At 48.6% G+C, this 57,671-nt stretch carries 49 protein-coding genes and 1 tRNA gene (1 of these 50 running past the window's edge); 17 read left to right on the plus strand and 33 right to left on the minus strand.

Annotated features, from left to right (window positions below; translation table 11 throughout):
- Nucleotides 1-126: 126 nt before the first annotated feature.
- The 3 genes from D1831_RS14345 to D1831_RS02280 form a co-directional block, all read right to left on the minus strand.
- The gene (locus D1831_RS14345; RefSeq protein WP_158610632.1) at nucleotides 127-276 is read right to left on the minus strand and encodes a hypothetical protein; all 150 of its coding nucleotides are present in this window, start codon (nucleotides 274-276) and stop codon (nucleotides 127-129) included.
- A gap of 865 nt (nucleotides 277-1,141) precedes the next feature.
- Entirely contained in the window at nucleotides 1,142-2,134 is a 993-nt protein-coding gene (locus tag D1831_RS02275) for a D-2-hydroxyacid dehydrogenase (protein WP_125071260.1), read from the minus strand.
- Nucleotides 2,135-2,136: 2 nt separating this feature from the next.
- Nucleotides 2,137-3,330: an aminotransferase class I/II-fold pyridoxal phosphate-dependent enzyme gene (locus D1831_RS02280; RefSeq protein ID WP_125071262.1), complete on the minus strand. Its 1,194-nt coding sequence runs from the start codon at nucleotides 3,328-3,330 to the stop codon at nucleotides 2,137-2,139.
- A 45-nt stretch (nucleotides 3,331-3,375) separates the two neighbouring features.
- Between D1831_RS02280 and D1831_RS14350 the strand changes: the two genes are divergently transcribed.
- Nucleotides 3,376-3,588 carry a hypothetical protein gene (locus tag D1831_RS14350; RefSeq protein WP_125071264.1) on the plus strand — a complete coding sequence of 71 codons (213 nt, stop codon included), beginning with the start codon at nucleotides 3,376-3,378 and terminating at the stop codon, nucleotides 3,586-3,588.
- Nucleotides 3,589-3,731: 143 nt separating this feature from the next.
- A complete protein-coding gene (locus D1831_RS02290) occupies nucleotides 3,732-4,361 on the plus strand; it encodes an HAD family hydrolase (RefSeq protein WP_125071266.1) in 630 nt (209 codons plus the stop codon).
- Between the two features lie 1,037 nt (nucleotides 4,362-5,398).
- Here D1831_RS02290 and D1831_RS02295 read toward each other — a convergent pair.
- The 6 genes from D1831_RS02295 to D1831_RS02320 form a co-directional block, all read right to left on the minus strand.
- Nucleotides 5,399-6,217, minus strand: coding sequence for a DUF6681 family protein (locus tag D1831_RS02295; protein WP_125071268.1), 819 nt, complete (start codon nucleotides 6,215-6,217; stop codon nucleotides 5,399-5,401).
- Between the two features lie 3 nt (nucleotides 6,218-6,220).
- The gene (locus D1831_RS02300) at nucleotides 6,221-6,718 is read right to left on the minus strand and encodes a hypothetical protein (RefSeq protein ID WP_125071270.1); all 498 of its coding nucleotides are present in this window, start codon (nucleotides 6,716-6,718) and stop codon (nucleotides 6,221-6,223) included.
- Nucleotides 6,719-6,928: 210 nt separating this feature from the next.
- Entirely contained in the window at nucleotides 6,929-7,714 is a 786-nt protein-coding gene (locus D1831_RS02305; RefSeq protein ID WP_125071272.1) for a MurR/RpiR family transcriptional regulator, read from the minus strand.
- Nucleotides 7,715-8,255: 541 nt separating this feature from the next.
- Nucleotides 8,256-9,542, minus strand: a complete 1,287-nt coding sequence (locus D1831_RS02310; RefSeq protein WP_125071274.1) for a PTS sugar transporter subunit IIC — start codon at nucleotides 9,540-9,542, stop codon at nucleotides 8,256-8,258.
- Between the two features lie 334 nt (nucleotides 9,543-9,876).
- Nucleotides 9,877-10,332 (minus strand): Fur family transcriptional regulator, encoded by a 456-nt coding sequence (locus D1831_RS02315; RefSeq protein WP_125071276.1) that lies wholly within the window; start codon nucleotides 10,330-10,332, stop codon nucleotides 9,877-9,879.
- Nucleotides 10,333-10,422: 90 nt separating this feature from the next.
- Nucleotides 10,423-11,001 (minus strand): guanylate kinase, encoded by a 579-nt coding sequence (locus D1831_RS02320; protein WP_125071278.1) that lies wholly within the window; start codon nucleotides 10,999-11,001, stop codon nucleotides 10,423-10,425.
- A gap of 155 nt (nucleotides 11,002-11,156) precedes the next feature.
- On the opposite strand from D1831_RS02320, the gene D1831_RS02325 reads away from it, so the two are divergent.
- On the plus strand, nucleotides 11,157-11,306 hold the full coding sequence (locus D1831_RS02325; RefSeq protein WP_125071280.1) for a hypothetical protein: 150 nt from the start codon (nucleotides 11,157-11,159) through the stop codon (nucleotides 11,304-11,306).
- 100 nt (nucleotides 11,307-11,406) lie between these two features.
- On the opposite strand, the gene D1831_RS02330 is transcribed toward D1831_RS02325, so the two are convergent.
- Together D1831_RS02330 and D1831_RS02335 are read right to left on the minus strand one after the other, a co-directional pair.
- A complete protein-coding gene (locus D1831_RS02330; protein ID WP_125071282.1) occupies nucleotides 11,407-11,826 on the minus strand; it encodes a bis(5'-nucleosyl)-tetraphosphatase in 420 nt (139 codons plus the stop codon).
- Nucleotides 11,827-11,878: 52 nt separating this feature from the next.
- Nucleotides 11,879-12,697, minus strand: a complete 819-nt coding sequence (locus D1831_RS02335) for a PfkB family carbohydrate kinase (protein ID WP_125071284.1) — start codon at nucleotides 12,695-12,697, stop codon at nucleotides 11,879-11,881.
- Nucleotides 12,698-12,966: 269 nt separating this feature from the next.
- Here D1831_RS02335 and D1831_RS02340 point away from each other — a divergent pair, with 269 nt between their 5' ends.
- Together D1831_RS02340 and D1831_RS02345 are read left to right on the plus strand one after the other, a co-directional pair.
- On the plus strand, nucleotides 12,967-14,367 hold the full coding sequence (locus D1831_RS02340; protein WP_125071286.1) for an amino acid permease: 1,401 nt from the start codon (nucleotides 12,967-12,969) through the stop codon (nucleotides 14,365-14,367).
- Between the two features lie 215 nt (nucleotides 14,368-14,582).
- Entirely contained in the window at nucleotides 14,583-14,885 is a 303-nt protein-coding gene (locus D1831_RS02345) for a transposase (RefSeq protein ID WP_125071288.1), read from the plus strand.
- A 96-nt stretch (nucleotides 14,886-14,981) separates the two neighbouring features.
- On the opposite strand, the gene D1831_RS02350 is transcribed toward D1831_RS02345, so the two are convergent.
- A complete protein-coding gene (locus D1831_RS02350) occupies nucleotides 14,982-15,383 on the minus strand; it encodes an OsmC family protein (protein ID WP_125071290.1) in 402 nt (133 codons plus the stop codon).
- A gap of 141 nt (nucleotides 15,384-15,524) precedes the next feature.
- Here D1831_RS02350 and D1831_RS02355 point away from each other — a divergent pair, with 141 nt between their 5' ends.
- Nucleotides 15,525-17,966: a Xaa-Pro dipeptidyl-peptidase gene (locus D1831_RS02355; RefSeq protein ID WP_125071292.1), complete on the plus strand. Its 2,442-nt coding sequence runs from the start codon at nucleotides 15,525-15,527 to the stop codon at nucleotides 17,964-17,966.
- Between the two features lie 47 nt (nucleotides 17,967-18,013).
- Here the strand turns inward: D1831_RS02355 and D1831_RS02360 are convergent, their stop codons facing one another.
- Together D1831_RS02360 and D1831_RS02365 are read right to left on the minus strand one after the other, a co-directional pair.
- The gene (locus D1831_RS02360) at nucleotides 18,014-19,993 is read right to left on the minus strand and encodes an acyltransferase family protein (RefSeq protein WP_125071294.1); all 1,980 of its coding nucleotides are present in this window, start codon (nucleotides 19,991-19,993) and stop codon (nucleotides 18,014-18,016) included.
- A gap of 333 nt (nucleotides 19,994-20,326) precedes the next feature.
- Nucleotides 20,327-21,316, minus strand: coding sequence for a biotin--[acetyl-CoA-carboxylase] ligase (locus D1831_RS02365; RefSeq protein WP_125071295.1), 990 nt, complete (start codon nucleotides 21,314-21,316; stop codon nucleotides 20,327-20,329).
- Between the two features lie 368 nt (nucleotides 21,317-21,684).
- Here D1831_RS02365 and D1831_RS02370 point away from each other — a divergent pair, with 368 nt between their 5' ends.
- The gene (locus tag D1831_RS02370) at nucleotides 21,685-22,590 is read left to right on the plus strand and encodes a proline-specific peptidase family protein (protein WP_125071297.1); all 906 of its coding nucleotides are present in this window, start codon (nucleotides 21,685-21,687) and stop codon (nucleotides 22,588-22,590) included.
- A 122-nt stretch (nucleotides 22,591-22,712) separates the two neighbouring features.
- Here the strand turns inward: D1831_RS02370 and D1831_RS02375 are convergent, their stop codons facing one another.
- Both D1831_RS02375 and D1831_RS02380 read right to left on the minus strand, forming a co-directional pair.
- Entirely contained in the window at nucleotides 22,713-24,473 is a 1,761-nt protein-coding gene (locus D1831_RS02375) for a thiamine pyrophosphate-dependent enzyme (RefSeq protein WP_125071299.1), read from the minus strand.
- An 864-nt stretch (nucleotides 24,474-25,337) separates the two neighbouring features.
- Nucleotides 25,338-26,645: an NCS2 family permease gene (locus D1831_RS02380; protein WP_125071301.1), complete on the minus strand. Its 1,308-nt coding sequence runs from the start codon at nucleotides 26,643-26,645 to the stop codon at nucleotides 25,338-25,340.
- Between the two features lie 228 nt (nucleotides 26,646-26,873).
- Here D1831_RS02380 and D1831_RS02385 point away from each other — a divergent pair, with 228 nt between their 5' ends.
- Nucleotides 26,874-27,035: a hypothetical protein gene (locus tag D1831_RS02385; RefSeq protein WP_125071303.1), complete on the plus strand. Its 162-nt coding sequence runs from the start codon at nucleotides 26,874-26,876 to the stop codon at nucleotides 27,033-27,035.
- A gap of 28 nt (nucleotides 27,036-27,063) precedes the next feature.
- On the opposite strand, the gene D1831_RS02390 is transcribed toward D1831_RS02385, so the two are convergent.
- Nucleotides 27,064-27,543 carry a MarR family winged helix-turn-helix transcriptional regulator gene (locus tag D1831_RS02390; protein WP_125071305.1) on the minus strand — a complete coding sequence of 160 codons (480 nt, stop codon included), beginning with the start codon at nucleotides 27,541-27,543 and terminating at the stop codon, nucleotides 27,064-27,066.
- 179 nt (nucleotides 27,544-27,722) lie between these two features.
- On the opposite strand from D1831_RS02390, the gene D1831_RS02395 reads away from it, so the two are divergent.
- The 4 genes from D1831_RS02395 to ppx all read left to right on the plus strand — a co-directional run bounded on the left by D1831_RS02395 (nucleotide 27,723) and on the right by ppx (nucleotide 33,379).
- Nucleotides 27,723-28,532: a LicD family protein gene (locus D1831_RS02395; RefSeq protein WP_125071307.1), complete on the plus strand. Its 810-nt coding sequence runs from the start codon at nucleotides 27,723-27,725 to the stop codon at nucleotides 28,530-28,532.
- Between the two features lie 204 nt (nucleotides 28,533-28,736).
- Entirely contained in the window at nucleotides 28,737-30,266 is a 1,530-nt protein-coding gene (locus D1831_RS02400; RefSeq protein WP_125071309.1) for a Ppx/GppA phosphatase family protein, read from the plus strand.
- A gap of 1 nt (nucleotide 30,267) precedes the next feature.
- Nucleotides 30,268-32,424, plus strand: coding sequence for an RNA degradosome polyphosphate kinase (locus tag D1831_RS02405; RefSeq protein ID WP_125071311.1), 2,157 nt, complete (start codon nucleotides 30,268-30,270; stop codon nucleotides 32,422-32,424).
- Nucleotide 32,425: 1 nt separating this feature from the next.
- Nucleotides 32,426-33,379 (plus strand): exopolyphosphatase, encoded by a 954-nt coding sequence (ppx, locus tag D1831_RS02410; RefSeq protein ID WP_125071312.1) that lies wholly within the window; start codon nucleotides 32,426-32,428, stop codon nucleotides 33,377-33,379.
- Between the two features lie 172 nt (nucleotides 33,380-33,551).
- On the opposite strand, the gene D1831_RS02415 is transcribed toward ppx, so the two are convergent.
- From D1831_RS02415 to D1831_RS02430, 4 genes are all read right to left on the minus strand, one after another.
- The gene (locus D1831_RS02415; RefSeq protein ID WP_125071314.1) at nucleotides 33,552-33,761 is read right to left on the minus strand and encodes a hypothetical protein; all 210 of its coding nucleotides are present in this window, start codon (nucleotides 33,759-33,761) and stop codon (nucleotides 33,552-33,554) included.
- A 430-nt stretch (nucleotides 33,762-34,191) separates the two neighbouring features.
- The gene (locus D1831_RS02420) at nucleotides 34,192-34,614 is read right to left on the minus strand and encodes a Spx/MgsR family RNA polymerase-binding regulatory protein (protein WP_024626317.1); all 423 of its coding nucleotides are present in this window, start codon (nucleotides 34,612-34,614) and stop codon (nucleotides 34,192-34,194) included.
- Between the two features lie 240 nt (nucleotides 34,615-34,854).
- A tRNA-Asn gene (locus tag D1831_RS02425) sits at nucleotides 34,855-34,926 on the minus strand.
- A gap of 98 nt (nucleotides 34,927-35,024) precedes the next feature.
- Nucleotides 35,025-35,810 (minus strand): hypothetical protein, encoded by a 786-nt coding sequence (locus D1831_RS02430; protein WP_125071316.1) that lies wholly within the window; start codon nucleotides 35,808-35,810, stop codon nucleotides 35,025-35,027.
- Between the two features lie 318 nt (nucleotides 35,811-36,128).
- On the opposite strand from D1831_RS02430, the gene glpK reads away from it, so the two are divergent.
- On the plus strand, nucleotides 36,129-37,640 hold the full coding sequence (gene glpK, locus D1831_RS02435; protein ID WP_125071318.1) for a glycerol kinase GlpK: 1,512 nt from the start codon (nucleotides 36,129-36,131) through the stop codon (nucleotides 37,638-37,640).
- Nucleotides 37,641-37,907: 267 nt separating this feature from the next.
- On the opposite strand, the gene D1831_RS02440 is transcribed toward glpK, so the two are convergent.
- The 6 genes from D1831_RS02440 to tagD (D1831_RS02465) form a co-directional block, all read right to left on the minus strand.
- Complete coding sequence (locus D1831_RS02440) at nucleotides 37,908-38,660, minus strand: nitroreductase family protein (RefSeq protein ID WP_125071320.1); 753 nt, start codon at nucleotides 38,658-38,660, stop codon at nucleotides 37,908-37,910.
- Nucleotides 38,641-39,084 carry a hypothetical protein gene (locus D1831_RS02445; RefSeq protein WP_125071322.1) on the minus strand — a complete coding sequence of 148 codons (444 nt, stop codon included), beginning with the start codon at nucleotides 39,082-39,084 and terminating at the stop codon, nucleotides 38,641-38,643. The genes D1831_RS02440 and D1831_RS02445 overlap by 20 nt, the downstream gene beginning before the upstream one ends.
- 87 nt (nucleotides 39,085-39,171) lie before the next feature.
- Nucleotides 39,172-39,480, minus strand: a complete 309-nt coding sequence (locus D1831_RS02450) for a hypothetical protein (RefSeq protein WP_125071324.1) — start codon at nucleotides 39,478-39,480, stop codon at nucleotides 39,172-39,174.
- An 846-nt stretch (nucleotides 39,481-40,326) separates the two neighbouring features.
- Entirely contained in the window at nucleotides 40,327-42,351 is a 2,025-nt protein-coding gene (locus D1831_RS02455) for a CDP-glycerol glycerophosphotransferase family protein (protein ID WP_125071326.1), read from the minus strand.
- 15 nt (nucleotides 42,352-42,366) lie between these two features.
- On the minus strand, nucleotides 42,367-43,227 hold the full coding sequence (locus D1831_RS02460; RefSeq protein ID WP_125071328.1) for a hypothetical protein: 861 nt from the start codon (nucleotides 43,225-43,227) through the stop codon (nucleotides 42,367-42,369).
- A 139-nt stretch (nucleotides 43,228-43,366) separates the two neighbouring features.
- Nucleotides 43,367-43,768, minus strand: a complete 402-nt coding sequence (gene tagD / locus D1831_RS02465) for a glycerol-3-phosphate cytidylyltransferase (RefSeq protein WP_125071330.1) — start codon at nucleotides 43,766-43,768, stop codon at nucleotides 43,367-43,369.
- Between the two features lie 289 nt (nucleotides 43,769-44,057).
- Here tagD (D1831_RS02465) and tagD (D1831_RS02470) point away from each other — a divergent pair, with 289 nt between their 5' ends.
- On the plus strand, nucleotides 44,058-44,462 hold the full coding sequence (tagD, locus tag D1831_RS02470) for a glycerol-3-phosphate cytidylyltransferase (protein ID WP_125071332.1): 405 nt from the start codon (nucleotides 44,058-44,060) through the stop codon (nucleotides 44,460-44,462).
- 23 nt (nucleotides 44,463-44,485) lie between these two features.
- Complete coding sequence (locus D1831_RS02475; protein ID WP_125071334.1) at nucleotides 44,486-45,682, plus strand: CDP-glycerol glycerophosphotransferase family protein; 1,197 nt, start codon at nucleotides 44,486-44,488, stop codon at nucleotides 45,680-45,682.
- Between the two features lie 179 nt (nucleotides 45,683-45,861).
- Here the strand turns inward: D1831_RS02475 and D1831_RS02480 are convergent, their stop codons facing one another.
- The gene (locus D1831_RS02480) at nucleotides 45,862-46,947 is read right to left on the minus strand and encodes an ABC transporter ATP-binding protein (RefSeq protein ID WP_125071336.1); all 1,086 of its coding nucleotides are present in this window, start codon (nucleotides 46,945-46,947) and stop codon (nucleotides 45,862-45,864) included.
- Nucleotides 46,948-47,217: 270 nt separating this feature from the next.
- On the opposite strand from D1831_RS02480, the gene D1831_RS02485 reads away from it, so the two are divergent.
- Nucleotides 47,218-48,237: an aldose epimerase family protein gene (locus D1831_RS02485; RefSeq protein WP_125071338.1), complete on the plus strand. Its 1,020-nt coding sequence runs from the start codon at nucleotides 47,218-47,220 to the stop codon at nucleotides 48,235-48,237.
- 78 nt (nucleotides 48,238-48,315) lie between these two features.
- Here the strand turns inward: D1831_RS02485 and D1831_RS02490 are convergent, their stop codons facing one another.
- The gene (locus D1831_RS02490) at nucleotides 48,316-51,114 is read right to left on the minus strand and encodes a YhgE/Pip domain-containing protein (protein WP_125071340.1); all 2,799 of its coding nucleotides are present in this window, start codon (nucleotides 51,112-51,114) and stop codon (nucleotides 48,316-48,318) included.
- 173 nt (nucleotides 51,115-51,287) lie between these two features.
- Here D1831_RS02490 and D1831_RS02495 point away from each other — a divergent pair, with 173 nt between their 5' ends.
- Complete coding sequence (locus D1831_RS02495) at nucleotides 51,288-51,872, plus strand: TetR/AcrR family transcriptional regulator (protein ID WP_125071342.1); 585 nt, start codon at nucleotides 51,288-51,290, stop codon at nucleotides 51,870-51,872.
- 63 nt (nucleotides 51,873-51,935) lie between these two features.
- On the opposite strand, the gene D1831_RS02500 is transcribed toward D1831_RS02495, so the two are convergent.
- The 4 genes from D1831_RS02500 to D1831_RS02515 form a co-directional block, all read right to left on the minus strand.
- Nucleotides 51,936-52,748, minus strand: coding sequence for a Cof-type HAD-IIB family hydrolase (locus tag D1831_RS02500; RefSeq protein ID WP_125071344.1), 813 nt, complete (start codon nucleotides 52,746-52,748; stop codon nucleotides 51,936-51,938).
- 153 nt (nucleotides 52,749-52,901) lie between these two features.
- The gene (gene glmS / locus D1831_RS02505) at nucleotides 52,902-54,719 is read right to left on the minus strand and encodes a glutamine--fructose-6-phosphate transaminase (isomerizing) (protein WP_125071346.1); all 1,818 of its coding nucleotides are present in this window, start codon (nucleotides 54,717-54,719) and stop codon (nucleotides 52,902-52,904) included.
- A 654-nt stretch (nucleotides 54,720-55,373) separates the two neighbouring features.
- Nucleotides 55,374-56,729 (minus strand): phosphoglucosamine mutase, encoded by a 1,356-nt coding sequence (gene glmM / locus D1831_RS02510; RefSeq protein WP_125071348.1) that lies wholly within the window; start codon nucleotides 56,727-56,729, stop codon nucleotides 55,374-55,376.
- 26 nt (nucleotides 56,730-56,755) lie between these two features.
- Nucleotides 56,756-57,671 carry the 3' portion of a CdaR family protein gene (locus tag D1831_RS02515; RefSeq protein WP_125071350.1) on the minus strand. It continues 62 nt past the right edge of the window, so 916 of the gene's 978 nt are visible here — the last part of the coding sequence; its start codon lies beyond the right edge, outside the window — the gene reads right to left on this strand; the stop codon is at nucleotides 56,756-56,758.

Here is a 57,671-nt window from a genome sequence, read left to right on the forward strand (position 1 = left end):
TTATTCGGATTTAACAGCCCAAAAAGCAGGCTAGATTTTTTTACAAATCTAGCCTGCTTAATAAAAAAATGTTTTACTGATTATTATTAATGATTATAACCAGTTCTAACCCCAACGCTAATCAAACTAATTTTTCTTCGACTTTTCATGGATAATAATCGCCACGTAACCGCAAAACGTTAACACTAACACACCCCACAACGCGTACGCGGTAAAATCGACCATCCTCGGTCGTGCAAACCACGCCACAACTAACCCCATCTTGATTGGCAACATGTTAACCCCTACTTTCCTGATGTAATGGCACCAGTCTACCCGTTTCGTGCCACCGTCAAAAGCGGTGTTTATTTAGAAAATTATGAAAGATTCTCATTAAGGGGCATCACTCGGAAGCAGCGACCACCCCATAAAGTTCAAAGCTTGCACTACCTTGTATTACGCAACTTTTACCTAAACTAATTACCCTAGTTTGTTTCAAACTCAGCTTATCGATTCCAAGTTAGTTCGCACTTTCCAGCCCCCCGGTCGGCGTGGACTGGGTCCTGAACTTTGGGCACAAGCTTGAGCCCAAAGTTCAGGTCTCAACCATTGGCCTTTTACTAGGCCGGGAAAAGACCCCGACCAAGTGAAATTTCACCGCTGGGACCATCCACGCGCTCCCTCCAAGCTTCAATTAGTCGTTGGCGAGCCGTAGCCACTAATTTGCTTAGTCTTGATAGCACGTTGTTTAAAATATAGAAATTTCAAAGTGGCTATAACGTTGCATAAAAATAGCCAGTAAATTGGAAAAGGTAACTCCCAATTTACTGGCTATGATAACTAAACAATCCCTCAAATTATTCGAGTTAGAACACCCAGCCTAACCCACTAAACTGCACGTTCAATTTAAATAACGTTAGACCATTTAAGGGTCCGGAGCAGTTTTGGTATATCGCTGTGAGATTGTTGTTGGTCGCGGTCATTTCGCGATTGACAACCAGGCCAGCTTTTGAGATGATTCCGGGTTTGGAATTAGCTCAAAAGTGGGTCCACAGCTATCTATGCCAAGGTGCTGCGCCGGGCGCCGGGTCCTAACGCTACAACACGGATCAATATCTAAATAACTGTTTAGATTAAAAACGATAATCCGCCGATTTGCTTATTAGAAAGCGTGGTCGGTTGATTTGCCGTTTAAAATGGCAAGCACGTCGTCAAGACTAATATCAACCATGTTCTTGACCGCTAAGTTGGTGTAAAAACCCACGTGGGGCGTGATGATAACGTTAGGCATCTGCATTAGTTGGGCAACGTTGGTGTCTTGTAGCACTTCACCCTGGTGATTCTGGTTAAACAACGCCGCTTCACCTTCGACCGTATCAAGGGCGGCTCCGGCAATTTCACCAGCCTTTAAGGCGGCAACCAGGTCATCCGTCACGATAACGGGGCCCCGTGAGGCGTTGATGATGAACGCGTCGTTTTTCATGATTTTGAACGCGGCAGCGTCAATTAAGGATTTCGAAGTTTCGTTAAGGTCAACGTGTAAATCAACCACGTCGGCCCGTTTTAAAAGCTCTTCCTTGGTATCAACGTAAGTCAAAACGTCTTCTAATTCGGGATGACGGACCACGTCGTAGGCGATCACTTTAGCCCCTAAGCCGTGGAACAAGCGGGCCGCCGTACCACCAATCCGACCGGCACCAATGATTCCGACCGTTAGGGAACGAATTTCACGGGCTTGCAATCCCGCCCACTGGAAGTTTTGCTGGCCCACCCGGCTGTCAAAGAGTTCCAGGTTGCGAATCAACCGCATCGTTTGTGCGACCGACATTTCGGCAACCGAGTTGGGTGAGTAAGCTGGTACGTTGGTCACCGTTAAGCCGGCCTTCTTGGCAGCCGGAATATCAATGGTATCGACCCCGGCCGTCCGACTGGTTAACTGTTTGATTCCCATGTCCGCTAGTTTTTGGTAAACACTGGGATCGTCACCAATGGCACTCCGTTGTTGAATGACAACCCCGTCGTAACCCTTGACTAAATCCGCTGTCTCGGGGTGAAATTCTAAATCGTTGGTATCGACCTGTACGTTATTTTTCTGGGCCCATTCCTTAATGGCCGCCTCTTCATCGTCACGAACACTGTACATTAAAATTTTCATTTTTACTTTGCCTCCGCTGCTTTTTGTTCCACGTATTTACTAATGCGTTCAACCGCCGTCTTTAAATTATCCATTGAAGCGGCGTAACTAATCCGAACGTAACCTTCACCACCGGGGCCAAACGAACTCCCCGGAATTAAAGCGACCCGCGCTTCGTGGGCTAATTCCCGGCAAAAGGCCATGCTGTCCTGGGGTAAGCCCGCGGGAATTTTACTGAACAGGTAAAAGGCCCCTTCCGGCTTGGCCGATTTGAACCCAATTTTATTTAGCGCTTCGTACAAGTAGTCACGCCGTTGCTGGTACTCCCGCTTCATGTCCTGACCATCATCCATGCCGTTGCTCAACGCTTCGGCAGCCGCGGCCTGCGCGTTAGTGGTCGTTGAGGTGACCGTAAACTGGTGAATCTTTCCTAATTGCGCCGTTACGGCCTTAGGTGCGCACATGATCCCGATTCTCCAGCCAGTCATGGCGTGAGACTTCGACACCCCGTTAAGTAAAATGGTTTGTTCCGGTAAGTATTTGGCAATCGAAACGTGGGCTTCGCCGTAAGTTAACTCGCTGTAAATCTCATCGGATAAAACGAAAATCGGTTTGTCGGCTAAGACCGCGGCTAAAGCTTTCAAATCGTCCTTGCGGTAAGTTACCCCGGTTGGGTTGGACGGGAAGTTTAGGACGACCGCCTTAGTTTTCGGGTGGGCCGCCAAGGTTTCCTTTAACATTTCCGGTGATAAGACAAAGCCGTTCTTAGACGTGTCCATAAAGACCGGCGTCGCGCCGTTTAACTTGGCAATCGCAATGTACAGTGGAAAGATGGGGGTTGGGATCAAGACTTCGTCACCGGGGTTCAAAATTGAACTCAAAGCGGTGTAAATCCCCCCGGTCGCACCGGCGGTAATGATCACTTCACTCGCCGGATCGTAGTGGACATCGTACTTCTTTGCCAAGAAGTTGGCCGCCGCCGTCCGTAACGCCATTGTCCCGTTTGACGGAGCGTAGTGACTTTCATTATTTTCGATACTTTGAATGGCGGCCTGCTTAACGTGTTCCGGCGTATTGAAATCCGGTTCACCAAGTGTTAAGCGCACGATTCCGGGAATGTTGGCAATTTCCGCGTTAAAAGCTAAAATATCGGACGGTTGGATCGCGGCAATCTCGTGATTCATATTTTGAACTAAAGTTTCTGGACTAATTGACATGTGGGTTCCTCCCAAATTTGATTAGTTGGTGCGAGCGTCACGTGGGTGGGGGCAAAAAAAGACGCACCCCTTGAAAATTCAAAGGGTGCGTCACTAAAAAACACTTTAATTAGCCACCCTTGGAATTTTCAAACATCCATGGGCGCCGTTCAATCACAAAAAGCTTTTGGCAACCGCATCGATGCAAACATCGAGTCCGTGTTTGCACCTGATACAGCCGGCACAAACACTAGCGAAAATACCAAAAGTAAAAGCTAGTTGAAGTTTTTATGTGATTTAACGGTAATGACATATCATTAGCTCCTCATCAATTGTTAATCTAACTATAACGATTCAAAGAATCACTGTCAAGGTCCAATTTGATATACTAGAGACAAACGACTTAGAAGGGATGATGCATTTTGACTTACCAAGCACTAATGTTTGATATTGACGGCACCTTGACCAACAGTCAGCCAGCGTACACACTCGTGATGCGCCAAGTTTTACAAGAATATGGTATCGGTTTCACCGCCGCTCAGGCCCAGAAAACTTTTCCGATGGCCGCGGAACAGGCCATGGCCGAACTCGGCATTCCCGCCGACCAGTTCGACCACTTTCAGGCCCGTTACGAAGCCGTTATGGCCGACCACTATGGCGACATTCAACTTTACCCGGGAATCGAAACGTTGTTTGCTAACTTGCCCCAAGAACTTAAACTAGGCATCGTTACCTCCCAACGACGTAACGAAATGGAAACTGGCATGCAGCCCCACGCGACCGTCATGTCCAAATTAGCCGTTGCCATCAGTGCGGATGACACGCCCAAACGCAAACCGGACCCGCTACCGCTACTGACCGCCCTGAAACGGGTCAACGTCGCTCCCGACAAAGCCCTCTTCATTGGTGACTCCCTCAGTGACGAACAAACCGCGGCGGCCGCGGGCGTTGACTTTGGCCTTGCCGTTTGGGGCATGGATCCTAACGCGGCTCACCAACGCGTGGCCCACCGACTCAACCACCCGGACGACGTCTTACAACTACTCAAATAATTAACTGCCCGGTGTTGCTGACCATTTTACGGTCAGCAACACCGTTTTTTGGTTCCAGCTCTTTTACCAATCAAAATCTTAATTACTTTATTCAATTGCTTGTTTTACAATTCCAAACTAGTGCACACTATTAAATCCGCTATCAGGAACAATTGAGTTAGTTAACACACACTTCAGAAAATTTAAAAGGATTCGAAACCTTCGCTACCTAATTCCATTACCCGGCACCTGCTAACTCAGTTGACCTAGCTTGTTTCAAATTCCGCCTATCAATTCCAAGTTAGTTCGCACTTTCCAGCCCTCCGGTCGGCGTGGACAGGCCCGGAACGCGGTGGGCACAAGCCTGAGCCCATAACCCAGGTCTCAACCATTGGCCTTTCACTAGGCCGGGAAAATACCCCGACTAAGTGAAATTTCACCGCTGGGGCCATCCACGCTCTCCCTCCAGGCTTCAACTAGTCGTTGGCGGGCCGTAACTACTAATTTATTTAACCTCAATAGCACGTTGCTTGGAATACTTGGTTTTAAATGCCAACCGGATTAGGTTTCGCTCACTAACAATAAATTATCTTTAATCTATTACGCCTAAAACTTTAAAAATTTTCATAGCGTTGCGTAAAAATCGTCAGTAAGTTGAGAATTTCTTTCTCAACTTACTGACGATTTTTAATCCAGTGAAACTAAATTCTAGTTATCTTAGAAATAACAGGTAATTCCCAAAGTTATTCCAATTAGAATATTAATCCTAACCGACTCAACTACTTGTCCAATCTAAATAATGAGATTCCATCTAGGCGCCCGGTGAAGTTTTGGCATATAGCTGTGAGATTGTTGTTGGTCGCGGTCTTTTTGCGATTAACAACAAGGCCAGCTTTTGAGATGATTCCGGGCTTTGGAATTAGCTCAAAAGTGGGCCCACAGCTAGTCATACCAAGGTACTTCGCAGGGGGCCGGAGCCTAACGACAGCCACCGTGGGTCACTACTCAAATAATTGTTCAAATCAAAAAAGAGCCGTAAAAACGACTCTTTGATAAAACTATTCAGCGCGATCTTCGTAAGCAACCTGGGCGGTGACTTGGTAGTCCCCCGCCTGTTCGATGGTCGAAGTGCGGCCCGCAATTTTTTCCATCCCACCGGTGATAACCGTGGAAGCTAGGTATAACTTGTAATCTTCGTGAGCGTCGTGGACGTCGGTTAACCCCACTTTTTTAATGTGACCAACGGGACGTTGATCCATTTGGTTGATACCGGCGTAGATGACGAGCCGGTGGTTTTCAAGTTTCAATTGTGAAAACGGAATTTGAATGCCTTGGCCAATCGCGTAGACCGGTTCACCGGTCGCTTTAGCTTGGCGCATAATGGCACCGTCGCTTAGGCCACCGTAATCCAAACGAACGATGTTAGCCGCTTGGAGTTGGTCAACAATTTGGTGAACGTTATCCTGCTCCGCGCGCGACGTTTTAACGGTGGCGGGTAACAATTCCTGACCATCGAAAATACCGTTAGCTGGAATGTACGGTTGTTGTTGATTCCGGTGAGCACCCTTTTCGGCTTCGAGGGCTTCCTTAGGCTTGCCACCCAATAACTTTTCAATTTTCGGAGATAAGTCGTACTTGGCCGTTTTGTTGGTAAAGTAGTAAATAAAGTTCAACGTGATGAAGTAAATCAAGGCTAAGAAAACTAGCAGGTATAAAATTCCCCGCAACCACGCTCCGTTTTGAATTAAGCGAATCGCGACGTAACCTAAATAAAGGTTACCAGCAATCCCAATTCCAATGTAGATCTGGTTTTTGATCTTGACGTTCACGTTAACGTAACCGAGTGCGTGGTTGATCATATCTAAAATACTAAACATTCACTATTCGCCCCCGTCACTAGAAGCCGTATCGTCCGCGGATTCCGTCGTCGTTGCGGCACTAGACTGTGTCGTGCTGGATGACGCTGCCGATGAAGAGTCGTCGTCATCGTCCGTTGAACTAGCCGCCGAACTGCTGTGCGTGGTAGAACTACTGCTGGTTTTAGTCGCACTGGAACTAGCTGCCGAACTGCTGCTTTCATCGGTCGTTGAACTGCTATCCGTGCTTTGATCATCGCTGCTAGAAATTGAGCTCTGATCATCACTTGATGAATCGCTGCTCGATTTATCCGACGCTTTTTTATCACTGGAGCTATTATCTTCAGGTTTGTTTTTATCACTGCTACTTGATGACGATGTGACAACTCGACTAGTACTGCTAGCCGCCGCACCGTTCACCGTGTGGGTCGTTTTATTGACCACCACGTTCGTGGCACCAAGTGCTAACACGATCGATACAATTGCAAATGGTGAAATAAAGGGTGGTGTTCGATATGCCATCAGTGTCATTCCTTTCTCGTCATGCCGTTTGTTATCTCAAATAATAATTAAACCATGGACTGACTAAGAATGCATTAATTCTGCCACAAATTAATAAACTCTTTATGATGGCTAAAAACAATTCACCAATCAGCCCTAAAATAATCAAAAAGAAGTGTGGCACCACCCACCCGCTTGGATCGGTAGTGCCACTTTCCATCAACCACCATGTTAGCGCATGTTCTCCTGCGTATCAATATTCGGGTCCGTCACGTGTAACAGGGACGAAACCCGCCGAATCAATTTTTCAATCAAAAACAGGGCCGGGGTCTGAGTCGTAACGTTAGCTCCAGCAACGTTTTGGACCGTTGCAAAGTAGGTCAGGGTCAGTTGCGCCATTTTGGCAACCGTTGAATTAACGTTATTGGTGATCGCAATTACCGGAATATCGTGCTTCATAAATTCCGCCATGTACTGGATCACTAACCGGTTTTCTCCCGATACCGAACAAACGACTAAACACATTTCCTTAGCTACGGCCGAATTCAAATTAACGACGGGACTATTTAGCGGATCGTTAATTGCTAACGACATGTTAACGAGCCCCGAATAGGTCAGGGCCCCAAACTCCGCCAAGATACGGGACGTCCCGCACCCGAACCAGAGCACCTGTTTGCGGTTAAATAAGAGTTCGGCGGCCTGGTCGATTTGTTGCTGGCTGCTAGCCGCGTCCGTTTCCATAATGGACCGCACGATTTCCCCACTGTCTAAATCGGTTGGGTAAGCGTGCCGAGCCGCCTGGTTATCGAGGTAGAGTCGGAGTCTGGTCTTGAATTCCGACCATCCCGAACAGTCAAACTTTTGGCAAAAGCGCTGAATGCTGGCCGTACTACAATAGGTAGTTGCGGCCAAATCCCGGATGCGCATGTAGATGACCGTATTCATATTTTGAACGATGGCCCGGTAGATAATCATATCCGTTTCGGTCAAGTCCGGTGTGTGGTCCAAAAATAACATTGTCGTCCCCTCCTAACAATGGTGAGCCGTAATACCCGTTACGTCTATTTTAGCCGTTCACGTACCGGTGCCGCAAGCTTTAAATGGAACCGTTTACTAGTCCAGTCACGAATCAAGCGTGTTCACAATTAAGCGTGTCCTTAGTCCACCATTCAACGACTCACTAAAAATCAGCGCACCAGCGTCCAAGACGTTCGGCAAAGTTTGACCGTTACGCGGTGAAACAGTCGCAGCTAGGTTTAGCACCGTCCTGTTAACGTCAGTCCAATTCAAATGATCCGCTTAGTTTCGCGGATTATTCCGAACCAGGTCACTTTCATCCACGTTTTTGTAAGCGCTACCACAATTTACCTAATTGATAACAATAGTTGTCACAATTACGTCAATATGAAACAAATATCTTTTATGATACAACGCGTAACAATCAGCCCGCTCACCCCACCGTTATTAAGCAAGGTGGGGCCCAAAAAACAAAAAGCATAAATGACTCGGCTGAGTCATTTATGCCCTTGGCTTTCGGTATTAACGTTTTAAAACGTGCTTACGCAGTTGCTTCTTTAGCAGCCTGTTTCTTGTCGCGCCGCGTTTCCATCGCGGTACTCATGTAAACGAACGGTGCGTAAATCACGGCGGAAACGACGATGTTGATGGCGGCAATCACGCCCCCCTGCCAACTAGCGGTCGCAATTACGGCCCCAATAATTGGCGGTGTGACCCAAGGCGGCATGTTGGAGCACGCCGGCATGAAACCGGACACCGTTGCGAAGTACGCGATGCTGACACTGATCATCGGTGCCAGGATGTACGGTACGAACAGAATTGGGTTCAACACGATCGGCAACCCGAACGCGAGGGGTTCGTTAATGTTAAAGATCCCCGGTGCAGCGGCAAGCGAAGCAACTGACATGTACGGTTTGTTGCGGCGACCAATGATAAAGATCGCAATGATCAACCCAATGGTAACCCCGGTCCCACCAAGGTTAACGAACGAATCCATAAACGGTTTGTTAACCACGTACGGAATTGGTTTGCCCGCTTTTAAGGCGGCCGCGTTAGCCTGGATAGCCGGTGCGTTAATGGTCTGCATAAACGGTTCGATCATGTTGGCACCGTGGAGTCCGAAGAACCATAGGAACGGCGTAATAAAGGCAATCAGTAATGCGGTTGGGTAAGTGTTGGCCATCCCCATGAATGGTTGTTGAACAGCCTTGTAGAAGGCGGTCACCACGTTTTCAATGTGCATTGCGTTAAGTAACATTGTCACAAAGCCGAAAATTGTAATCGTAAAAATAGCTGGTAATAATGCGGCAAATGAACGCGCAACGGCTGGTGGCACCCCGTCCGGCATTTTGATCTCGAACTTATCAACGTTGGATAACCGCCGGAAGATTTCGGCTGAGAGCAACCCAACAATCAGGGCAACGAATAGCCCGGCTGAGTCCATCCCCTGCGCACCCCCGACAACGAAGAAGCTCCCTAAGGAAATAATCCCGGCCGAAATACCGTCTACGTGGTAAGAAGTTGCCAGGTTGTAAGCAACTAAGAACGCGATAAACAGGGATAAAACAGCGAACGTCCCGTTCCAGATGTTACCGCCAAGCAACGTCCAGACGTAGGACCCGCCGATTTTTTCGCTAAAGACCCCGTTCATGAAGTCTTGGAAGCCAGGTATCGGCAGATTATTGATCAATACGGCAAAGGCACCCAGAATCATTAGCGGCATGGTGTACGCAAAGGCGTCCCGCACGGCAACTAAATGACGCTGGTTACCAATCTTACTTGCGACTGGTAAGAAATACTTTTCCATAAAAGCAATAAAGTGTTTCATTTTTTCGAACCTCCTTTTCTTATATCTCGCTTGCACATTATTTATACCATGATAGCGGTTTCATTCTCAACGATACTTGTGACACTTTCCCGTATCAGTCTAGTAAAACCCGGATAAAATCAAAAAGAACTATCCAATTACGGTTAATTACCGTCATTAACCCGAACTAATTTGAAAAAAATGTTTAAAATAATAGATAAATACTGTTTTGTAGGTACTTCTTAGTATCTCCACTGACCAGACCATTTAGCCAAACAAAAACGGCCCCCGTGCACGCGCTGCACAGCGGTCGTTTGACGTTAGGATGCCGTTTTAAATCCTTCTATATTAATTGTTATTTGCTGAGTGACTTGGACGCTCCCAGCTTGGCCGTACAGTCGGCACACAACCCGTAAAACTCGATCCGGTGACCAGTGATCGTACAGCCCGGTAACTGGGCCTCAAACGCGTCTAACGGACACGCATCCAACTCCTGCACCTTGCCACAGTTGGAACAAATAAAGTGGTGGTGGTGCTGGTGTTTGAAATCGCACTGGTACTTGACCAGCGTTTGATTGGCCTGCGCTTTTAATTCTAATAGCCCCAGCGTCTCAAATTCCTTAACGTTACGGTAGATCGTGTTATGGCTCATTCCCGGAAACAGGGTCCGCATATGCTCGTCAACTTCAGAAATCGCAACGTAGTGGTCTTTATAAGTCACTAAATAATCAATCAGTGCTTGCCGCTGTTTGGTGATCTTCAGCTGATTACGGCGTAGGATCCCGACGGCCTGTTCAATTGTTGTGTCCATGCGGCGCAACACCTCCCGTTAGCCGGTTAACTTACCAGCTAAATCATAATCATTACTATTTAGTTTAGCATAGCAACCGCGGAAAAGAAATTAATTTGCCGGCCCGTTCACCGACTGGTACTGCTTAATTAGGGCGTCCAGCTTTTGACGGGTGACTTGCCAATCATCGTTCACTAACGGCGTGGCGTGCCCGACTAAACCGGCGGGTAACTCCTGATCACGCTGGTACTCCTGACTTGCGACCCGTTTTTTGATTCGGGCCGGGTGGTCGCCGCGCTTCGTTAACCGTTCGACTAAGGCCCCTTGATTCGGAACTTCTAAGTAAACGACTACGGCTTGTTCCCCGAGCTCGCGGGCGTAAGTAATTGCCCCGGCCGTGTCTAAAACGATACTGATCAACGGGGATTTTTCCCACGCCGCCGCCAAGCCTTCCCGTGAAGAGCCGTACTGGTTACCACTGTACGTCACGTGTTCTAGGTAGTGCTTAGTTGCAAAGCTGGCCGGGGTCTCAAAGTAGTAATCCTGGCCGTCGACCTCCCCATCGCGCGGGGCGCGGGTCGTGTGCGTGATGACTTGTGGAATTTGGTAGTGGTCCTTTAAATAGTGGCTGACCGTAGTCTTACCGCTCCCCGTGGGACCAGTAATTACAAAAACACGTTTGGTCGTCATTGGTTAATTAATCTCCTTATAAATACGTTAAGTGTAAAGCTTTTCATTTGCGTTAAACCGGGAATGCTAGTATGATATAAAAATTGTAAGGTTCACAGATGATGAAAGCATCTCGTAGCACAACCCAACAATTTTCATGAAGGGAGTTTTGTCAAATGAAATTTCAAACAACGAACAGCTGGTTCAGCATTGTGTTAGATACACAACGCCAATTATTTGTTGCAACTGACAAACTTCATCCAGAATTGTCCGCTGAAGGCGTAACAATCGAAGATGCAGTTGCAAACTTAAAAACTCAAGCTTAATGTTAATCACAACTTTAAAATTATTTTTTAAAAGTTTAGTTTAAAAATTACTGGTCACCGCTTATGCGACGGTACCAGTAATTTTTTTTGCTTTTTTCGGTTAATGCGCTTTGGACTCGATGTAATCGTTGGCCTGATCCAACATTTTTTTCAGATTATCGTAGGTCAACCGTTTGCGGGCGGTCGCGTAATCAAACCAGCCAATCGCACTGATTTCTTCCTTTTGACGGGTCACTACCACGCCGGTTGGAACTTTGCTGACGAATAACGTCACCTGCTTTAAATTTCCGTTGGGTAAGTCGTATTCGGTGTACGCCTTAAAATTGGTATCCAGCTGCACGTCCAGCTGAGTCTCTTCGCGAATCTCGCGTTTAGCCGTCTCCGCCAAGGTTTCCGTTCCTTCCAAGTGGCCCTTAGGGAAGCCCCAAAAATCACTGGTGGCACTTTGTAATAATAAATAAGCGGGGTGACCGTCTTTTTGCTGGTAAACCACGGCCCCACTAGCTACTTCTGTACTCATGAAAGGTTCCTCCTAGGTTTTTAACTACCGTTTAGTATAACATTTTTCAACCTTAATTTAAGGAGAGAATCGCCCGCAACATCCGTCCTAAGGCCACTCCCTGTCGCGGATCGGTTCGGCGCTGATCCAGCGTTTCACCGACCGCCACGTTCAACCACTGGTTAGCGAGCTCCAGACTGCGGGTCAGCGAGAATCCCCGCCCCATTAACCCGGCGATGGCGGCGGCGAGGGTGTCCCCCGTCCCGTTATAGTGCCCTGGCAGGCGGGGCTGCCCTACAAACTGAACGTCGCCAAACTCGTCTAGCCAGGCGCAGCCAATGTGATCGTCACGCTCCACGTCGGTAATCACGGCGTGGGCCCCCGGCTTTAATAACGCCTGTAACGCGCTTAGCGTTGGCTTTAAATCCGGGTGGCGCTGGTACGGCAAGTCGGTCAATAAGCTGGCTTCGGTCACGTTGGGTAAAATGACGTCTGCCGTTTTAATGAGTTCACGCATCGCGCCCACGTAAGCCAAATCAAAACCACTGTATAATTTCCCCAAATCCCCCAAGACCGGGTCGACGACGAGTAGCGCCAACCGTTGCTCTTCCAAATAATCCTTTAATAATCGGCACAGTGCCACCGACCCCACGTAACCGATCAGGGCCGAATCAAAGTGCAGCTGAGCGTCCATCCAATGTTTAAACACGGCGGGTAACCAATCCGATAAGTCAACGACTGCTGGCCGGCCGTAACCACTCGTATGGGTGGACAGTAGGCTGGTTGGTAAGGCCGCGACGTCGTACTGCATGGCGGTTAAGACGGGTAACGCGGCGCTCAGGGAGATCCCCCCGACCGCGGATAAGTCCTCCGCCACTAAAATTGCTGACAAAACGATTCCTCCCTTACAAGTGCTTACTAAAACTAAGAATATGTATGTTAAACCATTTTAGCTATCATTCTAGCAGAATCCCTTGAAACTGTAACCTGCTGGCAATTAATTGTTTTAAAAAACTGGCGGTTAAAAAGGTCGAGTTCTTAACAATTAAAAGCCAATTCTAATTGACTTTTAATAATTGTTCAAGGTATCATATTAGCATAGTAAATTGTCAATTGTTGACAAAGCACTGTTAATAATAACCAAAAAAGGTGGTTCATTCTATGGGGATTCGTCAGCGCATCTTCCAAAAGGAAAACTTGGAGCGCTATTTACAAAAAGATAGTCAATTTGAACGAACCCTAAGCGCGGTCGACCTGATTGCACTCGGGATTGGCGCCGTTATCGGGACCGGGATCTTTATTCTCCCCGGCACGGTCGCCGCAACGAAGGCCGGTCCGGGGATCATCCTCTCCTTCGTAATTGCCGCCATCGTCTGTGCGGTCGCCGCGATGTGTTACGCCGAATTTGCTTCGGTCTTGCCGGTTGCTGGTTCCGCGTACTCGTATGGTAACATCGTTTACGGTGAAATGGTTGGTTGGATCATTGGTTGGGCGCTCGTTTTGGAATACGTCCTGGCCGTGGCCGCGGTGGCGGTCGGTTGGGCCGCCTACTTTAATTCGTTCATCGCCGGCTTCGGACTGAAGCTTCCCAAGGCCATTACCGGCTCGTTTGACCCGGCCCACGGAACCTACGTGAACCTGGTCGCCATTTTAATTGTTTGTTTAATTGCTTGGATCATTGACGAAGGGCTGAAAACTTCGGTCCGTTTAAATAACATCATCGTCGCCGTCAAATTAGCCATTATTGTCATCTTTTTACTGGTCGGTGCCTTCTACGTCAAGCCGAGTAACTGGAGCCCGTTCGCGCCGTTCGGGGTCAGCGGGATCTTCAAGGGGGCCGCGGTCGTGTTCTTCGCCTACCTCGGCTTTGACGCCGTCTCGTCGTCGGCCGCCGAAGTTAAGAACGCCAAACGCAACATGCCGATTGGGATCATTGGGACCCTCGTCATCTGTACCATTTTCTACATTTTAGTCTCAGTCGTCTTGACCGGGATGGTTTCTTATAAATTGTTGAACGTGGATGACGCGGTCACCTTCGCCCTTCAACTCGTTCACCAAAACTTCGTTGCCGGAATCGTGTCCCTCGGCGCCCTCGCCGGGATGTTTACCATGATGGTTACCACGATCTACAGTAGCTCCCGCCTCCTTTACTCGATTGGACGGGACGGTCTGTTACCAAGCTTTTTAGGCCAAATCAACAAACACCACGCCCCCAAACACGCCATGATTACCGTGACAATTGTGATTTCAATTCTCGGTGGTCTGGTTCCGTTGGGGCAGCTGACCAACTTAGTTAACATCGGGACCTTAATTGCCTTTACCTTCGTTTCGTTTGGGATCGTGCTCTTACGCCGGAACCCCAAGCTCAACCAGATCAAGGGCTTCCGGGTACCTTTTTATCCCGTTTTACCGGTTGTTTCCGGCCTGCTGTGCCTCTTTATGATGACCCAGTTATCCATGGAAACCTGGTTGGCCTCGTTAGTTTGGTTCGTTCTCGGCCTAATCATCTACTTCAGCTACGGCGTCCATCACAGCAAGATGAATCAGGATATCACCAAATAGTGCGGTTTATTAATTGCATTTCGACCGCCTTGGTTCTAAGCTAAACTTGTCGCGGTGGGCGGTATTCACCCGCCGCGGGCCATACTAATACAATCAACGCACCGTCCGGTTGCTCATTACGAGTGACCGGGCGTTTTTGATTACCGCCACAAGCGATGACAGCGGTTCCACTTTAGGGTATGATTAGGGCAAATAACTAAAGGAGCGTGATTTAGATGCTGACCCCCAAAATGATTCACGACGATATCAGTACGCACCACGAACAATTTTTAACCATTTTAGAAAGGAACCCGTGGTTGATTCCGACGCTAACGACCCTCCACGTTATTCCGGTCGCCATCGCGGTCCACGGTTTATGCAAAAACCGGGCCCTGAGTAAACAGCTCAAGATCGAACGTGAAAAAACTAAACAATTAGCGCTGCAACAAGTGGATAAAGTCGCCACCGTTGCTGAAAAGCACCAGTGTCACTTACCCTTACCGGCAAAGTTAAAGGCCCATTTACATCCCAACGATTAAGTCTTGCATTAACAATCAAAACAAAATAAAACAAGTTCAGCGTTGCGCACCCACCGTCCGAAGCGCTGAACTTATTTTTTTACGCTATTCAGCTAGTTACAGGTGAATTTTAACGTTGACTGACGCTCCCAGTAACTTTGCGACCGGACAGCGTTGTTCCGCCAGGGCTAACCAGGCACTCGCCGTGGACTGATCCGCTTCGGGAATGGTCACCTGCGCGTCCAAAAAGAACTGGTAGCCAAACCGGTCGCGGGACATTTGGACGGTCGTCACGACCGTACTTTGGTGGGGCTGGTCATGCTCCCGTTCAATCGCTTCGAGCGTTGCGTTTAAACAGGTACTCAAAGCCAAACCTAAAAGCTGTTCCGGATTAGTCCCCGCCGCCGAACTTAACGGACTGGAGACGGCCACGCTCAAACCGTCGGGAACGTACGCCCGGCCCCGTAATCCATCCGCATTGATTGCCTTAGTCGTGTATAAAACTGGAAATTTTGCCATCCGATTTACCCCCAACGTTAAGTTAATTATCTTTAGTTATCAAAGTAGCACAAACTTCACCAACTGTCCGCTAGAAACATTGGCAGACTTGTAAATAGCGGTATAATGTTAGGTAAATTAAACTTTTAGAGGACGTTTGCCATGATAAATAATCAATTTGCGATCGTACCGACCGATTCGGAAGCGGCTATCGCAGAACTCACTAAGATTCACTTCATTACACCAAAAATGGAGGCACTGACGACGGTTCCCGCCGTTTACCGGGCCTTACTTGAAAAGAGCTTTCCAGAAGTTAAAACGGCCAGTGGTTTAAAACATAAGTTTGCGAACTTAATGGCGACCAGCCAGCACGATTTAAACGAGTGGCTAACTAACGCCACCGTTGTTAACAACCAGGTCTTTTATAACGTGGGACTACAATTACTCGGCTTCCTACCCGGCCAGGACTTTGACTTAGCCGACCCGCTGCTCGCGATGCGCGACATCCACCTGCCGATGGTTGGTGATAGCGCCTTTGACCGCGAGGCACTCTACTACGCGTGGTACTTACTACTTAACACCCGCGGTAATAACGGCCAAACGTTAATTGAAGCCCTGACCGCCCGCGGCTTTTTCGTACCGTTCTACCAACTGCCCAACGCCCAAAAACCGCTGTTTTTTAACGGTAAAGCCCAAGCGGTGTTCAATACGAACGATTTGATTCGCGACGTGGTGTACGTGGAAGCCCCGCTGGACACTGACCATAACGGCCAGCGCGACCTGTTGAAGCTCGAAATTTTGCGCCCCGCCGAAACCGCCACCGGGCTCAAAGTACCGGTTCTGTACACCGCTAGCCCGTACAATCAGGGGATTAACGATCACGCCGGCGACGCCCAAATGCACAACGTTGACGTCCCGTTAACCGCCAAGGAACCGGATCATAACACTTACGCCGACGTGGCCTACCACCCCCAACCGGCTGACCTGCCCGCGGCTCGGCCAGTCAAAGAAGTTAGCGCCGATGCCGAAGAAACCTTTGGCCGCGAAAAGTCTTACACCTTAAACGACTATTTCTTAGCCCGCGGGTTTGCCGTGGTTTACGCGGCTGGAATCGGTTCCGTCGACTCCGACGGGTTGGCGCCCACCGGCGACGTTGATGAGACAACGGCCACGGTCGCCATTATCGAGTGGCTGACCGGTAAACGCAACGCCTTTACCAACCGGGATGGCGACGTGGCCATCAAGGCTTGGTGGACTAACGGCGCGGTCGCCATGACCGGGCGCTCATACTTAGGGACCCTCGCCACCGCGGCCGCTACGACCGGAGTCGCCGGCTTAAAGACCATTATTTCCGAAGCCGCCATTTCAAGCTGGTACGACTACTACCGGGATAACGGCCTCGTCGTTGCACCGGACACTTTCCAGGGCGAAGACACCGACGTATTAGCGGCCGAAGTCTTTTCACGCAGTCTCAAAGCCGGCGACGCCCACCGCATCCAGGCCCGCTTTGACGAAAAGCTGGCCGAGCTGACTAAGGACCAGGACCGGACTACCGGGAGTTACAACCAATTCTGGGACGAACGGAACTACCTTAAAAACGTTGACAAGATCAAAGCCGACATCGTGATGGTCCACGGACTAAACGACTGGAACGTCAAACCGCGCAACGTGGCCAACCTGTGGGATAAATTGCAGGACGTACCGGTCACTAAAAAGCTGATCCTGCACCAGGGACAACACATTTACATCAATAACTTGCAGTCCCTCGACTTTACCGACATGATGAACCTCTGGCTCAGTCACGAGCTTTACGACTTGGATAACCACGCCGACGCCCTGCTACCGAACGTCTTAGTTCAGGACAACACCGCCGCCGAAACGTGGCACGGTTATGATAATTGGTGGCAAGACACTGACCAGTCCCTCGACTTTAAGGTTCAATACAAGGAACTGGTTCCTGCCGACCACCAAGTTGACCAGCGGGCGGCCCACTTTACCGATAAGTTGCCGGATAAGCTGTTCGAGCACTACAAACAGGACTTGAATGCCTGGCAGACCGACTTGTTGAGCGAATCCAAGACCAACCCGTTATACGACCACCGCTTACTCTTTAAGTCGTGGCAAGCGCCTAGCGACCAATTACTAGTTGGCCGGCCGCACGTCCAGGGTTCGGTCGCCGTTAACAAGGACTTTGGAATGTTAAGCTTCATGCTGATCGACTTCGGCCAAGCTAAACGCCTGACCGTCAGTCCCCAAATGATCGCGGCTAAGGCCCTCGACCTTGGTTTCCACTGGCGCGAAGACGACTTAAAGGACTTCAAGCTAGCCCCAGCAACACCGTTTAAGATGATCACGAAGGGCCACTTGAACTTACAAAACCGCCACCACCCGTGGCACGCAGAAGCCATCCAACCAAACGAGTTCTACAACTTTGAACTGGACCTGCAGCCCATTTTCCACCACCTCTTAAAAGGGCACCAAGTTGGACTGGTCATCTACGCGACCGACATGAAGATGACCGTCCGGGGAAATCAGGACTTGCAGTACTCGTTGAACCTTAACGACATTCAACTGCACGTACCAGTTAAACCCATCAATAACTAAAATTGACCAACAAAAAATGGTTGAGGAAAACTTCCTCAACCATTTTTTTAATTATTAACTTTAGCGATCTGCTTAGCAATTAAACTAGTCAGGTGCCGGTTTCCAGTGGGGTTCGGGTGCACGTTATCCGCCGCAAACCAACTGGATTGGTTCAACGACGCCTTGTGCCAGTCGACCACGTGAACGTTACTGTGCTTGGCCGCCGTCTTTTTGATCTGGGCGTTGACCTGGTTTTGCCAGCTTTGAGTTGGCACGTGGGCCGTGACCCAGAAAATCTGATGGTCCTTGCCAATCAAACTAACCAGTTGTTCCGCCTGCGCATTCGTAAACGCGCCGTTCGTCCCGATGTTCAACAAGACGTTGTGGGCTAACTGTCCCTGTTGCTTCAACGAGCTAATGATTCCGGGGACGTCGGACACTTGTCGACCAACTTTTCCTTGGACAACGGTTCCCGGAATAACTTGTTGTAAGTCGGACGAAACGTCCAGCAACACGGAATCGCCAACCGCCGTTAAACTGGTCGTTCCCATCGCTAACACGACTTGGGGCTTTAAGTTGTAGTCCTTAACGACCTGTTTTTGCTTGGGTGACAACTTCGCCATGGCCGCCTTAGTCTTCAACTGCTCAGTCTTGACCTTTTCCGAAGCCGCGCTGGCCTTAGCAGCGGCCTTTTGACGTTTCAGGGCCGCCGCGTTCTTCTTGCTGGCGTTCTTCGAATTTTTATCAATGGTCTTTTGTAAATCGGTCTTCTGCGTTGCCGCGGCCTTGCTAGGCTGTTGAACAAACCCGACCGCCGTGATGACAAACAAGATAACCGTTAAACCGGTAATCGTCCCGGTCACCCGGTTAAACTTCGGCTGCCGCATAAATTCCCGTAAATCGACCAATAACCGACTGTAGTCGTAGTGGCGCATTGGGTTTTCGATGAACCGGTAACTTAACTCGGTAACTAGTAAGATCAGCGCAACTTCGATAAAACTGTTAATTAACGGGTGGTCCCCGATGTTTTGAACCTTCGTTTCGTAAAAGATCATGACGGGGAACTGGTACAAGTAGATCCCGTAACTTCGCTGACCAATGTACGTAAACACGGGATTCGTCAACAAGCGGTTCATGTTACTTCCCGGGTGCGCAACGGTCGCCACGAGAACGGCCGACAAGATCGTAAAGAGCAACATGCCGCCCCGGTACGTAAAGTCCGCGGTCCCGGCCATCTGAAAGAACATCCAGATGAGTGCAATCAGTGAAGCGCCGCCTAAAACGTCCAGTGTGATTCGATTACTACCGGCGATGTCCGGCGATAATTCGCGTGACGGCCAGATGAAAGCCAATCCAGAACCAATCAGGATGGCAAACATCCGGGTATCGGTCCCGTAATAAACCCGGTTAGTGTTGGCCGGATCGTACAATAACGCCATGGCTAACGCGGAAATCCCGGCCATGATCATCATGAACCAAAAAATTCGTGAACGTTTTTTAAAAACAATCATCAACAACCCAATAATTAGTGGCCAGAACAAGTAGTACTGTGCCTCAATCGACAGTGACCACAGGTGGGTAAAGGGGGATTCCCCGTTAAACCGGTCAAAATAACTTTGCCCGTGACCAATTTCAAACCAATTATAAACGTACAGTAGGTTGGTCACCACGGTCGCCCGAATGTTCGTTAGTAACGTCCGTTGAAATAGCGTGATGTACGCCGTCGTTGCTAGCAGCATTGTGACCAGTGCTGGGTAAAGCCGCCGCATTCGGTGTCCCAAAAATCGCCAAATACGCACGTGACCATACGTTAACCAGTCTTGTAATAAAATATCCGTAATTAAATATCCAGAAACCACGAAGAAGATTGGTACCCCTAAGTAGCCTCCTTGCAACGACGCCGGCATTAAGTGATAGATGATGACACCGAGGACCGCCAACGTCCGAATGCCATCAAAGCCGGTAATGTAACGGCGGGGACGCATCCGGTGCCGATTCATCCTCGTCATCGTCCGGCTCATGTTAACTCTCCGCAAATTTTCACTCATTTTATAATTACCCCTTGAATTGTTTCTTTTGTATCTACCAAACCCGCTAGTATCCCAATACTTCTACTATAGTCTGTAAACGACCGTATTGACCAGCATAATTAAAACTTCTTTAATTATTTTTATTAACCGCTTTATTTATTAGGCTATTTAAGTATCTACCTAACGAGACATTGTCGGGGCGCTACGTAGCGCCCACTAAAATCTCCCGTTTTTCAGTACAAACCGGTAAACGATTGAACCAGTTGGTGTTCACTTTAAATTCAAGGGTTAGTTGCCTCAATTTACAAGCCCCACGGTACTAAATCACCTAGTCATTAAACCTTTAACTCGTTAGCCATGGTATTGGCCGGTCAATAAATTGACCTTCGTGATCTCACCACTGCTAAATTCTTGGACCCGGCCATCCGTTAGTTGTACGACCAGCGCGCCCGTTTGAGCAATGTCTAACACGACCCCGTCGTAGGTCCGCGCCCCGCTCTTCAAGGATACCCGCTGATTAATGACCATTGATAATTGCCGGTAAAGGGGCATAAAATCCCCACTCCGATAACTCGGATAACGCTCAAAAAAGGTCCGCAATAATTGCCGGATGACCTGATTACGGGTCACCTTCGTTGGATGAGCCAACACGGCACCGGCTTTCGACTGAAGCGGTGACGGAAAGGCCGCGGTGGTCAGGTTGATCCCAATCCCGACGACCACCGTTGAAATTTGCCCCGTTTCCAAGTTTGTGATGCCTTCCGACATAATACCCACCACTTTATGGTGGTTCACTAAGACGTCGTTGACCCACTTTAGTTCTACGGGTACATCGAATAATTGCCGGAGCGTTTGAGCAACAACCACCGCGGTACTGGTCGTTAACAACCCCGCATCCAACGGCTGGTCAGTGGTGACCGGTAGTCCGATGCTTAAATAGATTCCCGTTTCTCCGGGTGAATAAAACGTTCGTCCCGAGCGTCCGTACCCCGCCGTTTGGGAGTCCGCCACCACGACGACCGGTTCCGTTAACGGGGTCCGCGTCGCCATTCGCTTTAAATAAGCGTTGGTAGAGTCAACGGACGGGAGCACGATTAGCTGCACGGCTGGCGTGATATCCAGCCCATTTTGAATGCCAGCGACGCTGAGTTGATTGTTCTCCACGTAGCGGTAACCGCGTCCGTGGCGACTTTCAATCGAGTACCCCGCCGTTTGTAGCCCCTGGACCATTTTCCAAATCGCCGTGCGACTAATATTGAGTTCGTCAGCCAACCGGTCCCCGGAACAGTATTCCGGAGCGTTAGCCATTAATAACCGTAGCACTTCGGTCTGGTTAGCCATGCAAATCTCACCTTTTCCTCATTAGTTAACCCATTATTTCATATTGGTTAACTAACCGCAATTGAATAGAAAAAATGTAATATTACAATTTACTGCGGGTGTCAGTTTAGTCATTTTTCCAGAAATGAAAGCGTTTGTCAAGCCACAATTAAACGGTGGGCAGTGCCCTACCCCGTTCGTTTAATCGCTCTAACGCTTGAATGAGCTAATTGGTCTGGTTTGTGTCCCGTCTTAAAATCAATTCGTTAATACCTTGAATCCTAGTTATCTATTATCCCGCAGATTTAGCCGTGATGCTAGGGGCTTTGACCGTTGCGCGCTAACAGTGGTAAGATAATGGTTAAAATCTTTAGAAATAAGGTGATCATTTGAAACAGGGAACGACGATCATCACGCTGGATAACGGCTACCATTTATGGACCAATACCCAGGGTGAAGGTGACATCCAATTGCTTTGCTTACACGGTGGTCCCGGTGGTAATCACGAGTACTGGGAAAACTTTGGTGCCGAATTAGCCGACCTCGGCGTTCAGGTATCCATGTATGATCAATTAGGATCGTGGTATTCCGACCAACCCGACTATTCTGATCCCGAAATTGCTAAAAAGTACTTGACCTACGACTACTTCCTCGATGAAGTTGAAGAAGTTCGTCAAAAGTTAGGCCTCGACAATTTCTACTTGATCGGTCAGTCATGGGGCGGTGCTTTGACCATGATGTACGCCTTAAAGTACGGTCAACACCTCAAGGGTGCCATCATTTCCAGCATGGTTGACAATATTGACGAATACGTGACCCACGTCAACAAGGTTCGTGAAGACGCCCTGCCCGCCGACGCCGTTGCTTACATGAAGCAAAAGGAAGCGGAAGGCAACTGGGACGACCCGCAGTACCAGAAGTACGTTGACGTCTTAAACGCCGGCTACGTGGATCGTAAACAACCAACGGCGATCCGTCACCTCATTGATACGACCGCTAAGCCCGTTTACAACGCCTTTCAAGGTGATAACGAATTCGTGATCACCGGTAAATTGAAAGACTGGGACGTACGTGACCAGATCCACAACATCAAAGTGCCCACGTTATTGACCTTTGGTGAGCACGAAACGATGCCGCTGGACTCCGCTCGGCGGATGGCCCGCGACATTCCTAATTCCCGCTTAGTGACCACGCCAAACGGTGGCCACCACCACATGATTGACAACGCACCGGTTTACTTCGACCACCTGAAACAATTCATCAAGGACGTCGAAGACGGGAGCTTTAACAAATAACCAATCACAATACAAACGGTGTTTTCTTCGGAAAGCACCGTTTTTTGGTACAAAAAATGGCCACCAACGCGCCTTGGTTCGTCGGTGACCGTTTTGTTTAAATTTTACTTGTTTCCATATAATTAAAGGTTATCGCCGGTCGCCCGTAAAAGTTCACCCAGGGACGGCTGCTGTTGAACGTCAATGTGGTTGGCCTGCGCGTACTCGTCAACCGTTACTTGCCCGTATAACTGTGGATCAAGCGGCATGAAGGCCGTCCCAATCGGATCGTCCTGCTTAATAACGGCGTTTACGACGATCGGCCGTTTATTTCCACCGGCCTGTAATTGTTTGATCTGGTCAAACACGTCTTCCACGTCCTGATTGTTCTTGACGGTAAACCCAATACCACCTAACCCTTCGGCAACTTTAGCCCAGTCAGCATCGGTCAAATCAACCCCGTAGAGGTGCTGCTTGGTATCAACCTGTTCACGGTAAATGAACCCGAATCGCCGGTTGCTAAAGACCACGTTGATCACGGGTAACTCGTAGCGCGCTTCCGTAATGAGGTCCGGCGCAACCATCGCAAAGCCCCCGTCACCCGAAAACGACCAGGCCTGCGCGTCGGGAACACTCAACGCCCCTGCTAAACCGGCTGGCAAGCCAAAACCCATCGTGGCAAACAAACCCGACAGTGCAAACTTTTGTTGGCGATCCATTGGTAACCCCCGCACGGCCCATTCCGAAACGTTCCCGGTATCGACCCCGTAAGTATCCTTCGGACCAACCATGCTGGCGACCTTGGCCATAACGGCTTCGGGCGCCAACCCGTCACCATCGTCTTCGGCCCGGGTCTTTAACCAGGCATCCCAGTTCTGCTTGTTTGTCCGGTTAGCCTTAAGCCAGGCGGTTTCCGGCAAACTTTCACCGGTCGCAACCATGTCCGTTAAGTACGACTTAGCGTCACTAATAACGGCGTAGTCGATTGGAACCATCTTACCAATATCGTACGGGCGATCATTGACCTGCACAATTTTAACGTTTTTCGGCCAAAAACCGGCAAACGGAAATTCGGAACCTAAAAAGAAAATCAAGTCTGCGTGTTGTAGGGCTTCAAACCCCGACTTGGTTCCTAACCGACCGAACGTCCCAATGGCGTTAGGATGGTTGGTTGGCATGACACCGGTCGCGGGTACGGTGTTCATGACCGGCACGTTGAAAGTTTCACTGAACTTAACTAGTTCGTCCCGGGCACCCAGTAATCCCCGCCCCGCGTATACTAACGGGTGTTTCGCTGCTTTGAGCAACTTCAAGGTTGCGGTAATGGCTTGCGGATCAATCGTTTGCTTAAAAGTATTCGCAACGGTGTTCGGTGTTTTGACCGGTTCGTAATCAATTTCTTTAGCGGATAAATCTTCCGGAATAATAACAACGGCCGGCCCCTTCTTTTCATACGCCTCACGAATCGCCTGATTAACCACGTATGGTAACTGTTCCGCGGTTGTCGCGGTACGGTTATACACCGCCACGTCGGCAAACATCGGCGTTTCGTCCATTTCTTGAAAATAGTTCGTATTCATGGTTGGCTGGGGAACCTGACCAACTAACGCCAGAACCGGCACGTGATCCATCTTGGCATCGTACAGACCGTTGAACAAGTGGGTCGCGCCGGGACCGGCCGAACCAAATGAGACCCCGATCGTGCCATTGAACTTCGCGTCGGCCGCCGCGGCTAACGCGCCGACTTCTTCGTGACGAACCTGAATATATTTCATCCGGTCCTTTTCCAGGTACAGTCCTTCCACGGTATGGTTGATCGACCCACCCGGAATGCCGTAGAGGTGGTCAACACCCCACGCTTCCAACACCTTTACCAGCGCTTGTCCTGCTATCATCTTCGTCATATCACTCGCGTCCTTCCGTTACCAGGTAGTTGATTAGCTATCCGAATTAATTTAACAAGGGCATTATAAACCGCTTTCAAGAGTAAACTCAAGCAATAAGACTTACTTTTTGTAAGTGGATTTTGAAATTACTTATGATGACCATTTGTAGGTATCGGATTGCGCAGATGGTCTTTAAGCTAGTGTGAGTACCCGCCTTCCGCTCGGCGCTGACTGAGCTGGAGCGTGGTGGGCACGAGTTGAAGCCCGCGCCGGTCTCCAACCTCGGCCTTTGACATAACGGTCGAAAAAACCGACCGTAAGTCAAATTTCACCACTGAGCCCATCAGCGCGGTCGCTCCCGGCTTAAACTGGTCGTTGGCGCCACGACGGATAAAACATTTTGAGATTTAATAACTGGTCATTTCAAGCTTTAAGTACTAACCGGTAGCAAAGATTCAACTGAGTCACAGCCTTTCAATAAAGTCTTTTACGTTCATCATAATTACTACTCGCCCTACATTATAGGCAAACGGACCAATACATAATCAAAGGGTATTAATCTGTCATTCAGTTTAAAATAAGTCTTTTTCTTATTAAGGTAATAACCTTGATGTTAGCCTTAGCGTGTTATCCACCCGGAAGGCGGCGTAATATCGATCGTTAAGCGACCAATAACGTCATCCCATAATAAAAAATGACAGAGTGTGCCAAAAGTCGGTTAGCGGGTGAGCATTAACGGCGTATGTCAAATAATCCTGGGCTTGGATTGTTTGACATACGTGGTTAAGCGGAGCCCGCTGACTTTTGAAACCCGTTTCGACAATAATTGTTCGGGGATAAAAGAGAGGCTGTGACTTTTGTCACAGCCTCTCTTTTATGGCTTTAAACGTTTAATATCCAGAGATAAATAATAAAGATGAAGAAGAGCACGTACATTAACGGGTGGACTTCTTTAGCGTGCTTAGTGGCAACCATGGTGATGACGTAGGTGATGAAACCTAACGCGATCCCGTCGGAGATACTGTAAGTCAACGGCATTCCAATAACGGTCAGGAAGGCGGGCACGGCAATTTCAAAGCGTTCCCAGTTAATTTGTTTCAAGGATTCGGCCATTAAGACCCCGACAATAATTAGTGCCGGTGCGGTCACTTGGCTAGTAACCACGTTTAACAGTGGTGAGAAGAATAACCCGAAGAGGAACAGAATCCCGGTAACCACGGCACTCATCCCGGAACGACCACCAACGGCGATCCCAGCGGACGATTCAACGTAGGCGGAAGTTGGCGACGTCCCTAAAACGGAACCAACTAACATGGAAGTTGAATCAGCCATCAGGGCTTTCCCAACCCGAGGCATCTTGTTATTTTTCATAAAACCGGCTTGTTCGGCCAAACCCACTAAGGTACCGGCCGTATCAAAGAACGTCACCAGTAAGAAAGTCAAAACAACGATGATCAGTTGTAACGAATTAATGTCCCCAATGTGACCTAGCGCGACCCCAAAGGTTGGCTTGAGTGATGGCGCAGCAGAAACAATGGTTGACGGCATTTTAATGAGCCCAGTAACTAACCCAAGAATGGACGTTAAGACCATCCCGATAAAGATCCCACCCGGAACCTTCCGACTCATTAAGATCAACGTGACGATCAAACCGAAAATGGTTAACCAAGTCGTCCCCACGGTTAAGGAACCTAACCCAACTACCGTAGACTTGTTGGCAACGATCAGGCCCCCACCGTGTAGCCCGATAAAGGCAATGAAGAACCCGATCCCGGCGGAAATTGCTAACTTCATATCCCGGGGGATGGCGTCAATGATCATTTCCCGTAACTTAAAGATGGTGATCAACATAAAGATGACGGCGGCAACGAACACGCCGGCTAAAGCGGTCTGCCACTTAACGCCCATCCCAATAACGACGGAATAAGTAAAGAAGGCGTTGACCCCTAACCCGGGTGCAATGGCAATTGGATACTTCGCTAACAGACCCATTAATAAACAACCCAACGCGGACGCTAACGCGGTGGCGGTGAAAACCGCCCCCTTATCCATTCCGGAAGCCCCTAAGACGCTGGGGTTAACGAACAGGATGTAAGCCATGGAAACGAAAGTCGTTAGTCCTGCCAACATTTCCGTTCGCATGGACGTTTTCAATTCTGAGAAATTAAAATATGCCGCTATTTTATTCATGATTCCCTCCAAATATTAAAAATAATAGAAATAGCACAATTGTAAACGTTCGTGTTTTCGTTCCTTATCACAAAATTAATCCTAACATTGTTCTTAGTTAAAAGCAATATCCGAACACTAAATAATTTACCAGAACTTTTTTTCAATTTTTAAATCAAAAGGCGCTGCGTTAAAATGGAATTGTTATAAGGAGTGTTTTATAAAAATCGTTTGGGGAGTGTGATTGATTTGGCTAATTCCAAGGTTAGTGCCATCTTTTTTCTAATCTTATACGCCGTCTTACTCTACTTCGTTTTTACCATGAATAACATGATAGCGATGTACATTATGGCCATCGGCATGTTTTTAGAAGCCTGCGAAGGCGTATATTGCAACTTCTTTAAACACTAAAAAAATCCGGGAATATTCCCGGATTTTTTTAGTGCGCAACTGGCCGTGGGTGGTCTTGACCTTGCCCAAGCTGCGTCACCTGTTCGCAAAAGCCCGCCATCATCTGTAAAACCTGTTCAATTTGGTCGGCCCCTAGTTGGTGGACCCACGTATCAAAGTGTTTGCTGATCGCCTGGTTGACTAAAACCTCAACTTGCTGACCACGTTCGGTCAGGTGCAAGTATAACCGGCGCCGATCTTGTGGATCCGGCACCTGGAAAACGTAGTGCTGTGTTAATAACGCTTTGACCTGGCGCGAAATGGCACTACGCGTCACCTGCCGTTGCACGGCGATATCGTTTAACGTCACCTGATCAGTGGTTGCGATCCGCCGCATGATCAAAAATTGTTCAAATGAAAGTTTATTTTGACTTAACGGCCAGGCGACCAAGTCCATCATGGTCTTAGTAGTATCCTGATACGCGTCAAAATACTTATTTAAAAGTTGCCCTAATTCAATATTTTTCATGATTATTACCGTCACCCCATTGACTTTGAATTAAATATAACACGCCTTTAACTAATTTACAGTGATTGACCCGGCATTGACCGCTTTTTACGCACGTAAGGCATCCTGCCTAACATTTTACGGGACTAAAGGAGTATGATAATAGGTAGTGAAACGCTTACGAGAAGGAGATGATCCAGATGGCCCTCACACCCTTGCACCGGGTCGAATTACGCCTGATGCAAACCGTTATTCAGATTTGTGACGCCGAAAACATCGACTACTTTTTAATTGGTGGCTCGTTACTGGGAGCCGTCCGTCATCAGGGTTTCATCCCCTGGGACGACGACATCGACATCGGTATGCGCCGCAGCGAATACCAACGGTTTATCGCGGTCGCAAACCAGCACCTTGATCCGGACCAATTTTTCTTACAAACCGGTGCCAGTGATCCCGACTACGCACTGAGCTATATGAAACTGCTGGACGTCAATACGTACATTGAAGAAAAAAACAACGTTAACAACGCCTTCAAGGGTGTCTTTGTTGATATTTTTCCGTTTGATAAGATTCCGGACGACGAGGCCCTCCGGCGGTCGCAAATGATGCACTTCCGCCTTGAAGACGCCGCCATCCTACTTAAACTCAACTACAACTTCGTTAAAACCCCGTTGCGGAACCGTCTAACCAAGCACACTCCCCAACAGTTGGCCGAAGTGAACGGACATAAGCAGGACCGGGAAGGCTACATGCGCCTCTACGAACAATCCGATTCACGCACCTATAAAAACTTAGCCTCGCAGTATGACTACGACAAGGAGATTATGTCGTATCAGGAATTAACGACGTTGCGAGTCGTTCCCTTTGAGACCCTGCAAGTTAAAATTCCCCGGGCCTATGATCAAATTTTGACCCGGATGTACGGTGACTATCACCAGTTGCCACCGGTTGACCAGCGGGTTGAAAAACATCTGAACAAACTAATTATTAACAATCACGAAATCTTATAGTCATAACTAGCGTGGTTCGGACGTTCTCGCAACCGCCGAACTGCGCTTTTTGCGTATTGCGGGCATTTAGCGCTTGCAAATTTAAATTACAATCACGTCACTATTCATTTCACCCACCGTAAACGTGTGTTAAAATTAAAAGAATTATCTAACCTAAACGTTACGTTTACCAGGGGGGTAAAAACATTTAAATGGGGGATCTAAATGGCAGCAAAATTATTTGGTATTATGATGATCAACGTTCAAAGTATTGAGCTATCCATCGTTAACTTGCGGACCTTGAAGCAAGTCGAACGCGTGCGTTCCGACGTTGCGCTTGGCGAAGATATTTACGATCAACACACGATCGATTACGATTCGGTCGAACAGGCGGCGTCCGCGTTGACCGGCTTTGTTCAAATTATGAACGACTACGGGGTTGAGGATTACCGCTTATGGGGATCGTGGTCCTTATCCACCGCAAACAACGCCGATTACGTCCAAGACCAGTTACTGGTACGAACCGGTTTAAAAATCGACTGGTTATCCAGTAGTCAGGAAACTTACTTACGCTCGGCCGCCGTTGCGGTCCATTTTCCACGTTTTAAACAAATGATCACGGAACCGACCTACTTACTCGGAATCAATTCCGGCAGCGTCGGTATTTCCCACTATGATCAGGGGAACTTCGTCTTTTCACGAAGTTTGCGGCTCGGGCCGGTACGGATCGCCGAAGTCTTGGAAGACTTACAGTCCAGCGTACCGAACTACGTTGAAGTCCTTGACGACTATATTTCCAGCCAAATTGCCGACTTCGGTCGTTTTCTACCCGGTCGACGGGAAGAACCAAGCAACGTCGTCATGTTGGGCGTCGCACCGTTTTCCAACTTGTTCCGGCAGCAACAATCCAAGGCCGGGGTCGAAGAACTGAGCAAGTGCGACTTTCAGGCCCTGTATGACGACGTGATCGACGCGTCCGACCAGTATTTAATGGATAAATACGAGGTTGACGAAGAGGACGTCCGGTTAATCGTGCCCGAAATGTTACTGATTAACGAGTTACTTCAACTGACTAACGCGCAAAAAATCTGGCTTGGCAACGTTACCGTGCTCGACGGACTGATTATTCAGGAAGCCGTTAAGCTTGGTTATAAGAAGTACAACTTTAACGACCAGATCGTGACCGCCGCAAAAAACATCGCCGACCGTTACAACGTCGAACCTAAACACCGCGACTTAGTAACTAAGTTCGCGCTGCACCTCTTTGACCAGTTAAAACCGTTGCACCACCTGGGTAAACGCGACCGGTTACTCTTACAAGTTGCGTCGATCGTACACGACGTTGGGAGTTACATCGATCCGCACCAGCATTACATGCACTCGGATTATATTTTACAAGCAACCGAATTAACCGGTCTAACCGATGATGAGAAAAAAACGATTGCGATGATCTCGCGCTACCACAGCGCGCAAACACCGTCAAAGGACCTCAAACACTTTGAGCACATGCAACTCGAACAGCGGGTCCTAGTTTCCAAGCTTTCCGCGATCTTACGAATTGCGGACGCCTTGGACGATGGTCGCAAACAAAAAATTGATAAGATCTCGGTGTCGATTAAGAACCCGCGGGTCATTATCACCTGTTTTTCCCACGACGACCTGTTTTTAGAAAACTGGGTCTTCGCGCAAAAGGCCGAGTTCTTTAAAGAAGTCTTCGGTCTAACGCCAGTAATTAAATTACGGGGGGTACGTTAAAATGAATTACCACAAAGAAAGCTACTACACCAACCGTGAACTAAGTTGGATGGATTTTAACTACCGGGTATTGGACGAGGCCCGCGACAAGGACAACCCGCTCCTGGAACGCGTCCGTTTTCTGGGCATCACCCAGAGTAACCTCGACGAATTTTTCACCGTACGAGTGGCCTCGCTGCGTAAACTAATGTCCGTTAACTATAAAAAGCCCGATCCGGCCGGCTTAACACCGGAAATGCAAGTCCAGGCCATTAGTGCTAAGGCCCACGAAATGGTCAAGCGGCAGTATAACACGCTCAACCGTTCGCTATTACCGCTCCTAGAACAACACGACATCCACCTCTTACACATGGCGGACTTGACCGAAGAACAGCACACCTTCGTCAAAAATTATTTTGACGACGAACTGTACCCGGCCTTAACACCGATGGCCGACGATTCATCGCGACCGTTCCCGTTCATTGGTAATAACACGTTAAACATCGCGTTACGAATCTATAAAAACGGGGATAAAAAGGACCGTAAGTTTGCGACCGTCCAAGTTCCCGACGTGTTCCCACGGGTCGTGACCTTACCCGGCAAGCCGAACCAATTTATTTTAATTGAAGACATCATCAAGGCCTTCGTCGGTTCGCTGTTCATTAACTACACCGTTAAAGAAACTAGCGCCTACCGGGTCATGCGCGACCTCGACCTTGACGTTGCCGAAGAGGATACTTCCGACCTATTAAAGGAAGTTCAAAAACAATTAAAGATGCGTGAACGCGGGAAAGTCATGCGCTTAGAAGTTGAAAAGAGCATGAGTAAACACCAGCGGGCCCGTTTGTCCAAGGCCCTCGGAATTGACGAAAGTGCCCTGTACGTTATCAACGGACCGTTAAACTTAACCTTCCTGTCCAAGCTGGTGAAGGCGGTCAGTGGTCATGACGACCTTAATTACCCGAAGTACAAGGCAAACTACCCGGCCGTTTACCGGGAACGCTCGATTTTTGATTTGATCAAGGCCCACGATATTTTGATGCAGTACCCGTACGACGACTTTAAACCGGTGGTGGACTTCATCCACGAAGCGGCCGAGGACCAAGACGTCTTAGCCATTAAAATGACGCTGTACCGGGTCTCCGCGGATTCACCAATCATTAAATACCTCGGGCAAGCCGCCCAAAACGGTAAACAGGTCACCGTTTTAGTCGAAGTTAAGGCCCGCTTTGATGAGGAAAATAACGTCCACTGGGCAAAGAAGCTGGAAGAAATGGGTTGCCACGTGATTTACGGTTTGATTGGTCTAAAGACCCACTGTAAGCTCGCGCTGGTTGTTCGCCGGGAAAACGAAGGCATCAAGCGTTACATGCACATGGGGACTGGAAACTATAACGACGTGACCGCCCACTTCTATACTGACATGGGACTGTTTACGGCCGATACCGACATGGGCATTGACGCCTCCAACATTTTCAACATGCTTTCGGGCTACTCGGAACCACCGTACTTCCATAAATTGCACATTTCACCGGACGGGATCCGCGACTTTATCAACGAAAAATTAGACGATGAGATTGCGATTGCCAAGGCCGGCAAGCCGTCCCTCGTGCGGATGAAGATGAACTCGTTATCCGACCCGCAAATCATCAGTAAACTTTACGAAGCCTCCCACGCCGGGGTCAAAGTTCAACTGATTATTCGGGGCATCTGTTGCTTAAAGACCGGGATCAAGGGAATTTCCGACAACATCGAAGTCCACTCAATCATCGGCCGCTTGCTCGAGCACAGTCGAATCTACTACTTTAGTAACGACGGCGAACCCCAGATCTACCTGTCCAGTGCCGACATGATGACCCGTAACCTGAACCGGCGGGTGGAATTGCTGTTCCCACTCCTCCAACCAGACATTAGTCAACGGGCGATGGCTATTTTTGAAACGATGTGGCAGGATAACGTCAAGACCCGGATCCTTCAAGCCGACGACACCTACACTAAGGTTGATGGGCGGGGTCTCGAAATGCTAGACTCGCAAGCCTACTTCATTCACGAAGCCGAACAGGAAGTCCAAGCCGACCACGGTGAACCGCAACCGACTAGCAATAGTCACCAGTTTATTCCGATGATGAGCCCTAAAAACGAGCCCAATCCTTTAGAAAGTAACGGAAAGGAAGACTAGTATGGAAAACTTTGCCGTCATTGACCTCGGTTCCAACTCGTGCCGGATGACGATCACCCAGATCCAACCAGATGGGAGTTACGCGGTCACCCACCGGCTAAAGGAAATGGTCCGTTTATCCGAAAACGAAAACAGTGGTGCCACCCCAACGTTACAGCCGGCCGCCATCGAGCGGACGATGACCGCACTGGCCTCGTTTAAAGCCATCTATGACCAGTTGCCAAACTTAACGTTAACGGCGGTGGCCACCGCGGCGACCCGTAAGGCCAGTAACCAGAAAAAGTTTTTAAAACGGGTCAAAAGCGAACTTGATTTAGACCTTGAAGTCATTCCGGGAACCACCGAAGCTTATTACGACTACCTTGGGGTAATCAACACCCTGCCGACCACGAACTGCGTCATGGTCGACACCGGGGGTGGTAGCTGCGAACTGGTTTTGATCGTCAACGGTCAGGCCAAGGAACTGATCAGTTTACCGATTGGCGCCGTCAGTTTATCGGAAAAATTTGACCTGAGCGATAAAATTGCGGCGAACGAACTGTTTAAAACCATGACGTTTGTGGATAAACTGTTCAACAGTGTCTGGTGGTTACGTAACGGACTTAACTTACCGTTAGTTTGTCTTGGTGGCAGTAACCGGACGCTCGCCAAGATCAACCGCCGCAAGAGTGACTTCTTGAACTTTGAAGATATTCACGGCTACCGGCTTCGCGACACCGCCATTTACGAAACTTTTGATGACGTGATCGCCAAAAGCGCCGCCGAGCGGGCCGAAATTCCGGGGCTGGCAAAGGACCGGGCCGACATCATCGTGGGTGGTCTGATTCCGGCCATTACGCTGATGCGCTTCCTTGATTCCGACCGGATGATTTTCTCACAAAACGGGCTACGGGAAGGTATTTTGTTCGAACACCTGACCCGCCTTGCCGCCCAAAATAAAAAAATTCGGCAATAATTGCCGGTCTGAACGTTAAAATAGAGGCTGTGACTTTTGTCACAGCCTCTATTTTATCTCCGAACAACTATTGTCGAAACGTGCGCCAAAAGTCAGCGGGCTCCGCTTAACCGATTTTTGGCACACTCTGTATTTTGCTGCGTTCATGATTTAATTTAATGTCAAACTCCGGCTACGACTTAGTTTGTTGTTGTGCCTGCTGGTCTTGATGCCAGCTGGTGGGACTCCACAACTGGCCTTCCATTGATCCCCGCAAGCTTTCAATCTCAGCTTGCTGATCATCGATCACTTTAATGATGCCATCAATGGTAAAGTGGTTCCCGTCGGTTTGCAAGTCCTTCAATGCTTGGATGGCCCAAGCCGCCTGATCACGTTCACTCATCGTCAAATCCTCCTCAATTCATAGTTTCCTATTACATTGTACGCAAGCTTTACAATTTAACCAAGGATTTTGTTTAATGCGGTTCGTGGTTAGCTACGTCACCAGTATTATGTCAAAACTGCACGCCTTACCTTGATTGCTAAAACGTGTTCAAGTTCGACTGGAGCTTCCGGTTAGCTACGTAGCCAGAATTATGCCAAAACCGCATAACACTGCCTACTAGGCTAATCCTCATCTCCAACCCGTCGAAACCTCACACTCTATCGAAACGTGCTCGGGTCAAGCTGGGGCTGTGGTTAGCTACGTTACCAGCATTATGCCCAAACCGCATAATACTGATAACTAGGCTAATCCTCGCCCCACCCGCTTGAACCTCACACTCTATACAAAAAAAGGTCCCCTGCCTCTCAGCAGCGGGACCTTGCGATGATTAACCGACCGCTTGCTGGTCGTCATCGTATAATTTTTGTTGAATTTCACGTAGTTCAGACTTACGCACTGAACGTGGCAAGAATGCCCGAATATCTTCTTCGTTGTAGCCAATCTGTAGCCGGCGCCCATCATAAATGATCGGCCGCTTTAACAGCTGGGGCTTTTCTACTAATAAATCTAACAGTTGGTTAAAACCAAGGTCAGACAAGTCGATGTGCAATGCTTTGAAAGCCTTAGAACGCGTTGAAACGATGTCCTCGAAGCCGTTTTCAGTGAGCCGGAGGATTTGTTTCAATTCATCGCGATCCAGAGGGTTAGCAATAATGTCGCGTTCATTGAAAGGAATGTTGTTAGCAACCAACCATGCCCGCGCACTACGGCTTGACTTGCTAGATGTTGAATAATATAAGTTTACTGTCACGATGAATTCCTCCTAAGTTTACAGTAAATGAATCTAACACTTACTTTTATATAGTAAGTATACGAGATTAGTCAAGAATAGTCAAGGTTTGTCAGAATATTTTTCTTGATTTATTTGTGACGATTATTTGACCATTTTGCTCACCCTTATCCGAATTAGACTAGCATCTTCGACCAAATTGGTGACGTATAAAAACGGTACCTCCCTAGAGATACCGTTCAAAGTACTATACGACACTAACTGCCCGGGCTGGGATCGAACCAGCGACCTCTTGATTAACAGTCAATTATTCTACCGCTGAACTACCGGGCAATGACTATGTCTGTATTTATACACGCTTTTTAATTAAATTACAACCTTTTATCAAACATTTTCAAATTATTTTCACATAATTAATAATCTAGCAATCCTCATAGTGGGTATAGGCCTAACCACGATAGCACATCAAAATCTTTTGGTTTTATCATTTTCAAAAGTGTATTTCTAATTTCACGTTCGCTTAAATTGGTTTCCAAATTAAAGTAATAGTCCCCCTGCTGATTTTGCATTGCTAACCGCCAATTACCCAGTTCCGCCCAGGCCTCGGTATCGGGAACTTGCTGTTGGTGGCGGAAGACCACGTGAAAAGTCGGTTTCCACGTTCCCTTATCCTCACCAGTGATCCGAATCAGACGGCAAACCTGCCCGTGAAATCGGCCGGCAGCGGTACCACAAATTACGATGGCCGCAACGATCATCCCGGCCCCTACGCCAAACGATCCCAGTAACAGGCTGGTCAGTAACGGCGTCGCGGTTAGCTTGGTACTGATCATCACTTCCACGCACATCAGTAACCAGATGCCCACGACCCAGCCGTTCATCCAGTTTAAGGCCACTTCGCGCGCCCGCCGGTAAACGGCCAAGCGGTAATGGTTGTCATCACTTACCACCCGTTGCGCCGTTTGGACTGAGGAATAGGCCACCGCCATTTTACCGTTGTTAAACGTGAAGGTCGTCAACGGGTGAAAAACGTCCGCCATGGCCGTCAGCGTCGCCGGTCGCAAATATTCAGCGACTACGGGCCGGGCGTCGGGAACGGCCTTAAATTGGTACGTCATCCCCTTGATACCCGTCAGTTGGTAACCACGCTGGGCCTGCCGATTCAACCACGCCGTTTCCGCGGCGGAACCCTTTAAAAAGAACCGTATTTTTTGCATGTCGGGACCTCCTGCTAATTAGAATTAATTAATTGAATCCTAATTATATGCCGATTGGTCTATTTTACAAATATAACCACACCATCGTTCGACCGGGTTACAAACTGGCTAATTATGACTGTTATTAACCCAATAAGAATGTAACCCTTTTCTATATTTCTCAATTGGTATAGTTCAATTTCATCAAAAATCCCGGTTTGACAAGGCTGGGCCCCTGTTTATTAAGTTTCTTATATTTATTCACAAATCCCGGTAAGCGTGCTAGTATCAATTCATAATACTTTCGTATATAAATATTACTTTTTGGAGGAATTGAATATGCCTGCCGAATACATCATGGCCATTGATGAAGGCACCACGAGTACCCGGGCCATCATCTTTAACCACGCGGGCCAAAAACTCGCCGACGCTCAACGCGAGTTTCCCCAATATTTTCCCCAGCCCGGCTGGGTCGAACACAACGCCAACGAAATTTGGAACGCGGTTTCTAGTACAATTGCCGACGTGCTAATTGAATCCGGAATCTTACCGAACCAAATTAAAGCGATTGGAATTACTAACCAGCGTGAAACAACGGTCGTTTGGGATAAAAAAACGGGGCAACCCATTTACAACGCAATCGTTTGGCAGTCTCGCCAGACCGCGCCACTTGCCGACCAGTTAGTTGAAAACGGTGCCGGTGAAATGATCCACCAGCGAACCGGTTTAGTCACCGACGCCTACTTCTCCGCAACTAAAATTCGGTGGATCTTAGACCACGTCAATGGCGCTCAGGAGCGGGCCGAGCGGGGCGAACTGCTCTTTGGGACGATTGATACCTGGTTAGTTTGGAAATTGACCGGTGGCGTCACCCACGTCACCGACTACACCAACGCGAGCCGCACGATGCTCTTCAACATTCACGATTTACAGTGGGACCAAACCATTTTAGACCTACTCAACATTCCGAAGGCCATGTTGCCAACGGTGCGTTCGAACTCTGAAATTTACGGAACAACTCAGGATTATTTATTTTATAATTGCAAAGTTCCCATCAGTGGCATGGCCGGTGATCAGCAGGCCGCTCTGTTCGGCCAAATGGCGTTTGAACCCGGTATGGTCAAAAACACGTACGGGACCGGAGCCTTTACCGTGATGAACCTCGGTGAACAACCGCAACTCTCCGACCATAATCTGTTGACCACGATTGCGTACGGTATCGACGGTCACGTCAGCTACGCGCTGGAGGGGTCGATCTTCGTTGCCGGCTCCGCTATCCAATGGTTGCGTGACGGCATGCAGTTAGTTCAGTCCGCGCCGGAGTCGGAAGCGCTCGCTAAACAGTCACATAATCACAACGAAGTTTACGTCGTTCCCGCTTTCACCGGCCTCGGTGCCCCTTATTGGGATTCTGATGCCCGTGGTGCCGTTTTTGGGCTTACCCGCGGTTCCACTAAGGCCGACTTCGTTAAGGCCACCCTGCAGTCGCTAGCTTACCAATCCCGTGACGTCATCGACACGATGAAGCAGGACGCGCACATTGCGATGCCCATTCTGATGGTTGACGGCGGGGCGGCCCGTAACGACTGGTTAATGCAGTTTCAAGCCGACATTTCCAACGTCCAGATCAACCGTGCCGCGGACCTAGAAACGACCGCGCTCGGAGCCGCATTCCTCGCGGGGCTGGCCGTCGGTTATTGGCAGGACCTTGACGAAATTAAATCAATTCACCAATCCGGGGACGTTTTTAAACCCCAGATGTGCGCCGCGGAACGCGACAACCTCTACACGGGTTGGCAAACTGCCGTCAAAGCCGCGCAGCTCTTTAAACACGACCCTTATCAGGGCTAGGAAACCGAAAGTTACTTGGTTTGTGTGAACTGACTTTTCAGCACCATTACTACGAAAAATAAAGGAGGCTGTGACAAAAGTCACAGCCTCTGTTTTATCTCCGAACAATTATTGTCGAAACGGGTTTCAAAAGTCAGCGGGCTCCGCTTAACCACGTATGTCAAACAATCCAAACCCAGGATTATTCTCCATACGCCGTTAATGCTCACCCGCTAACCGACTTTTGGCACACTCTGCTTTTATCACGCACTTTTTTGCTATTGCGCTTTAATTTTTTAGTTCTGGCAAAAAGCCCTGACGCCGAACAACCTTCAAGAAATCCCGCCGCTTAGCCGCTGAGTGTAACGCTTCAGCGGTCATGTGGTCCAAGTGTTCATCACGGGCGTGACTGCTGCGTCCCTGGTAGTACGCGTGAAGCTGTTCATCAAACTGTCGTAAAGTTGCTTGGTAAGTCGCCGGTTCCTGATAATGATCCTTAAATAGGATTGCTGACAACGGTAAGCGGGGCTTTTTTTCCGGCCGTTCCGTTGGGTATCCGAGTTGTAACCCAAATACCGGCAACGTTAACGCCGGCAAGTGTAATAGATCAATCACGGCCTGCGTGTCATTATTAATGGACCCTAAAACGACGCTGCCCAGTCCCAAACTTTCCGCTACCATGACCATGGCAGCCGTCATTAACGTGGCGTCCTCGATGCTCCCGGCAAAACGGTCAAATTCGGTCAATGCGCGCTTAGTCGCCGCTCCGGGAACCAGACCGGCATTGCGGTGCTGATCCGCCAGAACAACTAGTAACCGCCCGTTTTCACCAACCGTCGGCATCGTGGTAATCTTGGCCAACGCCGCCCGTGCCGCCGGGTCCGTCACTTCAACTAAGCTGTACGCTTGTAAGTATTGGCTAGTTGGCATCTGCTGGGCCGCCGTAATAATCCGTTCAAAAGTTTCATCCGTCACCGGCTGCGTGGTAAACGCCCGCTGGGTCCGATGAGCAGCTAAGGTCTCAATAACGCTTAAACTCATTTATAAATTCCTCCTGTTTGTGGCGTAGCTCCTTTGACCAGTCCGTTAATTGGGGTAACACGTCTAAATTTAAGTTAAAGACGATGCGCTCACAAACTTGGTCGATCTGAATGCTGCGAAATAGTGGGTACTGGATGCGCCCTTCGGCGGGGGTTACCACTAAACTAAGGTTAGTTAATTCGTCTAGTGCCGTTTCCAACAGCGTAATTGTGCGCTGGGGAAAATACTCCCGTTGGAGCACCGGATCGTCCAGTGAACACCCGGTCAGCGTTTCAATTTCCCGCCGGGTCAAAAGCAAACTTTCCGAATGTTCCAAAATCAAGCGGGTCAAAATACCGACGGTCAAACGCGATTCAAAGGCATTTCGAAAACGAAAGCGAGTCTGAAAGCGTTTTTGGATAAATTGTAATAACTGGTTGTTCAATTACAGGTTCCCTTCTTAGTCTGCCCGGTTCACGAATCAAATTAAAAAACACCAGCGACAACTGATGCTTAACAAGCCCGTGCTGGATTACCCAACGTGGTTTTCCTTCAAAATTAAGTTAACTTCTTCCTGCATTTCGGGAGTTTTAGTCCACTCTTCCCAGTGGTCCATCGATTCATCGGGAATCTCAAACGTCTCGTTAACGTACGCCTCGTACTTGGCAACGTGGGTCGAATGGGGAATGTTCAACTGTAAGATCCGTACTTCTTTAATAAAACCGCGTTCAGCGGCCAGTTCAGCCCGCCCGTTCATCAGCATGTTGCCGATTTCCATGTAAGCCGTCCCGTCGTTACGGGTAATTTCCTGAATTAAATCCAAAACTTCATGATTTTTCAACTTGATCCCTCACTTCAGATTTTAGTATACCGACGCACGGAAAGCGTGTCAAAAAGTAGCCCCACCAACCCATGCGTTACCACTCACGATTTCCCGTACCCACGTGAAAAAGTCCCGCTTACCATGCAACTGGGATCTTCTTATCACGGCAAGCGGGTTGTTAATTTCTGAAAACTGGGTAAGTTGGGACTTGGTTCGGGACGGCAACAGCATGATGCCCTAACCGCTCAACTTACCTTAATTGCCGAAACGTGTTCCGGTTCGACTGGCGATTCCGGTTAGCTACGTAGCCAGCATTATGCCCAAACCGCATAATACTGCCTACTAGGCTAATCCTCGTCTCCAACCCGTCGAAAACTTCACACTCTATCGAAACGTGCTCAGGTCAAGCTGGGGTTGTGGTTAGCTACGTCACCAGCATTATGCCCAAACCGCATAATACTGATGACTAGGCTAATCCTCGCCCCAACCCGCTTGAACTTCACACTCTACAAAAAACCACTATCCAAAGATAGTGGTCGGCATAAGAGAGAAAGAGAATTGATTAGAAGGTAACTAAATACCTTACAAACTAAGGATAAGCGAAATTGTAAGCGTTGTCAACAGTAAGTCAAAATAAATGGATAAATTATTTAAATTTAATTTTGTTTATCATTCACAAATTTATAAAACCCGTTTTCCACGTTTCAATACCGACCTGACGCTATTTAAGCGGCCTATTCGCCCTTTGCAGTTTTGTAAGTTCACCTTATTATTTACTATTTAACGCAAATCGCGTGCACCAAAAAACGTAACCACCGAATCAAGTGATTACGTTTTTTTATGATGATTATTTCGTGAAATTTATTAGTGCTGGGTTTCAATCTGGTGCACCACGTAGTTGACAACTTTTAGGGAGGCCAATCCGTCATTAATGGCACAGAAGCGTTCGTAAAATTTCTGGAACTTCGGGTCGTTACTCATATCCGGTTGCTGTAAGTACTCCGCCACCCCGTTTAATAGGTCCGGCTCGTTCTGGGCAATTTTACCCGGCAGGTCTTTCTCATAATCGAGATAGAAGCCCCGTAACTCGTCCTTATACAGGTGATAATCGTACGGATAAAAGAGAATGGGCCGCTGCAAATAGGCGTAGTCGAAGAACACACTCGAATAGTCGGTGATCAACAGGTCCGACACTAGGTACAATTCCGAAATGTTCGGGTAACTCGAAAGGTCGTACACAAAGTCACCGTACGCCGAAACGTCTAGCGCGTTAGAAATGAGGTAGTGCATCCGTAAAATTAAAACGGTGTCTTCCCCGAAACGTTGTTGGAAATCATCCAAGCTGAACGGTAATTCAAAGGTGTACTTTCCCTTCTCCGCAAACTGGTTATCCCGGTAAGTAGGCGCGTACATGACGACCTTTTTATCTAAGGGAATGTTTAACTTCTGCTTGATTGCCGTAATGTCGTCCGCCGTTGAATTGATCAACTCGTCGTTACGCGGATAACCAACTTTTAAGATCTGGTTTTTAAACCCAAACGCCGAACGGAAAATTTGGGTCGAATAGTCGTTAGGACTGATCAACGCGTCCCAACGATTGGCTTCCTGCACAAAGTTACGGTGGTACGCCGCCGTATTCGTCCCCGGCATCGTGACGTTTTCAATGTCTAAGCCCAGTTTTTTCAACGGGGTCCCGTGCCACGTTTGGACGTAAGTTAAGTACTTGGGTTTCTTGACCCAGGCCGGAAAACGGGCGTTACTGATCCAGTACTGGGCCTTTTCCATCGTCCGAACCCACATGGTCGTGCGCCGCACAATGTACGGGATGTCGTTAGCTTTACAATACGGAACTGTCTCCCGTTCGACCGACCAGATGAAACGGAAACCGGGGTACAACTTCTTAAACATCTGATAAATGGCTAACGGACTGTCACTGACCTGCCGACCGCCAAAGCTTTCAAAAATGATGGTTGTCGCGTCAAACGGCCGGTGCCCCTTTTTAAACAACCATTTCATGTAGCGGGTGTTGACCTTTTGGTTTAACCGGTGCACCACGTTTTTAACCCGACCAGCTTTACGCCCAACTGCGGCCACCTTGGCACTCAGCGGGACGGGCGGGACCGTCTCAACGGCAATGCCGTTATTAAACGTTTTGCTGATTCGAACGACTTGCCCCCCACTTTGAACCTGGGACACACGCTGACCAGCCAGTGGTCGGGCCAAAATGACCCGTTGGCGCACGTGTTGCTGGCCAAAGTCGTACTCAATGTAGACGTTAAAGGGCCCGTTTTCCGTTAAATTATCTACCGGTACCGTAATTGAGAAAATGCCCCGCAACAAGTCGGTCGTATCACTATATTGATAAACCGTCTGCGTAGCGTGATTTTCCAAGAACAACGTCTGGTTGACCAGTGGTTCGCCGTTGATGGAGCTGTACCCGGTCACCGTTAACCCGTCCTGCGTTAAGTTAATACTATTAATTGCGAAGTCCGTACGCGTCTGCTGGGTATGAATATCAAACAGCGCGTGGTCCTGCGCGTCGGAGTTAAACTGAAAATAACTGTCTAACGTTAACTGGTGCCGGTCAGAAACGTACTCACTTTCAACTTGTAACAGGTAGTGCTGGTCTTCAACGTTAAACGTAAAGTACATTTCCCACGAAAATTCACTCTGACCCGGTTGTTCAAAGGTGAATTTTTGTGCGTCAATCGTAAGTCTAACCATGTTATTGCGGACTCGCCGGTGAATGGGAATACACAACGAGGTCAACGCGTTTTTTTCCATAAAAATCATTGCGAGGTTTTCAACCGCGAAGGGGACGTCAATTAATTCGAGTTCTAACGACTGCTTGCCCTTTTTGGGATGAACGCCTGATAAAATTGCACGCATTAAAAACGCCCCTTTCTAATAATTAAAAATCAACTGGTTCGGTAACGCCGTCGATAACGCAACGTTGTGTTCAACGTTGATGTACAACCGCTGATGACGATAATCCAGTCGCTGCAACGCGTAACGGTAAAAATCGTAGATACCGTCAAAGTGCCCCGCGTGGACGTAATCCATCACGTCAAAACTGAGCTCGGGAGCGTTGCCCACCGTTAACGTGTTGCGTTTTTCCGCCCGGGCCCGCTTACTACGGGGCGGTTGGGGCTGGGCCGCTTCAAGGCTCGTCAATTGTAAATTCGACGTGTTGTCCATGTTAAACAACCGTTGAACGGGCCGTTCGGTTTGGAGGAACCGGTATAACAGGGCCCCGTCAGCATTTAACAACAGGGTCTCTTTTAACGCACCCGCCTGAAAATTACTGATTGTTTCGGGCCGTGCTTGGCGACCATAGTAGACCGCTTGAACGAGCTGGTTATCCGTATAAAAATTTTGGTAAAACAGGTGGCCGTCTGCGGAATAGTGACTCTCCTCTAGCAGTTGATCATTTTGCAAATAACGGACGTAGTAGCGACCATCCTGGTGCGTATGCCGTTGCGTCGCCAACCCGGCGTGGGCTACCCGTGTTAGGGCCGTTGCCCCCAACGGAACGCCGTCATCGTGGCAAAAAATATCGTATAAGCTTGCGACCGAAACTGATTGCTCGTGGCCAACGATTAAGGTGGCTAACAGTTGGTCAAAATTAACCCGTTCCACAAAGTTGAGGTTTGCAAAGATGATCCGCACGGGGATAGCTTGATCAAGCAATTCGTGCAGTTTTGTTCCGAAGCTATCCTTTTTTACGTCGGCTAACGCCGTAACTAAAAAAACGGCTGGTTCCATAGTGGTGCCTCCATCAAACTGATTTCTCATTTTTTATGATGCCAAATTAAAACGCCAATAACGGGAAAGCCCTCCCCCGTCAGTGGCGTAGTACGTCAACGGGCCCAAACGTGGGCTTCCGTTGCCAATTATACCAAATTTAGTCAGCGTCGACTTGCATACCCAAGTCGTGCTTGATTTTTGTCGTTGAAATGCCTTCGGTCCGTGGTAAATAAATGACTTCACAGTAATCCTTCAAGAAGTCAAACTTACCCTTCCAGTCGTCACCCATTACAAAAATGTCGATGTTGTTATCTACGACATCGCTGATTTTTTGATCCCAGTCCTTTTCAGGAATCACTTCATCAACGTAGCGGATGGCTTCTAAAATGTACTTACGATCTTCAAACGAAGTGTAGGCTTTTTTACCCTTGATCGCATTAAATTCATCCGTAGAAACACAAACCGTTAAGTGGTCACCAAGTGCCTTTGCCCGCTTTAATAAACGGATGTGACCCTTGTGTAATAAATCAAACGTTCCGTAAGTAATTACTTTTTTCATAATATCTCCTAGATATATCTATCATTAATTCAATACCATTCATAGTACCATATTTCCGGCCTACGTCAATTAGGATTTTAATTTTTTACATTTTCATAAAAACATACCCGCACACGAAAATAATCGTTACTCTGGATTAAATTACTCATGTTCCCAACCAAAACGGTTCCGCCAGTCTCCCAAATCATTATATAATGGTCATGGACGGTTCACTTTTCATGCTATAATAGCCGTGATTCCGTTAACAATCATTAACTTTGATTATCTAGTAGAGTAGGAGGAATTTTTGATGAAACGTGTCATTACGTACGGTACCTTTGATTTGTTGCATTACGGGCACATTGAACTGTTAAAGCGGGCCAAGGCCCTCGGCGATTACCTAATCGTGGCCCTGTCGACCGACGAATTCAACTGGGAAAGTAAACATAAAAAGGCCTACTTCTCGTATGAAAAACGCAAGGCTTTATTGGAAGCCATTCGTTACGTTGACCTGGTGATTCCTGAGAATTCTTGGGATCAAAAAGTTAACGACGTTAAATTTTACCAAATTGATAAGTTTGTGATGGGTGATGACTGGAAAGGCCAATTCGACTTCGTGGGTGAACAGACTAACGCCGAAGTGATCTACCTCCCACGGACGCCTGAAATCTCCACCACGAAGATTAAACACGATTTAAACTTCGGCAATAAATAGGATGGTTGTGAGGATTTAATTCAATGTCTCTTAAGGAAATTATTAGCCATATTTACCGCCGGGCCTTCAATTTAATTGCTAGTGTTTGCCCGGTAAAAAAACACCTGGTACTATTCGAAACGTTTAACGGTAAGTTGCCCACGGACAACCCGTTGTACATTTACCAAGCTTTACAAAAAGCCCACCCCGATTGGCACCTCGTGTGGGGTGTTAAGCACCGCTTTTTCAAGCAGGCTCAGCGTGACTACCCCGAACTCGACTTCGTTGTCCGCTTCTCCGCGAAGTGGCTGACGGTTGCACCGGTTGCCAACTTCTGGGTTTTTAACGCCCGGATGCCCTACTGGCTCAAGAAAAACCGCAACACCATTTATATTCAAACTTGGCACGGGACCCCGCTTAAACGGCTGGGAATCGACATTCCCAACGTGTCCATGCCGGGCACCGACACCGACAAGTACCGCCGCAACTTCTCCACTGAAAGTAGTCGCTGGGACTATTTAATCAGCCCCAACCAATTTTCACAGGACGTGTTTAAACGGGCTTTTGATTTTGATAACCAATTTTTAGATTACGGTTATCCCCGTAACGACCGCCTCGTTCGTCAGCAACACGATGGCGCTGCCATTCAGGCCATCAAGCAACGGATCGTAGGGCACCAAGCCGGCCGGGTCATCCTTTACGCCCCCACTTGGCGGGACGATTTTTATATCCGTAAGGGCATGTATAAAATGGACTTGCCGTTTAGTTTGAAAAGCCTGACGAAGCTGTTAAATAAGGACGACGTTTTGATTATTCGGCCCCACTACCTGGTGGCCGAATCAATCAACATCGCCGGGTTTGAGGACCAGGTTCGGCTGTGCGTGGACGAGGACATAAACGACCTGTACTTGATCAGCGACCTGCTGATCACCGACTACTCATCGGTCATGTTTGACTTCGCCATTTTAGACCGGCCAATGCTGTTCTACCCTTACGACCTGGACCACTATCAGGACGACATTCGTGGTTTCTACTTTGACTACCACGACGTTCCCGGCCCAATCGTCACGACCGAGCCCGCCTTTTTGACCGCCATTCAACAGTTTTTAACTACCGGTCACTATCCGGACTACGCGGCTAAAATGCGGGCCTTCAAAACGAAGTTTACGGCGTGGGAACGAGGTACCGCGAGCGAGCGGGTCGTGCAACTCATGGACGGCACCGCTGACCATTCCCGTTAACTACCTTTAGCGCGCGTTTCAATTCCATGACCACGAAAAACAAAACGAGGCTGTGACAAAAGTCACAGCCTCGTTTGTATCTCCGAACAATTATTGTTGAAACGTGCGCCAAAAGTCAGCTTGCTCCGCTTAATGCTCACTAGCTAACCGCCTTTTGGCACACTCTGTTTTTATTAAATCTATTTAGTTGATTTAGTCACACCCGGCCCCTTTAAGGTCGTCGTTGGGTGTAGCACTTGCGACGGGTGCTGCACCACGCTAGTTAGCGAGTGGCCCGAAACGTTGACTAACATCAACAAAACCACCACAACGCCCACGACAGTCGTGAGAATTCGGTTCCCCCACGACATCGTTTCAGAAATCACCCCACCGTAAAAGTCCTTGTGAACTTCCTTAGCGACGTGCGGATTCTGCGGGTCGGCCTGCTGACGTTCAGCCGTGACCTGCTGTTCGTATTCGTCAATCTTAAACGCCTTTTGTTTCTTCTTAGCGTCAGTTTGATACTTCTTTTTGTCTTTCTTAGAAAGTGCCTTGAACCACTTAATAAATTTCCGGTACTCGGCAACGACTTCCTTAGTTGGACCAATCTGCTTTAAGTCACCGTATTGAATCCAGGCCACCCGGTCACACATGATCTCGATTTGCTTTAAGGAGTGGCTGACGAAGATAATCGTTTTACCTTCCTTTTTAAACTGTTGGATTTTCTCCACACACTTTTGGTAAAACGTGTCGTCACCAACCGACAATGCTTCGTCAATAATTAAAATATCCGGATTAATGTGTACGGCGATTGCAAACCCAAGCCGCGACTTCATCCCGGAAGAATAACTTTTGACCGGTTGATAAACAAAATCACCAATGTCGGCAAAGGCGATGATGTCATCCAACATGGCGTCAATTTCTTTATTCGTCAGTCCCATCATCAGGGCCTTTAACCGGATGTTTTCCATCCCGGTCAATTGTCCCCGCAAACCGGAGTTGATGGCAACGATCGAGGTATCCCCCCGGACGTCTACCACCCCGGTCGTTTGCGGAATCACGCCGGAAATAATGTTTGACAGCGTTGATTTACCGGAACCATTGACCCCGATCAGTCCAAGCGTTTCACCGGGCGCAACTTCTAACGAAATTCCCTTTAACGCCCAAAATTCTGGGATGGGCTGATTAGAGATCGAGAAGAACGCCTTCAATTGATCAGAACGGGTTTTGAAGAGATCAAATTCCTTGGTCACATTTTGAACCTTAATTTTATAATCAGTTGTCATTTTAATACTTCCTATATATTTTACGATTTATATCATAATTACCAAGCATAACTAACTGCTATATGGTACTAGAGAAGTTCACGAGCGTCAAGCACGACCACGGGAGCTTAATTTAAAATTAAGGCGTCCAGATGCAACTTGTGATATTTAGCGCAAACTTTTCCATTTAATTAGTTCGGCCACCGGGCAATCGTTCGCATTATCCCCAATAATGAAATATACTTAACTTAACAGGTTAATTGTCAGGCAGACATTGGAGTGGATGAGATCATGAAAATAATTGAGCACCAGGCAAACGGAATAAATTATTATACATTAGTGAACAATCATCACATGAGCGTCACCGTGATGGACTGGGGAGCGACGGTCACCGCCATTAAAACTCACGACAAGGACGGCAAATTTGCCAACGTCGTTTTAGGGTTTGACGAGGGCGAGGACTACATCACTTACCAGTCGTTTTTCGGTGCCACGATTGCCCGGGTCGCGGGTGTGATCAAAAAAGCTAAGTGGCGGAATTACGAGCTGACCCAAAACGCCGGGGAAAACCATTTAAACGGTGGTAACATGCCCCAAATTGCCTTTGAGCCTTGGTTCCTGGAACGCAAGCTGCAGACCAGTGAACAGGTCGGCTTAGTCATGCAATACATTACCTTGGACGGGGAAAACGGGTATCCCGGCACCATGACGATCACCGCCGATTTTATTCTGGACAACAACGGTAAATTCACGATTAGTTATACTGGCAAAAGCGATAAGACCACCCTCTTTAACCCGACAAACCATACCTACTTCAACTTAAGCGGTAACGCCGAAAGTCTGATTAACCACGACATTTTAAAAATTAACGCCGACGAATACGCCGCCCTCAACAAACACAACCTGCCGACGGGTAAACTGCCCTGGGTCACGGATAGTCCGTTCGATTTCCGCGACCCCCGCGAAGTCGGTCCCCAAATTGCTAAAATCAAGGGCGGATTGCGGCACGGGTTCGTTTTAAATAAAACCCCCTACCCGCAAGTCGAATTGTTCGACCGGGTCAGCGGGCGGAAAGTGACCCTGCGGACTAACGCGCCAGCCCTAGTCGTGTCCAGTGCCACTAACTACCGTGACGACCGCTACCGGTTAAACGGCGGCAAACCGATGCGTTCCCAGTTGGGACTGGCCTTAATGCCGCAAGTTCTTCCCGACGCCATCCACCACCGGGAATTTGGCAGCATTATCATCGAACCGAACGTGCCGGTGACCTACCAAACCGCCTATCAATTCTCGAACATTTACGACGTTTAGAACGTCTTATCAAAAAACACCCAGTAACTCCGTGAAAATGGCACTCACGAAGTTACTGGGTATTTTTAAACTGATTGACTACTCGTCATCATCGGTCGCCGCTGATGACGGTTCCGCTGGTGTTGACGGCGCTCCATCCGCCGTGGCGGGAGTCGGTGCGGCAAAATCAATCCGCCGTAACCGCCCGCGCCGCCGAGCAAAGAATAAAATACTCAGGGCGGAAAAACCTAACGCAATTAGGAAAAGAAGCCCCATTTCGGATAACGCCGTATTCCCAATCATCAACGTTTCCCGTAAGCCGTTTACCGCGTAAGTCATCGGCAACCACGGGTGAATGGCCTGGAAGAAACCGTTGGAAAGTTCAATCGGGTACGTTCCGCCCGAACCGCCTAACTGCAACACTAGCAGGATCATACTAAAGAAGGATCCCACCTTACCCAGAACCAGGTTCAACCAGTACACGATGCTCATAAAAGCGAGGGCGATACACAGGACCATCCCGAAAGTTGCCCAAACGTGGACCGGAGCCAAACCATCGATCAGCATCAAGAACGTGACAATCAAAATACTTTCAAACAGGGCGAAACCGTCCAGGACGGAAGCCTTGCTTAGCCACCAACCAATTCCCGTCCGCGGATACTTACGGGGGGTATAGGTATCAAACATCATGTTAAACGCTAGGGCCCCCACGAATAGGGAAACCGACATCATGTACGGTGCCATCCCGGTCCCGTTATTTTTGGCCCGGTCCCGTTCGGTATGGCTAGTCGTTGCCGGCTTAGCAACCTGCGCGTAGGTCAGCTTGGTTGGGTCAACCTTTGCTTTGGTACCGGCTTGTGTCAATTTAGTGCCTAACGTTTGGTTACCCGCTTGAACTTTTTCCAGCCCCGTTCCTAACTGCTGGGAACCGTTTGCTAATTGTTGGCTGCCCGCATTTAATTGGGTTGCGCCACTCGCAAGTTGGCCGGCACCACTAGTCAGTTGCGTCCCCTTACTGCCGAGGGTCTGTAATCCACTGGTGACCTGTTTAGAACCATCGGCTAACTGGCCTACGCCCGCCATCAAACTCGGAACCTGGCCGTTTAACGTACTAAGGCCCGAATTTAAACTAGCCGCACCGCGGTTTAACTGGTTCCCAGAGCTAGCTAAACTTTGGGTGCCCGCGGCTAACTGCTGGCCCTTAGACGTTAACGCGGCCGTCCCGCTGGCTAAACTAGTCGCACCGTCACTTAACTGGGCTACCCCGGCCGTTAACGCTGGCGTCGATTGTTGTAAGGTTGCCAGGCCTTGGTTAAGGGTGTTCATTCCACCAGCCGCCTGCTGAAGCTTAGCCGTTAACGTTGCCGCACCGCCGGCTAAACCAGTCAGGCCACTTTGCAGACTTTGCTGGCCGGCCGCAACCGTCGTTAAGGTCTGCTTGAGCGCCGCTAACTGCTGGGTTGCCGCGGTCGTATTAACGTTACTTTGACCAACGTTACTCAACGCGGTGTTGAGTTGAGCTGCCGCAGTCTTGACCGCATCAGTCGCCGGACTACTTCCACCACTGACCGCCGCAACCATCGCGGCTTTCTGTTCCGCCGTTAGCTTTTGGGCATCGGCCGCCGCGGCGACCTTCGCTTGTAAAGTGGCCTGCTGTTTTTCCTGGTCAGCTTGCAGACTTGCCAGAGCCGTCTGCAACTGATTACTGGCCGCTTTAACTCCCGTTAACTGCCCCGTATCACTACCGGCCCTGCTTAAAGTTGCGGCCAATTGTTCCAACTGAGTGGTCAACGTTGATTGCTGGTTGCTTGTAGCGGCTACGCCCCGTTGCATGGCTGCCAGATTCGTGGCCAACTCCCCGCTGCTACTGCTTAACGCCTGTAAGCCGGTCGTCAAGTCCGCGCTGGCCGTCGTTAACCGTTGCGTCCCGCTCTGGATCGTACTCGTCTTTTGATTTAGCGTGGCTAAACCGGCCTGAATCCCCTGCGCACCCTGGTTAGCACTGGCCACCCCGTTGACGTACTGTTGGGTACTACTATTCAACGTTTGCGCCCCGGCAGTGTAATTTTGAACCCCACTGCTAAGTTGCTGACTACCGTTTCTAAGCGTGCGGACCCCGCTGGCAAGTTGCTGACTATTACTTAACAGGCTGTCTAATCCGGTCGTCACTTGCTGACTACCGCTACTAACTTGGTCAATCCCGTTAATGTACTGATTTAGGCCCTGGTTAAGACTTTTAGCCCCGTTAGCTAGTGTTAACGTACTTTTAGCTAACGTGTTTAAGCCGGTCGTGATTTTCTGATTAGCCTGCTCTGCTTGACGACTGCCCTTAGCCAACTTCTGGTTATTTTTGCCGGCAGTCGCCATCCCAGTTCCTAGCTGTTTCAGACTACCGAACAGGGTCTTAGCGTACGTTTTAGTGATTTGTTCCGAAACGCTAGCGGCCGCGCTGTCAGCCGCCGACGCCGTCATTTTAGAAGCCGTAAAGTTATGGCCGGCGCTGGTTTCATAGTGCAGCACCATTTTCTGGGGCTTTTTTTGCATCAGCGTCGTTGCGTTGTGGGAAAAACTTTTAGGAATCGTTACGACCATGTAATAGTCCCCACGCTTTAACCCGTTTTTAGCCGCCGTTTCCGAGGAAACTAATTTAAAATCCATCCCGTTGGAACGTTTTAAATTGGTGGCGAGCTGGTGACCCACGTCAAGGTGCTGCCCCTGATACGTTACCGCCTGATCCTGATTGACCACCGCAACCGGTAAGTCTTGTAACTTTCCGTACGGGTCCCACATGGACTTTAAAAACGTAACCGCGTAGATTGACGGGATAAAACCAATGACGATGATCACAATCAACATCAACTTGTGCTTAAACAAATACTCCCACTCCGCCTTAAACATGTTCGTTAACCCCCATCAATTCAAATTATGTTATGCTATCGTTGAAATAATCCTCACGTGTGGTTTACATCATAGCGACAAATAAAACGAAATACCACCACACCATTAACTATTTTGGGGAATAAGCCCCATTTAGACCACAAGTGGGGTCTAACATTCTAGGAGGAACTTACATGGTAAAAACAGATTTACGGGTCCAACGTACCCGTTCCGCGTTGCGCGCAGCCTTTCGCGAGTTAGCACTTAAATATCCCCACTACCGTGACATCACCGTTAAGGAACTGACCGCGACCGCTAACGTTAACCGTAAAACGTTCTACTTACACTTTGATTCAATTGATGACCTGGCCGAGACCTTTACCCAGGACAGCGCGGAAAAGCTTTTAGCGATTATCAACCCGAAGGACTTTAAAGCCAACATTGCCCAACCCGGGTTAATTTTTGACATGTTGATGAACTTTTACCACCAGTCGATGGACTTTCACCGGGTCATCCTACTCAACGACGACTACAGTTTTCTCGCTCGTAAAGTCCAAAGCATCGTTGCGGACGGGTTAACTACGACCATCCAAGCGAACTACCCGCTATCAAAAGACGACGCCAAGGTCTGTGCCACCTTTTTAATTCATAACAACCTGACTTTCTTTCGACTATACTTCACCCATCAATTAAATTTAACCACGGATCAGTTAAAACAGCGGCTAGTGTCACTCAACTCCTTCGGGATTCACCAGTTTTTTTACCCCAATGAAAAGTAATTGATTAAAAAAATGGTTCTAGTTGACGAACGTTATTCCGTTCATTCACTAGAACCATACTTTTTAGGTTAATAAAATGTGTTCAATTGTTGCCAAGACCCCGTCGTGTTCGTTATCCAACGTCGTCACGTGGCGGGCCGCGGCCTGGACCGCAGTGGGGGCGTTAACCATCGCATAACTATGCGTGGCGTACCGCAGTAACGGGACATCGTTAGCCCCGTCACCAAAAGCCATCACTTCATCGGCGGTTAGTCCCCGCTGGGCCGCTAATAATTGGACCGCTGGTAATTTGCCCACGTGCTGGTCCACAATGTCCACCACTCCGTAGCCGCTGTCGTGCGCCCGGAGTTTACCCGCAAAATAAGCGTTGATTTGATCAACTAAGGCAGCCGCATCGCCCGGTTGAGTTGAAACGCTGATCTTTTTAATTGAATCCTTGACCGCCGCCAAGTCGTCAACCAGTTGTAAGTTATCGTAAAACTTGCGGGCCATCGCCACCAACTGTTCCGGAGCACCCGCTTCAGTGTACGACCCGTGACTGCCCACCAAAATCAGGTACGCGTGCTTAAACATCTCCTGAAAACGGTCAACGGTCACAAAGTGGTGGTGCTGCTCGGCACTCAAACTACCGTCAAACACCTGTCGACCACGGGCGTAGATCGACGCCCCGTTTTCCGCCACCATCACCAGGTTATCGGCTAGGACGTCGGCAAACAGCTGCTTTAAATGAGCGTACTGGTTGCCCGAGGATAGTACTAGCGGAATGTTTAACTGGTTTAATCCGGTCAAGACCCGTTTAAACCGGGCGTGGTCAAAACTCTGATCCGCGCGCAGCAACGTTCCGTTCAGGTCGGTCGCAATTAATTTTATGGACACAAAAGTTCCTCCTCAACATTGGTTTTACGTTTCATTATACTCGTTTTACGTTGTCGTCGGAAAACATTCACCATTATAAAAAGGAACGTTTCGCTCACGCGCAACGTTCCCACCCACACCTAAGCAAGCTGCTTAGCCGTTAATCATTAGTCTTTATTCAACCGTGACACTCTTAGCAAGGTTCCGGGGTTTATCCACGTCTAAGCCCTTGTTAAGACTCGTGTAGTAGGCGAGTAACTGACCAGGCACAACGCTAAGTAGTGCGGTCAAGCGTTCGTCTACGGCTGGTAACACGATGGTGTCACCGTCTTTAGCCAAATTATCGGTAACGATGGTGATCGTCTTGGCACCCCGAGCGGCAACTTCTTGCAGATTAGAACGGGTCAAGCCCGCGGTCTTTTCCTGCGTGATAATCCCGATGACCGGCGTATCCTTTTCAATCAACGCAATCGTCCCGTGCTTCAATTCACCGGAGGCAAAACCTTCCGCCTGAACGTATGAAATTTCCTTGAGCTTCAGTGCCGTTTCCAACGAAACCGCGTAGTCTAAGCCCCGCCCAATGTAGAACGCGTTGGGCGTGTGTAACAGGTCGGCCTTAGCAATGGCTTCAAAGGTCTTCTTTTCATCAACTAAGCCCTGCATCCCATTCGCAACTAGGGCCAACTGCTTTTTGACGTCGAAGTCCTTAGCAGCTGACTGGTTATCCGCAACACCTAACGCTTTGGCTAAAATGGCTTCCAGAGCAATTTGGGCCGTGTACGCCTTGGTTGAAGCTACCGCGATTTCAGGACCCGCGTGCAGCAACAACGTGTAAGTGGCTTCCCGGGATAACGTCGAGTTAGGAACGTTGGTGATCGTTAAACTTGGGAATTTCTGTTCGTTGACGTTCAGTAAGACTTCCCGACTGTCGGCCGTTTCACCGGACTGGGTCAAGAAGATGAAGAACGGGTGGTCCGACAACAGTGGTTGGTTGTAAGCAAATTCAGACGAAACGTGGACTTCGGTTGGCACGTTAGCGAGCGATTCAAACAACTTCGCCCCAACTAAACCAGCGTGATAACTCGTCCCCGCCGCCACGATGTAGAGCCGGTCAGCTTGCTTGATGGCGTCCAAGAGGTCTTGGTTAATGACCGGTTGACCATCATCATTCAAGTAAACTTGGGACAATTTCCGCATGACGTTCGGTTGTTCATCAATTTCCTTCAACATGTAGAATGGGTAAGTCCCCTTATCCGCAGAAGCGGGGTCAATGTCAACGTGGAACGTCTTGCGTTCAACGGCTTGACCCTGTTGGTCGGTAATTTTGATCGCGTTTGGTTTAACGACCACAATTTCACCATCGTGGAGTTCCAAGAAATCCTTCGTTTGGTCAAGCATGGCCAAACTATCGGAACAAACCACGTTAAAGCCCTTACCTACCCCAATCAGTAACGGACTCTTGTTTTTAGCCACGTAGAGCGTATCGGGATCTTCCTTATCCATTAACAGGAAACCGTAAGAAGAATGGCCTAGTAAGCTCAAAGTCTTCCGGAAGGCATCTAGCGTGGAGAGATTTTCTTTGGTTACAAAGCGGTCAACGAGTTGCACGATCACTTCGGTATCCGTTTGTGATGTGAAGGTCACGTCGCTTAAGTACTGACTCTTCAAATCTTGGAAGTTTTCGATCACACCGTTATGAACCAAGTAGAAACGGCCATCCGCCGAAACTTGGGGATGCGCGTTTGCAACGCTTGGTGCACCGTGGGTTGCCCACCGGGTGTGGCCGATACCGGTTGAACCGTGTACGTTCGAACCGACTTCTTTACGTAAGTCGTCGATACGGCCCTTTTCTTTAACTAAATAATCGTGTCCGTCCTGGTCATTAACGTAAATACCAGCTGAATCGTAACCACGATATTCTAGCTTTTCCAAACCATTTAACAAAATTGATACTGCGCTGTCTTTACCGGTAACTCCAACAATTCCACACATAAGATAATCTTCCTTTACTGTTTTGAATTGTTTCTAGCTGCTTGGTCAAAATGTCTGTCACCAGTCTCACAACTGGTTTTTGTAATTGCCCTGTAGAGTGCAGTCCCTGACGTCACCCGTCGATTGTCGATAAACGTCATCCTCGTCAACTTTAAAACTTAAAGTCCTGGCGCTATTCCGATTTAACCAATTAAAAATTGGTCTAGTCTATCCTCCTATTGGTATATTTTCTAGAAACAAGTTAACTTTAACTTTACAGCGGTAAAATGTCAACAATCATTCGCATTGGTATACCCGTTAGTTCGAACGTATACCAATCAAATTACTTATATTTCGCGGATGAAAGCTAGTTGTGCTTTTTTGATGAAATTTTCATTCTTTCCTGGATTACCGTCATCATTACGGCGCTGATATTCTTTAAGCCAGCTGACACTTTCCGCCGTCCAGTCGGCCGCGATTGGGCCGGAACGCGGTGGACACAGCTTGAAGCCAAGCACACCCCGCTTGTCTCCAACCTCAGTCAGCGTCGAGCGGAAGGCGGAAAGCTAACCCCAACTATGAGAACATCTGTACACTTTGGTTAAGTCACCACTGCAAAAAAAGCCCGCCGGTGATTAACACCTTGCGGACTTGTAATAAAGTACGGACGACTAGTTAGTCGACACCGACTTCGGATTTAACAACGTCAACGATGCGGTCAACGTAGGCCCCGACGAGTTCGTCGGTTTTAGCTTCTGCCATGACCCGGAGTAGGTCCTGGGTCCCGGAAGGCCGAACTAAGACGCGGCCTTCCCCGGCCATTTCGGTTTCAACTTCTTTGATAACGGCTTGGATCTTGGCGTTATTCAAAGCAGCTTTTTTATCTTGAACCTTCACGTTAACTAATTTTTGTGGGTAAGTCGTTACTTCAGCGGCTAATTCGGATAACTTCTTACCCGTTTCTTTCATGACGTGTAGCAGTTGAATCCCAGTCAACATCCCGTCACCAGTGGTGTTAAAGTCTAAGAACACCACGTGACCAGACTGTTCGCCACCGAGGTTAAAGCCGTCTTTCAACATTTCTTCAACTACGTAGCGGTCCCCAACCTGGGTTTGTTCACTGTGTAAGCCGGCTGCTTCTAAGGCCTTGTATAGGCCGAGGTTACTCATCACGGTCGTGACCACGGTGTCCTTCTTTAACTTGCCGCGTTCACTTAAGAACTTACCGCAAATGTACATAATCTTATCACCGTCAATGATGTTCCCTAATTCATCAACCGCGATACACCGGTCCCCATCACCGTCAAAGGCCAGCCCAACTTGCGCACCCTTTTCAACGACAAACTTAGACAAGGCTTCGGGGTGGGTTGAACCCACGCCCTTGTTAATGTTCAAGCCGTCGGGTGAAGTCGCCATCGTTTCAAAGTCTACGTTCAGATCAGCAAAGATCCGTGAAACTAAGTTACTGGTTGAACCGTTGGCACCGTCCACGGCCAAATGAATCCCACTTAAGTCGTCGGGAATGGTTTGTTCCAAGAATTGGGAATACTTTAAGTTACCTTCTGGGAAGTCGGCTACCGTTCCAAGGCCTTCAGCAGCTGGCCGTGGTAAATCGTCGGTTTCCTTTTCAAGTAAGGCTTCAATTTCTTCTTCCTTAGCATCGGACAGTTTAAAACCGTCGCCACCAAAGAACTTGATGCCGTTATCTTCAACCGGGTTGTGGGAAGCGGAGATCATGACCCCGGCGTCAGCGTCTTGGATCCGAACTAAGTAGGCAACACCGGGCGTGGTGATTACCCCTAAACGTAAGACTTCGATCCCAGCCGATAATAACCCGGCAACTAAGGCTTCTTCCAACATTTGACCAGAAATCCGGGTGTCACGGGCAACTAAGACCCGGGGTTGACTATCCTTATCCTCGGCGTGTTCGGTTAAGACATAACCACCGGCACGGCCTAAACGAAAAGCTAATTCGGGTGTTAACCCTGAGTTTGCGATACCGCGAACCCCATCAGTACCAAAATATTTCATTATTAATTTACCTCGTTTCAGATTAATCAGTTACTTTTAACTGTAATTTTTACCTTAATTGACGTTGGACTGACCGATGAAATCCCATCTTCATCGCTCGTTGAAATTTTAACCGTCTTCGTCGTGGTTGACGTGACGTTTGACACGTCAACGTCCACCGGCAACGACGATAATTTGGATAAGGCCGCCTTAGTCCCAGTGACCGTTACCGACTTCGTATCGGTCGAGAACGAATAACTCGTATCGGCCGACGTTTTACCACTGGCCTTTAAATCCACCGACACGTCCTTAGTGGTGGACGCCTGGGTAACTGGAATGTACACCGACGTGGTCGACGGCGTTAGGACCGCGTTTAGCGTCTGACCGTTAGCATCCAGGGCTTCAATCATCGCCTGCTGGTTAACGGATTTTTGTAAGTTCTTCGTGGTGTTGACGACCGCCACAACCTTGGCGACCTTGCTGACCTCGCTGACCGCGCCCGTAACCTTGACCGACGACGTTCCTAACCGGGGCGTCCCCGCTTCGTAGCCCGATGCCAAATTATCCTTATTAAAATCAGCGTGGACTTTATAAGTAGCCGTGCGACGCGGCTGAATGTTGATGTGAATGTACTTTTGGTTTAAAGCGTAGCTGAGTTCCTTATTTAGCCCGTCGACCTGCACCTTAACACTGTGGCGCCCAACCGATAGATCGGATAAGTTCGCGTACACCTTAAAGTTTTGCGTGTTAGCGGTGGTGGTCACTAACGCCGCCGGTCCTTCAATCGTAACCTTAATATTTTCCGGGTAGCCGGTCACAAAATACTTCGTACTATTGACGTTGAGTTCCAGTGGAGCGCTGATCGTCACTTTACGGTTCGACGTCAGCGTCGTTTTTGAAGAACTGTTCGTTAAAATACTAGCATTGTGTGACGACTTGAGCGAGTTAACGTAGGCAAACAGG

Source organism: Lactiplantibacillus garii (assembly GCF_003885105.1).
Lineage (GTDB): Bacteria > Bacillota > Bacilli > Lactobacillales > Lactobacillaceae > Lactiplantibacillus > Lactiplantibacillus garii.

Coding starts and splice junctions, on each gene's coding strand:
- D1831_RS14345 (WP_158610632.1), bottom strand. CDS start 276: ATGTTGCCAATCAAGATGGGGTTAGTTGTGGCGTGGTTTGCACGACCG.
- D1831_RS02275 (WP_125071260.1), bottom strand. CDS start 2,134: ATGAAAATTTTAATGTACAGTGTTCGTGACGATGAAGAGGCGGCCATT.
- D1831_RS02280 (WP_125071262.1), bottom strand. CDS start 3,330: ATGTCAATTAGTCCAGAAACTTTAGTTCAAAATATGAATCACGAGATT.
- D1831_RS02295 (WP_125071268.1), bottom strand. CDS start 6,217: ATGTTTAGTATTTTAGATATGATCAACCACGCACTCGGTTACGTTAAC.
- D1831_RS02300 (WP_125071270.1), bottom strand. CDS start 6,718: ATGGCATATCGAACACCACCCTTTATTTCACCATTTGCAATTGTATCG.
- D1831_RS02305 (WP_125071272.1), bottom strand. CDS start 7,714: ATGTTATTTTTGGACCACACACCGGACTTGACCGAAACGGATATGATT.
- D1831_RS02310 (WP_125071274.1), bottom strand. CDS start 9,542: ATGAAACACTTTATTGCTTTTATGGAAAAGTATTTCTTACCAGTCGCA.
- D1831_RS02315 (WP_125071276.1), bottom strand. CDS start 10,332: ATGGACACAACAATTGAACAGGCCGTCGGGATCCTACGCCGTAATCAG.
- D1831_RS02320 (WP_125071278.1), bottom strand. CDS start 11,001: ATGACGACCAAACGTGTTTTTGTAATTACTGGTCCCACGGGGAGCGGT.
- D1831_RS02325 (WP_125071280.1), top strand. CDS start 11,157: ATGAAATTTCAAACAACGAACAGCTGGTTCAGCATTGTGTTAGATACA.
- D1831_RS02330 (WP_125071282.1), bottom strand. CDS start 11,826: ATGAGTACAGAAGTAGCTAGTGGGGCCGTGGTTTACCAGCAAAAAGAC.
- D1831_RS02340 (WP_125071286.1), top strand. CDS start 12,967: ATGGGGATTCGTCAGCGCATCTTCCAAAAGGAAAACTTGGAGCGCTAT.
- D1831_RS02345 (WP_125071288.1), top strand. CDS start 14,583: ATGCTGACCCCCAAAATGATTCACGACGATATCAGTACGCACCACGAA.
- D1831_RS02350 (WP_125071290.1), bottom strand. CDS start 15,383: ATGGCAAAATTTCCAGTTTTATACACGACTAAGGCAATCAATGCGGAT.
- D1831_RS02355 (WP_125071292.1), top strand. CDS start 15,525: ATGATAAATAATCAATTTGCGATCGTACCGACCGATTCGGAAGCGGCT.
- D1831_RS02360 (WP_125071294.1), bottom strand. CDS start 19,993: ATGAGTGAAAATTTGCGGAGAGTTAACATGAGCCGGACGATGACGAGG.
- D1831_RS02365 (WP_125071295.1), bottom strand. CDS start 21,316: ATGGCTAACCAGACCGAAGTGCTACGGTTATTAATGGCTAACGCTCCG.
- D1831_RS02375 (WP_125071299.1), bottom strand. CDS start 24,473: ATGACGAAGATGATAGCAGGACAAGCGCTGGTAAAGGTGTTGGAAGCG.
- D1831_RS02380 (WP_125071301.1), bottom strand. CDS start 26,645: ATGAATAAAATAGCGGCATATTTTAATTTCTCAGAATTGAAAACGTCC.
- D1831_RS02390 (WP_125071305.1), bottom strand. CDS start 27,543: ATGAAAAATATTGAATTAGGGCAACTTTTAAATAAGTATTTTGACGCG.
- D1831_RS02395 (WP_125071307.1), top strand. CDS start 27,723: ATGGCCCTCACACCCTTGCACCGGGTCGAATTACGCCTGATGCAAACC.
- D1831_RS02400 (WP_125071309.1), top strand. CDS start 28,737: ATGGCAGCAAAATTATTTGGTATTATGATGATCAACGTTCAAAGTATT.
- D1831_RS02405 (WP_125071311.1), top strand. CDS start 30,268: ATGAATTACCACAAAGAAAGCTACTACACCAACCGTGAACTAAGTTGG.
- ppx (WP_125071312.1), top strand. CDS start 32,426: ATGGAAAACTTTGCCGTCATTGACCTCGGTTCCAACTCGTGCCGGATG.
- D1831_RS02415 (WP_125071314.1), bottom strand. CDS start 33,761: ATGAGTGAACGTGATCAGGCGGCTTGGGCCATCCAAGCATTGAAGGAC.
- D1831_RS02430 (WP_125071316.1), bottom strand. CDS start 35,810: ATGCAAAAAATACGGTTCTTTTTAAAGGGTTCCGCCGCGGAAACGGCG.
- glpK (WP_125071318.1), top strand. CDS start 36,129: ATGCCTGCCGAATACATCATGGCCATTGATGAAGGCACCACGAGTACC.
- D1831_RS02440 (WP_125071320.1), bottom strand. CDS start 38,660: ATGAGTTTAAGCGTTATTGAGACCTTAGCTGCTCATCGGACCCAGCGG.
- D1831_RS02455 (WP_125071326.1), bottom strand. CDS start 42,351: ATGCGTGCAATTTTATCAGGCGTTCATCCCAAAAAGGGCAAGCAGTCG.
- D1831_RS02460 (WP_125071328.1), bottom strand. CDS start 43,227: ATGGAACCAGCCGTTTTTTTAGTTACGGCGTTAGCCGACGTAAAAAAG.
- tagD (WP_125071330.1), bottom strand. CDS start 43,768: ATGAAAAAAGTAATTACTTACGGAACGTTTGATTTATTACACAAGGGT.
- tagD (WP_125071332.1), top strand. CDS start 44,058: ATGAAACGTGTCATTACGTACGGTACCTTTGATTTGTTGCATTACGGG.
- D1831_RS02475 (WP_125071334.1), top strand. CDS start 44,486: ATGTCTCTTAAGGAAATTATTAGCCATATTTACCGCCGGGCCTTCAAT.
- D1831_RS02480 (WP_125071336.1), bottom strand. CDS start 46,947: ATGACAACTGATTATAAAATTAAGGTTCAAAATGTGACCAAGGAATTT.
- D1831_RS02485 (WP_125071338.1), top strand. CDS start 47,218: ATGAAAATAATTGAGCACCAGGCAAACGGAATAAATTATTATACATTA.
- D1831_RS02490 (WP_125071340.1), bottom strand. CDS start 51,114: ATGTTTAAGGCGGAGTGGGAGTATTTGTTTAAGCACAAGTTGATGTTG.
- D1831_RS02495 (WP_125071342.1), top strand. CDS start 51,288: ATGGTAAAAACAGATTTACGGGTCCAACGTACCCGTTCCGCGTTGCGC.
- glmS (WP_125071346.1), bottom strand. CDS start 54,719: ATGTGTGGAATTGTTGGAGTTACCGGTAAAGACAGCGCAGTATCAATT.
- glmM (WP_125071348.1), bottom strand. CDS start 56,729: ATGAAATATTTTGGTACTGATGGGGTTCGCGGTATCGCAAACTCAGGG.